The sequence below is a fragment of the Streptomyces sp. NC-S4 genome (assembly GCF_054353315.1).
Window position 1 is genome coordinate 5,205,085 of sequence record NZ_CM135937.1, and the last position, 57,671, is coordinate 5,262,755.

At 73.0% G+C, this 57,671-nt stretch carries 47 protein-coding genes (2 of these 47 only partly in view); 32 read left to right on the top strand and 15 right to left on the bottom strand.

The window, feature by feature from the left end; genetic code table 11:
* The 7 genes from ACXNSR_RS23545 to ACXNSR_RS23575 all read left to right on the top strand — a co-directional run.
* Positions 1 to 1,086, top strand: the 3' portion of a protein-coding gene (locus tag ACXNSR_RS23545) for a glycerol-3-phosphate dehydrogenase/oxidase (protein ID WP_458637460.1). Its footprint begins 621 nt before the window's first position; only the last 1,086 of its 1,707 coding nucleotides appear in the window; its start codon lies beyond the left edge, outside the window; its stop codon occupies positions 1,084 to 1,086.
* Between the two features lie 704 nt (positions 1,087 to 1,790).
* On the top strand, positions 1,791 to 3,785 hold the full coding sequence (locus tag ACXNSR_RS23550; protein ID WP_458643369.1) for a serine/threonine-protein kinase: 1,995 nt from the start codon (positions 1,791 to 1,793) through the stop codon (positions 3,783 to 3,785).
* A 78-nt stretch (positions 3,786 to 3,863) separates the two neighbouring features.
* Positions 3,864 to 6,311, top strand: a complete 2,448-nt coding sequence (locus ACXNSR_RS23555) for a protein kinase (RefSeq protein WP_458637461.1) — start codon at positions 3,864 to 3,866, stop codon at positions 6,309 to 6,311.
* Between the two features lie 125 nt (positions 6,312 to 6,436).
* Positions 6,437 to 8,053 carry a serine/threonine-protein kinase gene (locus ACXNSR_RS23560; protein ID WP_458637462.1) on the top strand — a complete coding sequence of 539 codons (1,617 nt, stop codon included), beginning with the start codon at positions 6,437 to 6,439 and terminating at the stop codon, positions 8,051 to 8,053.
* A 103-nt stretch (positions 8,054 to 8,156) separates the two neighbouring features.
* On the top strand, positions 8,157 to 9,788 hold the full coding sequence (locus ACXNSR_RS23565; RefSeq protein WP_458637463.1) for a succinic semialdehyde dehydrogenase: 1,632 nt from the start codon (positions 8,157 to 8,159) through the stop codon (positions 9,786 to 9,788).
* Between the two features lie 11 nt (positions 9,789 to 9,799).
* Positions 9,800 to 11,593 carry a GMC oxidoreductase gene (locus tag ACXNSR_RS23570; protein WP_458637464.1) on the top strand — a complete coding sequence of 598 codons (1,794 nt, stop codon included), beginning with the start codon at positions 9,800 to 9,802 and terminating at the stop codon, positions 11,591 to 11,593.
* A gap of 189 nt (positions 11,594 to 11,782) precedes the next feature.
* A complete protein-coding gene (locus tag ACXNSR_RS23575) occupies positions 11,783 to 13,459 on the top strand; it encodes an LPXTG cell wall anchor domain-containing protein (RefSeq protein WP_458637465.1) in 1,677 nt (558 codons plus the stop codon).
* A 257-nt stretch (positions 13,460 to 13,716) separates the two neighbouring features.
* Here ACXNSR_RS23575 and ACXNSR_RS23580 read toward each other — a convergent pair whose 3' ends face one another.
* Complete coding sequence (locus ACXNSR_RS23580) at positions 13,717 to 13,980, bottom strand: chorismate mutase (protein ID WP_030011742.1); 264 nt, start codon at positions 13,978 to 13,980, stop codon at positions 13,717 to 13,719.
* Between the two features lie 301 nt (positions 13,981 to 14,281).
* Here ACXNSR_RS23580 and guaA point away from each other — a divergent pair, with 301 nt between their 5' ends.
* From guaA to ACXNSR_RS23600, 4 genes are all read left to right on the top strand, one after another.
* Positions 14,282 to 15,868 carry a glutamine-hydrolyzing GMP synthase gene (guaA, locus tag ACXNSR_RS23585; RefSeq protein ID WP_458637466.1) on the top strand — a complete coding sequence of 529 codons (1,587 nt, stop codon included), beginning with the start codon at positions 14,282 to 14,284 and terminating at the stop codon, positions 15,866 to 15,868.
* Positions 15,869 to 16,002: 134 nt separating this feature from the next.
* Positions 16,003 to 16,764, top strand: coding sequence for a class II aldolase/adducin family protein (locus tag ACXNSR_RS23590; protein ID WP_458637467.1), 762 nt, complete (start codon positions 16,003 to 16,005; stop codon positions 16,762 to 16,764).
* 102 nt (positions 16,765 to 16,866) lie between these two features.
* Entirely contained in the window at positions 16,867 to 18,123 is a 1,257-nt protein-coding gene (locus tag ACXNSR_RS23595; protein ID WP_458637468.1) for a hypothetical protein, read from the top strand.
* An 18-nt stretch (positions 18,124 to 18,141) separates the two neighbouring features.
* Positions 18,142 to 18,657 (top strand): TQO small subunit DoxD, encoded by a 516-nt coding sequence (locus tag ACXNSR_RS23600; protein WP_458637469.1) that lies wholly within the window; start codon positions 18,142 to 18,144, stop codon positions 18,655 to 18,657.
* Here the strand turns inward: ACXNSR_RS23600 and ACXNSR_RS23605 are convergent.
* Positions 18,603 to 18,827 (bottom strand): hypothetical protein, encoded by a 225-nt coding sequence (locus ACXNSR_RS23605; protein WP_458637470.1) that lies wholly within the window; start codon positions 18,825 to 18,827, stop codon positions 18,603 to 18,605. The two genes, ACXNSR_RS23600 and ACXNSR_RS23605, sit on opposite strands and share 55 nt — an antisense overlap.
* Entirely contained in the window at positions 18,814 to 20,139 is a 1,326-nt protein-coding gene (locus tag ACXNSR_RS23610; protein ID WP_458637471.1) for a PspC domain-containing protein, read from the bottom strand. The genes ACXNSR_RS23605 and ACXNSR_RS23610 overlap by 14 nt, the downstream gene beginning before the upstream one ends.
* A 131-nt stretch (positions 20,140 to 20,270) precedes the next feature.
* On the opposite strand from ACXNSR_RS23610, the gene ACXNSR_RS23615 reads away from it, so the two are divergent.
* The 3 genes from ACXNSR_RS23615 (at position 20,271) to ACXNSR_RS23625 (ending at position 23,457) form a co-directional block, all read left to right on the top strand.
* Positions 20,271 to 21,566 (top strand): ATP-binding protein, encoded by a 1,296-nt coding sequence (locus ACXNSR_RS23615; protein WP_458637472.1) that lies wholly within the window; start codon positions 20,271 to 20,273, stop codon positions 21,564 to 21,566.
* Complete coding sequence (locus tag ACXNSR_RS23620; RefSeq protein WP_382510935.1) at positions 21,563 to 22,261, top strand: LuxR C-terminal-related transcriptional regulator; 699 nt, start codon at positions 21,563 to 21,565, stop codon at positions 22,259 to 22,261. The genes ACXNSR_RS23615 and ACXNSR_RS23620 overlap by 4 nt, the downstream gene beginning before the upstream one ends.
* Before the next feature lie 92 nt (positions 22,262 to 22,353).
* On the top strand, positions 22,354 to 23,457 hold the full coding sequence (locus tag ACXNSR_RS23625; RefSeq protein WP_458637473.1) for an alpha/beta hydrolase: 1,104 nt from the start codon (positions 22,354 to 22,356) through the stop codon (positions 23,455 to 23,457).
* A 5-nt stretch (positions 23,458 to 23,462) separates the two neighbouring features.
* Here the strand turns inward: ACXNSR_RS23625 and ACXNSR_RS23630 are convergent, their stop codons facing one another.
* The 3 genes from ACXNSR_RS23630 to ACXNSR_RS23640 all read right to left on the bottom strand — a co-directional run bounded on the left by ACXNSR_RS23630 (position 23,463) and on the right by ACXNSR_RS23640 (position 25,953).
* Positions 23,463 to 24,533 (bottom strand): C40 family peptidase, encoded by a 1,071-nt coding sequence (locus ACXNSR_RS23630; protein WP_458637474.1) that lies wholly within the window; start codon positions 24,531 to 24,533, stop codon positions 23,463 to 23,465.
* Positions 24,534 to 24,676: 143 nt separating this feature from the next.
* Complete coding sequence (locus tag ACXNSR_RS23635; RefSeq protein WP_458637475.1) at positions 24,677 to 25,030, bottom strand: hypothetical protein; 354 nt, start codon at positions 25,028 to 25,030, stop codon at positions 24,677 to 24,679.
* 26 nt (positions 25,031 to 25,056) lie between these two features.
* Complete coding sequence (locus ACXNSR_RS23640; RefSeq protein ID WP_458637476.1) at positions 25,057 to 25,953, bottom strand: alpha/beta fold hydrolase; 897 nt, start codon at positions 25,951 to 25,953, stop codon at positions 25,057 to 25,059.
* A 119-nt stretch (positions 25,954 to 26,072) separates the two neighbouring features.
* Here ACXNSR_RS23640 and ACXNSR_RS23645 point away from each other — a divergent pair, with 119 nt between their 5' ends.
* Positions 26,073 to 26,423, top strand: a complete 351-nt coding sequence (locus ACXNSR_RS23645; RefSeq protein WP_458637477.1) for an ArsR/SmtB family transcription factor — start codon at positions 26,073 to 26,075, stop codon at positions 26,421 to 26,423.
* On the top strand, positions 26,407 to 28,929 hold the full coding sequence (gene pcrA / locus ACXNSR_RS23650; RefSeq protein ID WP_458637478.1) for a DNA helicase PcrA: 2,523 nt from the start codon (positions 26,407 to 26,409) through the stop codon (positions 28,927 to 28,929). The genes ACXNSR_RS23645 and pcrA overlap by 17 nt, the downstream gene beginning before the upstream one ends.
* A 91-nt stretch (positions 28,930 to 29,020) precedes the next feature.
* On the opposite strand, the gene ACXNSR_RS23655 is transcribed toward pcrA, so the two are convergent.
* Positions 29,021 to 30,673, bottom strand: coding sequence for a M23 family metallopeptidase (locus tag ACXNSR_RS23655; protein ID WP_458637479.1), 1,653 nt, complete (start codon positions 30,671 to 30,673; stop codon positions 29,021 to 29,023).
* Positions 30,674 to 30,837: 164 nt separating this feature from the next.
* Entirely contained in the window at positions 30,838 to 31,617 is a 780-nt protein-coding gene (locus ACXNSR_RS23660) for an esterase/lipase family protein (RefSeq protein WP_458637480.1), read from the bottom strand.
* A gap of 174 nt (positions 31,618 to 31,791) precedes the next feature.
* On the opposite strand from ACXNSR_RS23660, the gene ACXNSR_RS23665 reads away from it, so the two are divergent.
* Complete coding sequence (locus tag ACXNSR_RS23665) at positions 31,792 to 32,193, top strand: cobalamin B12-binding domain-containing protein (RefSeq protein WP_458637481.1); 402 nt, start codon at positions 31,792 to 31,794, stop codon at positions 32,191 to 32,193.
* 321 nt (positions 32,194 to 32,514) lie between these two features.
* Here the strand turns inward: ACXNSR_RS23665 and ACXNSR_RS23670 are convergent, their stop codons facing one another.
* A complete protein-coding gene (locus tag ACXNSR_RS23670) occupies positions 32,515 to 34,098 on the bottom strand; it encodes a DUF5691 domain-containing protein (RefSeq protein WP_458637482.1) in 1,584 nt (527 codons plus the stop codon).
* A gap of 262 nt (positions 34,099 to 34,360) precedes the next feature.
* On the bottom strand, positions 34,361 to 35,704 hold the full coding sequence (locus ACXNSR_RS23675; protein WP_458637483.1) for an SWIM zinc finger family protein: 1,344 nt from the start codon (positions 35,702 to 35,704) through the stop codon (positions 34,361 to 34,363).
* A 134-nt stretch (positions 35,705 to 35,838) separates the two neighbouring features.
* Between ACXNSR_RS23675 and ACXNSR_RS23680 the strand changes: the two genes are divergently transcribed.
* From ACXNSR_RS23680 to sucD, 5 genes are all read left to right on the top strand, one after another.
* Positions 35,839 to 36,945 (top strand): ATP-binding protein, encoded by a 1,107-nt coding sequence (locus tag ACXNSR_RS23680; RefSeq protein WP_458637484.1) that lies wholly within the window; start codon positions 35,839 to 35,841, stop codon positions 36,943 to 36,945.
* Positions 36,942 to 39,209: a DUF5682 family protein gene (locus ACXNSR_RS23685; protein WP_458637485.1), complete on the top strand. Its 2,268-nt coding sequence runs from the start codon at positions 36,942 to 36,944 to the stop codon at positions 39,207 to 39,209. Before ACXNSR_RS23680 ends, ACXNSR_RS23685 begins: the two co-directional genes overlap by 4 nt.
* A 93-nt stretch (positions 39,210 to 39,302) precedes the next feature.
* Positions 39,303 to 40,496 carry a VWA domain-containing protein gene (locus ACXNSR_RS23690; RefSeq protein WP_458637486.1) on the top strand — a complete coding sequence of 398 codons (1,194 nt, stop codon included), beginning with the start codon at positions 39,303 to 39,305 and terminating at the stop codon, positions 40,494 to 40,496.
* A 280-nt stretch (positions 40,497 to 40,776) separates the two neighbouring features.
* Positions 40,777 to 41,955: an ADP-forming succinate--CoA ligase subunit beta gene (sucC, locus tag ACXNSR_RS23695; protein ID WP_458637487.1), complete on the top strand. Its 1,179-nt coding sequence runs from the start codon at positions 40,777 to 40,779 to the stop codon at positions 41,953 to 41,955.
* Between the two features lie 21 nt (positions 41,956 to 41,976).
* Positions 41,977 to 42,864, top strand: coding sequence for a succinate--CoA ligase subunit alpha (gene sucD / locus ACXNSR_RS23700; protein ID WP_189733229.1), 888 nt, complete (start codon positions 41,977 to 41,979; stop codon positions 42,862 to 42,864).
* A 71-nt stretch (positions 42,865 to 42,935) separates the two neighbouring features.
* Here the strand turns inward: sucD and ACXNSR_RS23705 are convergent, their stop codons facing one another.
* Entirely contained in the window at positions 42,936 to 44,180 is a 1,245-nt protein-coding gene (locus ACXNSR_RS23705) for a helix-turn-helix domain-containing protein (RefSeq protein WP_458637488.1), read from the bottom strand.
* Positions 44,181 to 44,299: 119 nt separating this feature from the next.
* Here ACXNSR_RS23705 and ACXNSR_RS23710 point away from each other — a divergent pair, with 119 nt between their 5' ends.
* On the top strand, positions 44,300 to 45,892 hold the full coding sequence (locus tag ACXNSR_RS23710; protein WP_458637489.1) for a cell division protein PerM: 1,593 nt from the start codon (positions 44,300 to 44,302) through the stop codon (positions 45,890 to 45,892).
* A 116-nt stretch (positions 45,893 to 46,008) separates the two neighbouring features.
* Here ACXNSR_RS23710 and ACXNSR_RS23715 read toward each other — a convergent pair whose 3' ends face one another.
* Positions 46,009 to 46,593, bottom strand: coding sequence for a hypothetical protein (locus ACXNSR_RS23715; protein ID WP_458637490.1), 585 nt, complete (start codon positions 46,591 to 46,593; stop codon positions 46,009 to 46,011).
* A gap of 242 nt (positions 46,594 to 46,835) precedes the next feature.
* Between ACXNSR_RS23715 and purN the strand changes: the two genes are divergently transcribed.
* On the top strand, positions 46,836 to 47,459 hold the full coding sequence (purN, locus tag ACXNSR_RS23720; RefSeq protein WP_458637491.1) for a phosphoribosylglycinamide formyltransferase: 624 nt from the start codon (positions 46,836 to 46,838) through the stop codon (positions 47,457 to 47,459).
* On the top strand, positions 47,456 to 49,051 hold the full coding sequence (gene purH / locus ACXNSR_RS23725) for a bifunctional phosphoribosylaminoimidazolecarboxamide formyltransferase/IMP cyclohydrolase (protein WP_458637492.1): 1,596 nt from the start codon (positions 47,456 to 47,458) through the stop codon (positions 49,049 to 49,051). Before purN ends, purH begins: the two co-directional genes overlap by 4 nt.
* Positions 49,052 to 49,129: 78 nt before the next feature.
* Here purH and ACXNSR_RS23730 read toward each other — a convergent pair whose 3' ends face one another.
* Positions 49,130 to 49,810 (bottom strand): hypothetical protein, encoded by a 681-nt coding sequence (locus ACXNSR_RS23730; protein WP_458637493.1) that lies wholly within the window; start codon positions 49,808 to 49,810, stop codon positions 49,130 to 49,132.
* A gap of 247 nt (positions 49,811 to 50,057) precedes the next feature.
* Between ACXNSR_RS23730 and ACXNSR_RS23735 the strand changes: the two genes are divergently transcribed.
* Positions 50,058 to 50,918, top strand: coding sequence for a bifunctional methylenetetrahydrofolate dehydrogenase/methenyltetrahydrofolate cyclohydrolase (locus tag ACXNSR_RS23735; protein WP_458637494.1), 861 nt, complete (start codon positions 50,058 to 50,060; stop codon positions 50,916 to 50,918).
* A complete protein-coding gene (locus tag ACXNSR_RS23740; protein ID WP_458637495.1) occupies positions 50,908 to 51,432 on the top strand; it encodes a DUF3017 domain-containing protein in 525 nt (174 codons plus the stop codon). Before ACXNSR_RS23735 ends, ACXNSR_RS23740 begins: the two co-directional genes overlap by 11 nt.
* Here the strand turns inward: ACXNSR_RS23740 and ACXNSR_RS23745 are convergent.
* A complete protein-coding gene (locus ACXNSR_RS23745) occupies positions 51,419 to 52,327 on the bottom strand; it encodes a LysR family transcriptional regulator (RefSeq protein ID WP_458637496.1) in 909 nt (302 codons plus the stop codon). The two genes, ACXNSR_RS23740 and ACXNSR_RS23745, sit on opposite strands and share 14 nt — an antisense overlap.
* A gap of 71 nt (positions 52,328 to 52,398) precedes the next feature.
* Here ACXNSR_RS23745 and ACXNSR_RS23750 point away from each other — a divergent pair, with 71 nt between their 5' ends.
* From ACXNSR_RS23750 to ACXNSR_RS23770, 5 genes are all read left to right on the top strand, one after another.
* On the top strand, positions 52,399 to 53,028 hold the full coding sequence (locus ACXNSR_RS23750) for a short chain dehydrogenase (protein ID WP_458637497.1): 630 nt from the start codon (positions 52,399 to 52,401) through the stop codon (positions 53,026 to 53,028).
* Between the two features lie 203 nt (positions 53,029 to 53,231).
* Complete coding sequence (locus ACXNSR_RS23755; RefSeq protein ID WP_458637498.1) at positions 53,232 to 54,221, top strand: malate dehydrogenase; 990 nt, start codon at positions 53,232 to 53,234, stop codon at positions 54,219 to 54,221.
* A gap of 134 nt (positions 54,222 to 54,355) precedes the next feature.
* Positions 54,356 to 56,065 carry a hypothetical protein gene (locus ACXNSR_RS23760; RefSeq protein ID WP_458637499.1) on the top strand — a complete coding sequence of 570 codons (1,710 nt, stop codon included), beginning with the start codon at positions 54,356 to 54,358 and terminating at the stop codon, positions 56,063 to 56,065.
* Complete coding sequence (locus ACXNSR_RS23765) at positions 56,062 to 56,445, top strand: hypothetical protein (protein WP_458637500.1); 384 nt, start codon at positions 56,062 to 56,064, stop codon at positions 56,443 to 56,445. Before ACXNSR_RS23760 ends, ACXNSR_RS23765 begins: the two co-directional genes overlap by 4 nt.
* Before the next feature lie 3 nt (positions 56,446 to 56,448).
* Positions 56,449 to 57,255 (top strand): hypothetical protein, encoded by an 807-nt coding sequence (locus ACXNSR_RS23770; protein WP_458637501.1) that lies wholly within the window; start codon positions 56,449 to 56,451, stop codon positions 57,253 to 57,255.
* A 20-nt stretch (positions 57,256 to 57,275) separates the two neighbouring features.
* Here ACXNSR_RS23770 and ACXNSR_RS23775 read toward each other — a convergent pair whose 3' ends face one another.
* On the bottom strand, positions 57,276 to 57,671 hold the 3' portion of the coding sequence (locus ACXNSR_RS23775) for a carboxymuconolactone decarboxylase family protein (RefSeq protein WP_458637502.1). 96 nt of this gene lie beyond the right edge of the window; 396 of the gene's 492 nt are visible here — the last part of the coding sequence; the start codon falls outside the window, past its right edge; it ends in the stop codon at positions 57,276 to 57,278.

Consider the following 57,671-nt stretch of genomic DNA (forward strand, 5'->3'; position numbering starts at 1 on the left):
GGTGAACGGGTGGTCGGAGCGCGCGTGCGGGACGTGGAGGGCGGGGTCGAGTACGAGATCCGCGCGAAGCAGGTCGTGAACGCCACGGGGGTGTGGACGGACGACACCCAGGCGCTGATCGGCGAGCGCGGCCAGTTCCACGTGAGGGCCTCGAAGGGCATCCACCTGGTCGTACCGAAGGACCGGATCCATTCGAGCACCGGACTGATCCTGCGGACCGAGAAGTCGGTGCTGTTCGTCATCCCGTGGGGCCGGCACTGGATCGTGGGGACCACGGACACCGACTGGGACCTGGACAAGGCGCACCCGGCGGCGTCGAGCGCGGACATCGACTACCTGCTGGAGCACGTGAACTCGGTGCTGGCGGTGCCGCTCACGCGCGACGACGTCCAGGGCGTGTACGCGGGCCTGCGGCCGCTGCTGGCCGGGGAGTCGGACGCGACGAGCAAGCTGTCGCGCGAGCACACGGTGGCGCATCCGGTGCCGGGGCTGGTGGTGGTCGCCGGGGGCAAGTACACGACGTACCGGGTCATGGCCAAGGACGCGGTCGACGAGGCCGTGCACGGCCTTGACCAGCGGGTGGCGGAATGCGTGACGGAGGACGTGCCTCTGGTGGGGGCGGAGGGATACCGGGCACTGTGGAACGGGCGGGCGCGGATCGCGGCCCGGACGGGGCTTCATGTGGTGCGGGTGGAACACCTGTTGAACCGCTACGGGTCGCTGACGGAGGAACTGCTGGACCTGATGGCCGCCGATCCGGGACTGCGCGAACCGGTGTCCGGGGCGGACGACTACCTGCGGGCGGAGATCGTGTACGCGGCCTCGCACGAGGGAGCCCGGCACCTGGACGACGTACTGACCCGGCGGACACGGATCTCGATCGAGACCTTCGACCGGGGGACGCGGTCGGCGCGGGAGTGCGCGGAGTTGATGGCGCCGGTGCTGGGGTGGGACAAGCAGCAGATCGAGAAGGAAGTGGAGCACTACGAGAAGCGGGTCCAGGCGGAGCGGGAATCGCAGCGCCAGCCGGACGACCAGACGGCGGACGCGGCGCGGCTGGGGGCGCCCGACATCGTTCCGTTGTAACTCCGGGATGCGGAGGGGGGAACCGTAGACCCGGGGCGCCCGTCCGTTGCGGAGTGAGGAAGAATGAGGGTTCTGCCGGGGCGGGTTACAGCGAGCCCCGGCCGCCGGGTCGCTCAGCCGCTGGGGCAGGCGGAGCAGCGGCACGATCGCAGAGGGGACGCATGTCGAAGCCGGAGCACACCGAGTCGCCTGCCGGGTCGCCTGCCGGGTCGCCTGCGGCGAAGCCCAGCAGCGAGAAGTCCGGGGCCGGCGCCGCGGCTTCGCCTGCCGGGTCGCCTGCGGCGAAGCCCGGCGGTGAGAGGGCCGGGGCTGCGCCTGCGGCGAAGCCGGCTGATGCCGGGTCGGCTGACGCCGCGTCCGCGGCTGCGGAGTCCGTGGCTGACGCCGGGGACTCCGGTGCGCCTGCGGGGAAGCCCGTGCTGAGCAAGGACGCGGTGAAGCCCGGCAGTGGGAAGTCCGTGCCCGCCGATGCCGGGTCGGCCGACGCCGACGCCGAGCCCGCGGCCGCGAAGCCCGTGGCCGACGCCGGGGACTCCGGTGCGCCTGCGGGGAAGCCCGCGCCGGGCAAGGACTCGGGGGCGCCCGAGGCGAAGGCCGGCGACGAGAAGTCCGCCCCGGCGAAGCCCGGGTCGGGCAAGGCCGACGGGGCGAAGCCGGCCGCGAAGCCCGCGGGCAGCAATCCCGTCGTCGAGAAGGCCGATGCCATGGCCGCCGCCGTCAAGGCCGCCGCGGCCAAGGCCGCCCAGAGCGGGGAAGAAGGCCGGTTGCTGGCCGGGCGGTACCGGCTGGGGGCCGTGCTCGGCAAGGGCGGGATGGGCACCGTCTGGCGGGCCCAGGACGAGACCCTGGGCCGGACCGTTGCCGTCAAGGAGCTCCGCTTCAGCACCGGGGTCGACGAGGACGAGAAGCGACGCCTCATCACCCGGACCCTCCGCGAAGCCAAGGCCATCGCCCGGATCCGCAGCGGCGGCGCCGTCACCGTCTACGACGTCGTCGACGAGGACGGCCGGCCGTGGATCGTCATGGAGCTCATCGAAGGCCCCTCGCTCGCCGAGTTCATACGCGAGAACGGCCCCCTCACCCCGCACCGCGCCGCCGAGGTCGGCCTCGCGGTGCTCGACGTGCTGCGTGCCGCGCACGGCCAGGGCATCCTGCACCGCGACGTGAAGCCGTCGAACGTGCTCATCGCCGGCAACGGCCGTGTCGTCCTCACCGACTTCGGCATCGCGCAGGTCGAGGGCGACCCCTCCGTCACCTCCACCGGCATGCTCGTCGGCGCCCCCTCCTACATCTCCCCCGAGCGCGCCCGTGGCCAGAAGCCCGGCCCGCCCGCCGACATGTGGTCGCTCGGCGGTCTGCTGTACGCCTCCGTCGAGGGAGTGCCCCCGTACGACAAGGGATCCGCGCTCGCCACCCTTACCGCGGTGATGACCGAGCCGGTGGACCCGCCGAAGAACGCCGGTCCGCTGACCGAGGTCATCTACGGCCTGCTCGCCAAGGACCCGGCGCACCGGCTCGACGACGCCCGCACCCGGGCGATGCTGGGCGCCGTGCTCGCGGCGCCCGAGCCCGAGCCGGCCCCCGTGGCGCCTCCGGCGGCCGAGGAGACCCGGCAGATATCGCTGGCCGACGCCAAGGACGCCGTGGAGAAGGCCGCCGCGGACAAGGCGGAGAAGGCGGCCGAGCGGGCGGCGAAGAAGGAACGCGAGCGGCGCGACCGCGAGCAGCGCGACCGCGCCCGCGCCGCGCTGAAGGCCGCCCGCAAGGCGGCGACGACCGCGGCCGCGACCGCGGCCGTCTCCGCCGCGGAGCCGCCGAAGTCCAAGCCGTCCCCCGTCAAGGCTCCGCTCACGGACGTCATGCAGCGCCGCACCATCGTGCTCGCGGCAGTGGCCGTGGTCGTGGCGCTGGCGGTCGTCGGCTCGCTCATCGCCTACGCCTTCAGCGGCGACGACAACAACAAGAAGGACGAGAGCAAGGGCGGCAGCGGCAAGCCCACTCCGGCGGCCTCGGCGCCGAAGGACCCGGGCGGCAGCGGCGGCAATGGCAGCGGCGGGGCCGGCGAGACCTCCCCCAAGCCCTCGGGGAACACGGGGGACACGGCCGGCAACGGCAGTGCCGGCACGGGGACCGCCACCGGCGGTCAGCCGGGCCAGGGCCAGGGCCAGCAGAGCCAGGGGCAGAGCCAGGGCCAGAGCCAGGGTCAGGGCTCCACGTCGGGCGGGGCCGGCGGCACGCTCCCGGCGGGATACACCATGATCCAGGAGTTCGGATTCCACTTCTCGATCGCGATGCCCGAGGGCTTCAAGCAGATCGCCATAGCCGGCGACAACTCCGGTGGCATCTACGCCCGTGAAAGCGGCGGCTTCCCGCGGATCCAGGTCGACTACACCGGCAGCCCGGGCAACGACGCCCGCCTCGCCTGGATCAAGTCGGTTCCCGGCGTGGCCAGTGACAGCAAGGGATACCGCCAGATCCGGATCGACCTGGTGGACTACCGGGGTTACCCGACCGCCTCGGACTGGGAGTTCGAGCGGGAGCAGAAGGGCATGAAGGTCCGTGTGCTCAACCGCGGCTTCAAGCTGGACGCGACGCACGGCTACGCCATCATGATCAGCTGCGCCGCCGACCAGTGGGACGGCCCCGAGTGCACGCAGATGCGCAACGTCGCCTTCGAGACGTTCCAGCCGCTCGGCTGACCTCGGGACGCGGGCGGCCCCGGCGACGTATCGTGTCGGAGGGGCCATGGGGAGCCCGCCGCACTCGGGGGAGGCGAAGTGGAGGAGTACGCGGGCCGGATCCTGGCCGGCCGCTACCGCCTGCCCCTGCCGCCGTCCGACGAGTACGAACTGATAGAGACCCGCGCCTTTGACACCCGCAGCGGGCAGGAAGTCCTGGTACGGCAGGTGCCGTTGCCGGAGGTCGTGGACGCCGAGCTGCTGGACGGGCCGCGGGCCGTCCCGGCGGCACGCCGCTCGCCCGCCGATCTGCCGGCCGTCCGCCGTGCCATCGAGGCGGCGCAGGCCGCGGCCTCGATCCCCGACCATCCCCGGCTGGACCAGGTCTTCGACGTGTTCGCCGAGGGCGAGTCGCTGTGGATAGTGAGCGAACTGGTTCCGGCCCGGCCGCTGGCCGCGCTGATCGCCGATGAACCGCTGAGCCCCTACCGGGCCGCCGAGGTGGCCTCGGACGTACTGACCGCGCTGAGGGTGCTGCACGCGCACGGCTGGACGCACCGGAACATCACCGTGCGGACGGTGCTGGTGTGCGAGGACGGGCGCGTCGTGCTGACGGGACTCGCGGCCGGCGCGGCGGAGGAGGCCCTGTGCGGGTACGACCCCGTCCCGAGCGCCGAGGACACCGGCGACGGAACCGCGGGGTGGGGTACAGCCACAGCCACCGCCCCGGTGCCGAATCCGGCCCCGGCCCCGGCCCCGGATCCGGCTGCCGCCGGCCCGGCGGACGTCGCGTACGCACCGCTCGTGGCCCCCGGGTACGACACCGGGCCGCGGTACACCGACCACATCACCCCCGGCCGTCCGCAGGAGCGCCCCGACCCGCAGGCCGCCGCGCGGGCCGGGGCCATCGCCGCCTACCGGGCCGGGGCGCGGGCGGCCGCCGCCCGGGTGATCGAGGAGCGCAGGGCCGGGGCTGCGGCGGCCGGGACCGAGGCCGGCGCGCCGCCGGAGCGCCGCCCCGAGGGGTCGACCCTCCCGCAGGGGTACTCGTACCCGTACGGCGGCCCGGAGACCGGCGCCGCCGCCCCCTGGCACGGCGCCACCCCCCGCCGGGCGGAGCTTCCCGCAGCCGCCCCGGAGCCGGAGCAGGAGCAGGCGCAGGAGCCGGAATCCGTACCCGACCCCGAGCGCGACCCCGACCCCGAGCCCCGTTCCGCTCAGGCGCCCCAGGCACCGCCCGAGCGGTCCGCCCTGCCCGCCCAGCTCGCCCTGCCCCAGGGCTACCGGCAGGCCGATGCACCCGCCCCGGCCGCCCCCGACCGGCCACAGCCCACCGGCACCGGCACCGGCTGGTCCGGGCCGCGGACCGGCCTGGACGCCGAGCGGGCGCGGCAGACCCGGATGGCCGTCGTCGGGGCCGTCACCGAGCGGTGGGCCCCCGAGCAGGCCGGCCCCGTGCACGGCCACTGGCAGCTCGCGGCCCCCGTCGGGCCCGCCACCGACCTCTGGGCGCTCGGCGCGCTGCTCTACCGCGCGGTGCAGGGGCACGCCCCGTACCCGGAGGACAGCGTCGCCGAGCTGGTCGAGATGGTCTGCGCGGAGTCGCCCGCCTTCGCGGAGGAGTGCGGCGCGCTGCGCCCGGTCGTGGAGTCGCTGCTGCGCCAGGACCCCACCGAGCGGCCCGACTTCGAGGAGCTCCGCGGCTGGCTGCGCTCGCTCGTGCGGTCCGCCCCCGAGCCGGACAGCGGGTTCGGGGCGCTCCCGATGCCGGAGCCGGATCCGGCGCGGCTGCCCGTCGTACGCCGCCGCGGCGAGGTCCACGGCCGCCACCGCAACCCGGCGGGCCCCCGCAAGCCGCGCGCCCTCGGCCGGAGCCTGCTCGTCGGGATCCTGGCCCTCCTCGCCGGCGCGGTGGCGTACGCGATGCTGTTCCTGCCCCGGGCCGCCGACCAGGAGCCCGCGGGCGATGCCCGGGGCAGCACCGCGCAGGCGCCGGCGAAGCCGAGCCCGTCCCGGGTGCCTTCGGGCACGCCCGAGTCCAAGCCCGCCCCGCAGACGACGGCGCCCGCGGAGTCACCGGCCGCCCCGGCGCCCGCGCCGGCCGGGTACACCACCCAGCAGGACCCGGAGCACTTCGAGATCGCCGTGCCCGACGGCTGGGAGCGCCGCGGAATCAACGAGTCCGGTCAGGTCCGCTACACCGACGGGCAGTTCGTGCTGACCGTCGTCCCCGGCCGCGACAAGGTCCAGGGCAATCCGGATCCGGCGGCGTACCAGAAGGACAAAGAGCCGGAGCTGACCCCGTACCGGACGTCCACCTGGTCCACGGTCGGCGATGTGAAGACCACCAAGGTGGGCCAGCAACTGCGGGCCACGGGCCGGTACACGTGGATCGACGGGACCGGCCGCAACGTCTTCGCCCGCAACTTCGTCGTGGCACTGGGCGGCAGTTACCACGTCGTCCTGGTGACCGGTCCGGAGGACGAGCAGTCCAAGGTCACCGAGGTCTTCGAGAAGGCCACGGCGAGTTACAAGGCGGGCGGTTGAACGGATACTGACGACTGATCAGTACGGCGATTGCGTCACAGTGCCGTCTTTCGGCGCCCGGGCGGTTCCGGCAGCCCCTCCGGGCTCCGTAATCTGGCCTGAAGTGCAGAGAGCGGCGGGATTTCGTGGAACAGCAGACAGGTGGGGGCGCCGTGTTGGCGGGCCGGTACCGGCTCGTCGAGCCGATCGGCCGGGGCGGCATGGGCAAGGTGTGGCGCGCGCATGACGTGCTGCTCCACAGGACCGTCGCCGTCAAGGAACTGACGGCGGGTCTGTACGTCGCCCAGGCCGACCGGGACGTCATGCACGCCCGGACCCAGAAGGAGGCCCGGGCCGCGGCCCGGATCCAGCATCCGGCGGTCGTCACGGTCCACGACGTCCTGGAGCACGACGACCGGCCGTGGATCGTCATGGAGTACATCGACGGGCCCTCCCTCGCGGACGCGGCCAAGGCGGCCGGGCGGATCGAGCCCCGCGAGGCGGCCCGGATCGGCCTGCACGTGCTGGGCGCCCTGCGCGCCGCGCACGCGGTCGGCGTGCTGCACCGCGACGTGAAGCCCGGCAACGTACTGCTGGCCAAGGACGGCCGGGTGCTGCTCACGGACTTCGGGATCGCCGCGATCGAGGGCGACTCGTCCATCACGCGCACCGGCGAGATCGTCGGCTCCATCGATTACCTCGCGCCCGAGCGGGTCACCGGTGGCGTCCCCGACCCGTCCTCCGACCTGTGGTCGCTGGGCGCCACCCTCTACACGGCGGTTGAGGCCCGTTCGCCGTTCCGCCGTACGTCGCCCATCTCCAGCCTCCAGGCCGTGGTCAACGACGAGCCGCCGGCGCCGCGCCAGGCCGGGGCGCTGGGTCCGGTCATCACGTCCCTGCTGCGCAAGGACCCGACGCAGCGCCCCTCGGCCGAGGAGGCCGAGCGGATGCTGCTGGAGGCGATGGAGGGCCGCGAGCCGAAGGCCGCGCAGGCGTACGTGCCCACGCGCGCGGTGACCCCGGAGGAACTGGCCCCGGCGCAGGAACGGTTCGAAGTGCCGGTCGTGCCGGTCGTGCCGGCGGAGCCCGCGGCGACGGCCGCACCGACGGCCTCGGCGACGGAGCCCCTGCCGCCCGCGGCGACCACCACGGCCATCCCCGACCCGGCCCGGGGCTGGCGGGGGCGGGCCGTGGTCGTGGCCCTGGTGGCGGCGCTGCTCGGCGGCGGCGGTGTGTTCGGCGTCCTCAAGTACACCGGGGACACGGGGAAGGACGAGGCCCCGGACAAGGTGGCCACCTCGGCGGGCCCCCCGGCGGGCTGGACCAAGGTGACCGATCCGACGGGCTTCAGCCTCTTCGTCCCGGAGGGCTGGAGGCGTCAGATGGACGGCGACCAGATCGACTACACCCCGGACAACGGGAAGCACTTCATCCGGATCGCCGCCGACCCGAGCCCGGACTACCCGAATCCGTACGCCCACCTGCTCGACCTGGAGCAGCAGGTGCAGAAGCGGTTGGACTACAAGAAGGAGCGGCTGAACCAGAACACCTTCCGGGACAGCACCCGGGCCGCGCTCTGGGACTTCAGCTGGACCGAGAAGGGCACGCACGCCGGACCGCGCCGGGCCATCGAGCAGATGTACATCGCCCCGGACGACACCGAGTACGCGATCTACATGTCGGGTCCCACCGTCGACTGGAACACGACCCGCCAGCAGTTCGACATCGTGCTCAGTGGCTGGGAGCCGCCCGCCGCGCGCTGATCGGCCCCGATTCCGGGATCCTGCCAGCAATCGCTGGCGGAAATGACAAAATCCGGTTACCGGCGGGTACCCAAAGGCTGTCCGGCGCAATACGCTCACCGGCATGACGGACTCGCAGGCCCCCGCCGCCCCCCTCCGGACCGCACCGGAGCCCACCAACCCGGTCGCCCCGGCCCCGGCCGGTGCCCGCACCGCCGCCGACGTGGTGACCCCCGACCTGGTCGCCCGGCTGACCCGCGGAGTGATCGGATCCGGCCGCACCGCCAACCACACCCCCTTCACCGGGGACCGGCTGGCAGAGCTCCCGGAGGCCACCCCCGAGGACGTGGCCGAGGCCTTCGACCGGGCCCGCGCCGCCCAGCCCGCCTGGGCGGCCGTCCCCGTCGCCAAGCGGGCGGCGGTCCTGCTGCGCTTCCACGACCTGGTCCTCGACCGGCAGGCCGAGGTCCTCGACCTGATCCAGCTGGAGACCGGCAAGGCGCGCCTGCACGCGCACGAGGAGGTCCAGGCGGTCGCCGTCTCGGCCCGCCACTACGGACGCAAGGCCCCCGGATACCTGCGCCCCAAGAGCCACACCGGCGCCATGCCCACCCTCACCAAGGTCACCGAACTGCGCCAGCCGCGCGGGGTCGTCGGCCAGATCGCCCCCTGGAACTACCCCCTCGAACTCTCCGTCGGCGACGCCCTGCCCGCCTTCGTCGCGGGCAACGCGCTCGTCATGAAGCCCGACACCGAGACCGCACTGACCGCCCTGTGGGCGCGCGACCTGCTGATCGAGGCCGGCCTGCCCGCGGAGGTCTTCCAGATCGTCCTCGGCGAGGGCCCCGTCGTCGGTCCCGAGGTGGTCCGGCACGCCGACTACGTCTCCTTCACCGGCTCCACCCGCACCGGCCGCGAGGTCGCCCGGGGCGCCGCCGACCGCCTCGTCGGGGTCTCCCTCGAACTCGGCGGCAAGAACGCCATGCTCGTGCTGCACGACGCCGACATCGAGAAGGCCGCCGCGGGCGCCGTCCGCGCCTGCTTCTCCTCCGCCGGACAGCTGTGCATCTCCATCGAGCGGCTCTACGTCCACGCCTCCGTCGCCGACGCCTTCGTCGAGCGGTTCGCCGCCCGTACGAAGGCCATGCGGCTCGGCGCCTCCCTCTCCTACGGCGCCGACATGGGCTCGCTGGTCGGCGAGCGCCAGCTGGAGACCGTACAGCGGCACGTGGACGAAGCCGTGGCCAAGGGCGCCACCCTCGTCGCCGGCGGCACCGCCCGCCCCGACATCGGCCCGCTCTTCTACGAACCCACCATCCTCGACGACGTCGAGGCCCCCATGGCGGTGTGCGGCGAGGAGACCTTCGGCCCCGTCGTCTCGATCTACCGCTTCACCGACGAGGACGAGGCGATCGCCGAGGCCAACGCCACCGCGTACGGCCTGAACTCCAGCGTCTGGACCAAGGACGCCCGCCGCGGCCACGCCGTCGCCTCCCGCCTGCGCACCGGCACCGTCAACATCAACGAGGGCTACGCCCCCGCCTACGGCAGCGCCCAGGCCCCCATGGGCGGCATGAAGGACTCCGGCCTCGGCCGCCGCCACGGCTCCGAGGGCATCCTCAAGTACACCGAGGCCCAGACCGTCGCCCACCAGCGGCTGCTCCCGATGGCGCCCTCGCTGGGCATGGACGACGAGAAGTACGCGGCGTTCATGACCCGCAGCCTCAAGGTCATGAAGGCCCTCCGACTCCGCTAAGGGGCAGCACCGTGTCTGATTCCGAGTCCGCAGCCGACTGCTACGACTACGACGTCATCGTCATCGGATCGGGCTTCGGCGGATCCGTTTCCGCGCTGCGCCTGACCGAGAAGGGCTACCGGGTCGGCGTCCTGGAGGCCGGACGCCGCTTCACCCGCGAGAGCCTGCCGAAGAACAGCTGGGACCTGCGCAACTACCTGTGGGCCCCGGCCCTCGGGCTGTACGGGATCCAGCGGATCCACCTGCTCGGCAACGTGATGGTGCTCGCCGGCGCCGGTGTCGGCGGCGGCTCGCTCAACTACGCCAACACGCTGTACGTGCCGCCCACCGCCTTCTTCGAGGACCGGCAGTGGGCCTCCATCACCGACTGGCGGGGCGAGCTCACCCCCTACTACGAGCAGGCCAAGCGGATGCTCGGGGTGCGCCTCAACCCGACCATGACCCCCTCCGACGTCCACCTCAGGGCGGCCGCCGAGAAGATGGGCGTCGGCGACACCTTCCACATGGCCCCGGTCGGCGTCTTCTTCGGGGACGGCGACGACGCCGACGGGCGACCGAAGGTCCGGCCCGGGGACGAGGTCCCCGACCCGTACTTCGGCGGCGCCGGCCCCGCCCGCAAGGCCTGCACGGAATGCGGCGAGTGCATGACCGGCTGCCGGCACGGCGCGAAGAACACCCTGAACGAGAACTACCTGCACCTCGCCGAACGCGCCGGCGCCGTCATCCACCCGATGACCACCGTCACCGCGCTCTCCGACCACCCCGAGGGCGGCTACCGCGTCCGCACCGTCCCCACCGACGGCCGCCGCCGGGGCCGGGCGAAGGTGCTGCGCGCGCGGTACGTCGTCGTCGCCGCGGGGACGTACGGCACGCAGACCCTGCTGCACACGATGAAGGACCGCGGCGAGCTCCCCCGCATCTCGCAGCGGCTCGGGGAGCTGACCCGGACCAACTCCGAGGGCCTGGTCGGCGCGCAGACCGACGACCGCCGCTACCGCAAGCGGCACGGCGGCGACCGCCGGGCCGACTTCACCCGGGGCGTGGCGATCACCTCCTCGGTGCACCCCAACGCCGACACCCACATCGAGCCCGTCCGCTACGGCCGGGGCTCCAACGCGATGGGTTTCATGACCGTCCTCCAGGTCCCCCACAGCAGGCACCGGGTCCGTGCCTGGTTCGGCCGGACCGTGCGGCACCCGGTGCAGCTGGCGCGTTCGCTGTCCAACCGGCGCTGGTCGGAGCGGACCATCATCGGCCTGGTCATGCAATCGCTGGACAACTCGCTGACCACGTACCGCAAGCCCGGCGGGATCGGCAAGGGCCTGCTCACGGCCCGTCAGGGCCACGGCGCCCCGAACCCGGTCCAGATCGCGGAGGCCACGCAGGCGGCCACCCTGCTGGCCGAGGAGATCAACGGCTTCCCCGGCAGCAACATCGGTGAGCTGATGGGGACCCCGCTGACCGCGCACTTCCTGGGCGGCTGCCCGATCGGAGCCTCGCCCGAGGAGGGAGTGGTGGACCCGTACCACCGGCTGTACGGGCACCCGGGCATCTCGGTGGTGGACGGTTCGGCCGTCTCCGCGAACCTCGGGGTGAACCCGTCGCTGACGATCACCGCGCAGGCGGAACGGGCGATGTCGTACTGGCCGAACAACGGGGAGCGGGACCCGCGGCCCGAGCAGGGGGCCGCGTACGTGCGCCTGGACGCGGTGGAGCCGGTGCGTCCGGCGGTACCGAAGGAGGCCTTCGGCGCGCTGCGGCTGCCGTTCATGGCGGTCCCGGAGGTTCCGCCGCGCCGGCCGTGAGGAATCCGGAACCGCTGGTGTGACAGCGGTGGGTACCGCGCTCCCCCTCCGAGCGCGGTACCCACCGCGGTACATACGTGACAGATGTTCAGCCTTGATGGTTGTACCGGAATCAGCCGTGCCGGTCTGTGGTGTCGATCACACGGTGAAGGGTGCAACTGCGACTGATGTTCGGCAGTCAACGGCTGCATGAGAAAGCGCATCTCGTTGCTGGCCGCCGGCGCCCTCGTGGCGCTGGGGACGGCCACCGCTCCCGCACACGCCGCGGACCCCGTCTTCACCCTGACCGGACCGGCCGGGATCGGTCTGCGCCCGCACCCCGGGCAGAGCGGTGAGCCGCAGAAGACCTCGGTGCAGTTCCGGATCGTCAACGATTCGACCAGGACGTTCGACCGCCAGAGCACTTTCACGATCGACCTGAGCGGCCTCAAGGGCGTCGCCGACGTGACGCTCGCGAAGGAGCAGGGTGCGGACTGCAAGCTCACGGCCGCGGCCGTGACCTGCAAGAGCTGGGCGCTGTGGACGGGCGACAGCGCCCTCGTCGGCCTGGACCTGAGCGCGGCCAAGGACAGCAGGGCCGGTGCGACCGCCGACCTGACGGTCACCGGCGCGGCGGAGGGCGCCACCTTCAGGTCCGCCACCACCAAGGTGCGCGTCGGCGGCCCCGACCTGGTGCTGGAGCGGGCCCGGCTGAAGGCGGAGCTGAAGCCGGGCGACAAGCAGAACCTGTCGATCGTCTTCGCCAACGAGGGCACCGACCCCGTCAACGGGGTGGTGCTCGAAATGCGCACCTCGCACGGCATCGACCTGGTCGAGCAGTACGACAACTGCTCGTACTCCGACGACAGCAGCTCCGGCCTGCCGCGGAACACGGGCTGGACCACGGTGCAGTGCCTGCTGGAAGGCGAGTACGAGCCGGACGCGGTCTACGGCGTCGACGGCCCGCTGACCCTCAAGGCCGCCCCGCACGCCTTCATCGACGGCCTGACCTACGCGGTGTACGCGGCCGGGGACCAGCCGAAGGCGGACCAGTCGAAGGCGGCGAAGAACCGCGCGCCCGCGGCCGCCCGCAACAAGCTGGCCGCGGCGAAGCAGGCCCCCAAGGCCGCGGCCCGCTCCGTCCGGCCCGCGGCGGACCTCGACCCCTGGAACAACATCCACGAGTTCGACTTCGCGACGCGCAACACCGCCGACCTTGTGGCCACGGGCGTGTCCCTCAAGGGCAAGGCCGGCGAGACGGTCAACGCCGACTTCGGCTTCCGCAACGACGGCCCCGCATGGGTCGCCCACCTGCGCTCCCGCAACTCCGTGGCCCGTACCGACATCGTGATCCCGGCGGGCGCGAAGGTCACGAAGGTCCCGGCCGGCTGCACCGGGGTCAACGCCGACGGCACCGACCGCGAGCAGACCCTGGGCGCGCCGCGCTACTTCTGCTCCACCGGCCATGTCGTGGGGGAGAAGGAGACCTTCGTCTACCCGTTCCAGCTGAAGATCGAGACGGTCGTGGCCGACGCCAAGGGCGCGATCACGGTCGGCCAGTGGACGCCGGAGGGCACCACGGGCCAGCGCTGGGACCCCAACCACGCCAACGACAAGGCGGCCTTCGTGATCAACGCGAAGGGTGCCGGACCGGCCCCGACCACCACCACCTCGGCCACGCCGTCCCCGACCGGTTCCGCGACGGCCACCGCGACCGCGACCGCGGCGCCGAGCGCCTCGGCCACCGGTACGGGCGTCACGGCCAACGGCGGCCTCGCCTCCACCGGCAGCTCCGCCCGGGTGATCGCGCTCGGCGGCGCCGTGCTCCTGGTCGTCGGCGGCGGGCTGTTCCTGGCGTTCCGCCGCAAGGCGGGCGCACACGCGTAACGCGCGACGACGCAGAACGGCCGGCCCGGGGCGTCCCCCGGGCCGGCCGTCCTCTGCGGGGTGACCGGGCTGCTGTCCCCTGCCGTCCGGTCACGCGAAGGAGCGAGGTCCCACGACGCACGCTCCACGGGGCGTGCGTCTCATCGCTCCAGCGGATCCACGCGTGGTGTTGCGGGTCCGCGGCTGGCTGACGCGGACACCGTGCCCAACGAAGGGCCCCCGGGCCGGTCACGGCCCGGACGGGTGACGAACGGCCGTCACACGCGGCCCCGGCACAGCTCCAGCAGGGTCATGGCCAGGGCGGTGCCGGGCTTTCCGAGCGCATCGCTCCAGTGGGACAGCACCTCCATCTCGCGCGACAGGTGCACCCGGCGCCCGCCGGACGCGATCCGCGCGTCCTGGATGACCGTCGAGACGGCCATCCGTTCCTGGATCAGGCCGATGATCCGGTCGTCGAGGGCGTCGATGCGCGCACGGGAGTCGGCGATCAGCTGCTCGGGGGTGGTGGTGATCGTGGTCATGGCGTTCTCTCCTGTGGGTCGTGTCGTGCCGACGGGAGCGGAAACGCCGAAGCGCCCCGGTCCTGTCGGACCGGGGCGCTTCCGGGAAGTCAGTGGCTCAGGCGAGCATCACGAGGACCCATGGCGACCGGACCGACCGGTGCCATAGGTAAAGACGAAGCTCAGCTGCTTGCGCATGGAACGGATTATTACCTTCCTCCCGCCTCCTGGCCAAGCCGATTCGGATGGTGAGACGAAGAGGGCCCGGCGGCCCCCGTTAGAATCGACAAAACAGCCACCTCTTCCGCCGGAAGGCCGCCCCGTGCCAGAAGCACCCTCCGCCGCCCACGACAGCGCCCCGGACACGGTTCTCGTCGTCGACTTCGGCGCCCAGTACGCCCAGCTCATCGCCCGCCGCGTCCGCGAAGCGCGGGTCTACAGCGAGATCGTGCCGAGCTCGATGCCGGTCGACGAGATGCTGGCCAAGAACCCCAAGGCGATCATCCTCTCCGGCGGTCCGTCCTCCGTGTACGAGGAGGGCGCCCCGCAGCTCGACCGTGCGATCTTCGAGGCCGGCGTCCCCGTCTTCGGCATGTGCTACGGCTTCCAGCTGATGGCGGTCACCCTCGGCGGCACCGTCGACAACACCGGCGCCCGCGAGTACGGCCGCACCCCGCTGGCAGTCTCCAAGCCCGGCTCCACCCTCTTCGAGGGCACCCCCGAGAACCAGTCGGTGTGGATGTCCCACGGCGACGCCTGCTCCGCCGCCCCCGAGGGCTTCACCGTCACCGCGTCGACGAACGTCGTCCCGGTCGCGGCCTTCGAGAACGACGAGAAGAAGCTGTACGGCGTGCAGTACCACCCCGAGGTGATGCACTCCACGCACGGCCAGCAGATCCTGGAGCACTTCCTCTACCGCGGCGCCGGCCTCGCCCCCACCTGGACCACCGGCAACATCGTCGAGGAGCAGGTCGCGGCCATCCGCGAGCAGGTCGGCGACAAGCGCGCCATCTGCGGCCTCTCCGGCGGCGTGGACTCCGCCGTCGCCGCGGCCCTCGTGCAGAAGGCCATCGGCTCCCAGCTGACCTGCGTCTACGTCGACCACGGCCTGATGCGCAAGGGCGAGACCGAGCAGGTCGAGAAGGACTTCGTCGCCGCCACCGGCGTGCAGCTGAAGGTCGTCGACGCGCAGGAGCGCTTCCTGAACGCGCTGGCCGGCGTCTCCGACCCGGAGACCAAGCGCAAGATCATCGGTCGCGAGTTCATCCGCGTCTTCGAGCAGGCCCAGCTGGAGATCCTCCAGGAGGACGGCCCCGCGGTCGCCTTCCTCGTGCAGGGCACCCTGTACCCGGACGTCGTCGAGTCCGGCGGCGGCACCGGCACCGCCAACATCAAGTCCCACCACAACGTGGGCGGCCTCCCCGACGACATCGAGTTCGAGCTCGTCGAGCCGCTGCGCCAGCTGTTCAAGGACGAGGTCCGGATGGTCGGCCAGGAGCTCGGCCTGCCCGACGAGATCGTCCAGCGCCAGCCCTTCCCCGGCCCGGGCCTGGGCATCCGCATCGTCGGCGAGGTCACCAAGGAGCGCCTGGACCTGCTGCGCGAGGCCGACGCCATCGCCCGCCACGAGCTGACCGCGGCCGGCCTGGACCGCGAGATCTGGCAGTGCCCGGTCGTCCTGCTCGCGGACGTCCGCAGCGTCGGCGTCCAGGGCGACGGCCGCACCTACGGCCACCCGATCGTGCTGCGCCCCGTCTCCTCCGAGGACGCGATGACCGCGGACTGGACGCGCATGCCGTACGAGGTGCTCGCCCGGATCTCGACCCGCATCACCAACGAGGTGCCGGAGGTGAACCGGGTGGTCCTCGACTGCACGAGCAAGCCCCCGGGCACCATCGAGTGGGAGTAGTCCCACCCGGTTCCACCGGAACGCCGTGAAGCCGCCGCCCCGCACCCGCGGGCGGCGGCTTCGCCGTTCCTCTGGCCACTTGGCGGGGCCCCGGGTACCTTGCGCGGCGAACCGAGCCGTCCGAAGGAGCCCCCATGCCGGACCAGCCCGTACCCGTGCCCGTGGAACGGCTGGGCTTCGAGATGCCGCCCGTGCACGACACCGTCGACGCGGCGCGCGCCCACCGCAAGGAGCGGCTCGCCGAGGCGCTGCGGCTGCTGGCCCGCCTCGGCCACGAGGACGGGGTGGCGGGGCAGATCACCGCGCGGGACCCGGAGTTCGAGGACTGCTACTGGGTGAACCCCTTCGGCCGGGCCTTCGCCGAGCTCACCGCCGACGACCTGCTGCTGGTCGACGGCGACGGCCGGGTGGTCCGCGGCGGGCGCCGGGTCAACCAGCTGGCCTTCGCCGTGCACGCGGCGGTCCACCGCCGCCGCCCCGAGGTGGTCGCCGTCGTCCGCGCGCAGGGCCCGTACGGCCGGGCCCTCGCGGCCCTGGGCGAGCTGCTGGCCCCGATCACCGAGGAGGCCTGTGCCTTCTACGAGGACCACGCGCTCCTCGACGAGTACTCCGGGGCGGACGAGCCGGAGCGGACCGCGCTCGCGCTCGGCCCGTACAAGGCGCTGGTGCTGCGCAACCGCGGGCTGCTGACCGTGGGGGACTCGGTCGACGCCGCGGTCTGGTGGTTCATCGAGGCGGAACGGGCCGCGCAGGTGCAGCTGATCGCCCGGGCCGCCGGCAAGCCGGTGCCCATCGACCACCGCGCCGCGGCCCTGACCCGCGAGCGGTTCGGGTCCGATCTGGCCGCCTGGGTGAGCTACCAGCCCCTCAGGGAGCTCGTGGCGTCAACATCATGAACCGTTAATCACCTGCTCTGACATCGTGCGCAATCCGGAGCACTGCCGCAGTGGTGCACAATTCGCTGGCATTGCACCGAAGTTCAGAGAGGCGGCACGTACGTGGCTGTCCAAGAGATGTCCCGAGGTACCCACACCACCGCCTGCGCCTGCGACGAGTGCGCCCGCGAGGGCCACCGCCGCGCGGTCACGGCGTTCCTGGAGAAGCGCGACGAGTTCGCCTCCGGGCAGGGCGTGCCGGCCGCCGTGGCCCACTCGCTCGGCGCCTCCCGCCAGTGGGTTTCCGACGAGCTGACCCTGTCGGCCCGCACCGTCGCCGACCGGGGCCGGGAGGCCGGGAACACCTGGCTGTACCTGTTCTCGCGGCGGGCCGTCCTCGCCATCTGGATCGCCGCCGGGGTGCTGCTGCTGGTGCAGGTCGCCGCCGCGCTCGGCACCGGCTGGTCCACGGCGCGCACCGCCGGGCTGCTGGCGGCCCTGGTGCTGGCCGGACTGCTCACGGTCGCGGCCCGCGCCCAGTCCGTGCGCGGCGGGCTGCTCGCCCCGCTGGTCGGCGAGGACAACCGGCTGTCCACCTCGAAGGCGGTGCCCAGCGCCTGGGTGGTGCTGACGGCCTTCGCCACGCTGCTGCCCGCGCTGCGGCTGGCCGCCTCGCCGCCCGGCCCCGAGCGGCAGGCGCTGTACGCGGGCCTCGCGCTGGACCGGGCGCTGCCACTGCTCACGGTGGTCGCGCTGACCTCGGCCGTCGCGGTGCTGGTGCGCCGGGTGGTCTCCGTACGGATCATGGGCCAGCGGCTGCAGAAGCTGCCGGCCGACCGGCCGCGCGGGGCGGACCTCCTGACGGACGACGCGGGCCGCGGGAGCTTCCCGGACGCGCAGTACGTGCTCGTCTCGACGGTGGTGCTCGGCTACGCGGCGGCCTCGCTGGCGCGCTTCCCCGCCCGGCTGCCGCAGCTGCCCTGGGCGCTGGCCCTGCTGGTGGCGCTGTCGGCCGCCGTGTACCTGGCGGCGAAGTACGCGGAGGGCAGCCGCCCGCTGGTGCTGTCGGTGGTGCGCAGACGGGAGCCCGGGGATCTGGACGCGGCCGTCCGCCCGGGGGACGACATCGAGATCCGGGGCGTGGGATTCGTGCCGCCCGGCGCGCAGACGCCGGAGATGCTGGCCCGTCTGGTGGTACGGGTCGGGGCGGTGCACGTGCACGTGCCGCTGGTCCCGGTGGCGGGCGGATTCACCAATCCCTCGGACGCCGTTCTGACCGTGCCGGTCCCGGCGGAGGTGGAGCCGGGGCGCGTCGAGATCCAGGTGGTCACGGCCGCAGGGGTGGAATCCAACCGCTGCACCATCGATGTTGCCGAGTGATCGGGGTACACATGTCGCGTGAACCGAACCGATGTTCTTGAAACCGACGCCCCTCGCGAGGTCGTGGGCCTGCGCGAGCTGGCCTCCCGGCACGCGCTGCTGCCCCTGCGGCTCTTCCTCGGCGTGACCTTCGTGTACGCCGGTCTCGACAAACTGACCGACCCGGCGTTCCTCTCCGCCTCCGGTGACGGCTCCATCGGCGACCTGATGCGCGGGGTGCGCGACACCTCCGCGATCCCCGCCCTCGTGGACCTGTCGCTGAACTCGCCCGTCGGCTTCGCCGTCGCCCTGGCCATCGCCGAGATCCTGGTCGGCCTCGGGGCCCTGGCCGGCCTGCTGACCCGTGTCGCGGCCGTCGGCGGGGCGCTGATCGCGCTCAGCCTGTGGCTCACGGTGTCGTGGGCGGTGACCCCGTACTACTACGGCAACGACCTGATCTACATGATGGCGTGGACCCCGCTGATCCTGGCCGGGGCGCCCTACCTGTCGCTGGACTCGCTGATCCGGTCGCGCTTGTCCCGGCGCACGGCGTAGGTCACCAGCCCGACCAGCGCGGCGAGGGTGAGCCCGCCCATGGCGATCGGGACGACCGCGAACCAGGGCAGGTCCGCCTCGCCGGTGCTGTCGAGCAGGTAGAGCACGCCCGCCACCAGCAGGGCCAGCCCCGCGATCAGCCGTCCCGGCTGGAACTCATGACGCCGCACGGGCCACCTCCACCTGTCCGAAGTCCGCACCGAGGTGCAGTTCGATCGTCCCGCCCGCCTCGGTGCCGGGAGCCGGCGCGAGGGTTTCCGTACGGTTCTGCGCCCCGGCCCGCTCGATCCGGTCCGCGCGGTCCCCGGGCATCTGCACGTCGCCCACCCGGTGGATGGTGACGTCGGCCAGCGCGGTGACCTCCCGCGGCAGGACCACCTTGAGCCGGCCCGCCCCGATGGACGCCTCGACGGCCACGGTGGTGCCCTTCGGCACGTCCAGGCGGCTCAGGTCCAGCGTGGCGAGCCCGGTCCCGGCCTCGTACACGGGCTTCACGTCGGCCACCGCGGCCGGACGCCACTCGACCTCCCGCCAGTCCGTGCCGATCTCCCGTGGCAGGACGGCGGCGCCCGCGAGCAGGCCCGCGGTGAACACGGCCAGCACCACGGTGCCGAAGCCGGTGCGGCCCAGCAGGGAGCTGACCGCGAGGCCCAGACCGAAGACGACCAGCGCGGCGGCGAGTCCGGTCTGCAGGGCCTGGCCGAGCGGGTTGCCCTCCCAGGTGGCGGCGGTCCCCGCGATCCCGGCGAGCAGCGCCAGCACGAAGACCCGGCCGCCGATGCCGCCGCGCGGGCGGGCCGGGGCGGCGGGCGCCTTCGGGAACGAGCGCGGCGAGCGGCCGGCCGCCACCGGGTCCACGGTGTCGTCGGGCCCCCACAGGTATCCCGTCCCGCCGACCGGGCCGGTCGTACCGTCCTTCACCAGCGGGTCCCGCCACCAGGACGGGCCGCCCGGGGTGGGCGGCGCCTGCGTCTCCGGCGGGGCGGGCGAGTGCGCGGCGCGCGGTGTGCCGCCGGCCGGGTCGGGCGCCTGCGCCTCGGGCCGGCCGGTGTGCCGCTTGCGCTGCGACCAGTACGAGGCCCCGCCCAGCGCCAGGACCACCAGCACCGAGAAGACCGCCAGCCCGCCGTTGTCCAGCATCGACAGGAACAGCGCGCAGCCCACCAGCGCGGCGAACACCGCCGCCAGCGTGGCCCCCTCGACCCGGCCGGTCAGCAGCTTCTTCGCCTCGCTGTCGTCCTCGCCCTCCAGCGGGAGCAGCAGCCACGCGAAGCCGTAGAAGATCAGACCGACGCCGCCGGTGACCGCGAGGACGCCGAGGACGATGCGGAAGACCACCGGGTCCAGGTCGAAGTACCGGCCGAGGCCGCCGCACACGCCCGCGAGGACCTTGTCGCGCTTGCTGCGGCGCAGGAGCGGCCTGCCGTCGGCGGCCCGCGGGGCCCCGGGCCCGGCCGGCGGGGCGTCGTGTACTTCGGTCATGGGTCCATGGTGACGGGCCGCGGAAGCGCTCGGCATCGGGCCCTACCCTGGTGCAACCCTGATATCCCCCCGGTACAAGTGGGGGAACGCCCTGATGACCGGCCCCCGCCGGGCGTGTGACCCTTGGTGACATGCCCGTAGCCGCCACTCCCCGATCCCCGCACGCGCCGGACGCCGACGAGGTGCCGCAGCGCAAGCTCTACCGCAGCGCCGACGGCCGGATGCTCGGCGGTGTCGCGCGCGGTCTGGCCGGGCACCTCGGGCTTCCGGTGGGCTGGGTCCGCCTGGCGTTCCTGCTGCTGTTCATGTGGGGCGACGGGCTGGGCGTGCTGCTGTACGCCGCGTTCTGGGTCTTCGTACCGCTCGGCGTCGGCGGCCGGACCGGACACCGCTCCTTCTTCGAGACCCTCCCCGACGGCGCCCGACGGCTGCGCAAGCCCGACCGGGGGCAGATCACCGCGCTGATCGCCCTGTGCATCGGTGCGGGCATCTTCATCTCCAAGGTCCAGCTCGGCGGCGCGTCCGGCCGGTACGTGTGGCCGACGCTGCTGGTCGGGGCCGGGGTCGTGCTGGTGTGGCGGCAGGCCGACAACGCCCGCCGCGCCCACTGGTCCACGGCCGCCGAACGGCGCGGACGCCTCTTCCAGGTCGCGCGGGCCCTCGCCGGTGTCGTCCTGGTCGGGGTGGGCCTGACCGTCTTCATCGTCGTACGGGGCTCCGCCGCGCAGCTCGGCAACGTCCTCACCGCCACCCTCGCCGTCCTCGTCGGCGTGGCCCTGCTCGCCGGACCCTGGCTGATCCGGATGACCCAGGACCTGTCGGAGGAACGCCTGATGCGCATCCGCGCCCAGGAGCGCGCCGAGGTCGCCGCCCACGTGCACGACTCGGTGCTGCACACCCTCACCCTGATCCAGCGCAACGCGGAGGACGTCTCCGAGGTGCGCCGCCTCGCGCGGGCGCAGGAACGCGAGCTGCGGAACTGGCTCTACAAGCCCGAGGGCACCGGCAAGGACGAGGCGGAGGAGCCGGCCACCCTCGCGGAGGCCGTGAAGAAGACCGCCGCCGAGGTGGAGGACCACCACGGCGTCCCGATCGAGGTCGTGGTCGTCGGTGACTGCCCGCTCGACGAGCGGCTGGCGGCACAGATCCAGGCCGCGCGCGAGGCGATGGTCAACGCCGCCAAGTACGGTGGCGAGGGCGGGCCCGTACAGGTGTACGCGGAGGTGGAAGGGCAGACGGTGTTCGTGTCGGTACGGGACCGTGGACCGGGCTTCGACATCGACGCGGTACCCGGCGACCGCATGGGCGTACGAGAATCGATCATCGGCCGGATGCAGCGCAACGGCGGGACCGCGCGGCTGCGGTCCGCGCCCGACGGCGGCACGGAAGTCGAGCTGGAGATGGAGAGGGCGGCGAACACAGGATGACCGAGGCCGGAGAGAACGCAGGCGTGGGGGAGACCAGGCGCGTCCGCGTGGTGCTCGTCGACGACCACAGGATGTTCCGTACGGGGGTGCAGGCCGAGATCGGCGAGACCGACCGGACGGGCGTCGAGGTCGTCGGCGAGGCGGCCGACGTCGACCAGGCCGTCACCGTCATCACCGCCACCCGCCCCGAGGTGGTCCTGCTCGACGTGCACCTGCCCGGCGGCGGCGGCGTCGAGGTGCTGCGGCGCTGCGCCCCGCTGATGGCGGCGGCCGTGAACCCCGTCAGATTCCTGGCGCTGTCGGTGTCGGACGCGGCCGAGGACGTCATCGGGGTCATCCGGGGCGGTGCGCGCGGGTACGTCACCAAGACCATCACCGGCACCGACCTGGTGGACTCGGTCTTCCGCGTGCAGGACGGGGACGCGGTGTTCTCGCCGCGGCTCGCGGGATTCGTGCTCGACGCGTTCGCCTCGACGGACGCGCCGCCGGTCGACGAGGACCTGGACCGGCTCACGCAGCGCGAGCGCGAGGTGCTGCGGCTGATCGCGCGCGGGTACGCGTACAAGGAGATCGCCAAGCAGCTCTTCATCTCGGTGAAGACGGTCGAGTCCCACGTCTCGGCCGTCCTGCGCAAGCTCCAGCTCTCCAACCGGCACGAGCTGACCCGCTGGGCGACGGCCCGCCGGCTGGTGTGAGTCCGGGGGCAGACGTCTGACCTGCGGTGTGACCCACGCCGCAGGCCGACCTGGCAACCGGGAGCGCACACGGTGCCCTCTAGGGTGGCGTGATGAGCTTGACCGGTACACCCTTCTTCGCGACGGTGATCGCCCTGACGGTGATCGCCGTCATCCTTCCGCTGGCCGTGTGGAGCAAGGTGCGCGGCCCGGCCGCCGTACGCACCCTCCTGCGGGCGCTGATGGTGGTGTTCGCCCAGGTCACAGCCATCGCAGTGGTGTTCGTCGCGGTCAACCGGGCCGAGCACTTCTACGCGTCCTGGAGCGACCTCCTCGGCACCGGCAAGTACGTCACGGCCGCCCCCGACCTCGGCCCGGACGGGCTCGGCGGCAAGAAGGTCGAGGAGGCGCCGAAGGTCAAGCAGGAGTTCCAGCCGGTGGAGGGGGTCGGCGGGCGGGTCCGGAAGACCGAGCTCGACGGCAAGATCTCCGGGGTCAAGGGCGACGTCATGGTGTGGCTGCCGCCGCAGTACGACGACCCGGCGTACAAGGACAAGAAGTTCCCGGTGGTCGAGCTGATACCGGGCATACCGGGGACGGGGAAGTCCTGGTTCCAGGGGCTCAAGGCGCACGAGGTGCTGGAGCCGCTGATGAAGAGCGGCAAGGTGCAGCCGTTCATCCTGGTCTCGCCGCGCGCCATGCTGCTCGGCAACGGCGACACCGGCTGCGCCAACATCCCCGGCAAGGTCAACGCGGACAGCTGGTTCAGCGTCGACGTCCGCAAGATGGTCGTCGACAACTTCCGGGCCTCGGACGAGGCCCGCACCTGGGGCGTGGCCGGCTATTCGGCCGGCGCCTACTGCGCCGCCAAGCTCGCCATCGCCCACCCCGACCGCTACAGCGCGGCCGTCTCCCTGTCCGGCTACAACGACCCCGGGCAGGAGCCCTCGTCGCTGGTCGCCAAGGACCCCGAGCTGCGCAGGACGCACAACCTGAAGAACTGGCTCCAGGCCGCGCCCACCCCGCCCGCGGTGGCGCTGTGGATGTCGGGGGCCGAGCAGGACGGCTACCTGTCCGGCACGGACCTCAAGGCGATCGCCAAGAGCCCGACCGTGGTGCACGCGGAGAAGGTCGTCGGCGGGCACAACCTCGAGTCGTGGTCCAAGCAGCTCCCGCAGACCTTCGGCTGGCTCAGCGGCGTGGTCAAGGCCCCGTAGAGGGCCTATGCGGGGCGGGAGGCGCCGGCCCAGGGCATCGAGTCGATCGGCGCCAGCCGGACCGTCGACCCGGGGCGCGGGGCGTGGACCATCTGGCCGTTGCCGACGTAGAGGCCGACGTGGGTGACCCCGGAGTAGAAGAACACCAGGTCGCCGGGGGCCAGCTGGTCGCGGGAGACGCGCCGGCCGGCGTTGATCTGGGTGTAGGTGGTGCGGGGCAGCGAGACCCCGGCCGAGCGCCAGGCCGCCTGGGTCAGGCCGGAGCAGTCGAAGGACCCCGGGCCCGTCGCGCCCCAGACGTACGGCTTGCCGATCGCCCCGTACGCGAAGGCCACGGCGCGGCCCGCGCGCGAACCGTCGGACGGGGGCGCGGGCGCGGTGGCCCCGGCGGGGGAGGAAGCGGCGGCCGCGGCGGGGCCGGTGGCCGGTCCGCCGGGCGACTGGGCCTCGTAGGCGGCCCGCTCCTCGGCGGTGAGCTTGGCCAGCAGGTTCTTCGCGGCGGTGAGCTTCTCCTCGGCCTCCGCCTTGTGGGCGGCGAGTTCGTCCTGCCGGGAGCGGAGGTCGGCGAGGTGCCCGGCGGCCTGCTCGCGGAGCTTGCCGACCTCGTCGAGCCGGCGGCGCACGGTGGTGATCCCGGCGGCGTTGCGGTCCCCGGCGCGGGAGACGAAGGCGGCCTGGGAGAGGTACTCCTGGGGGTCGGAGGCCAGCGCGAGCTGGACGGCGGTGCCCAGGGAGCCGCTGCGGTACTGGGAGGCGGCGAGCGTTCCGAGCGCGCTGCGGGCGGTGTTGAGCTGGTCGGTCTTGCGGGCGGTCTCTTCGCGCAGTCCGGTCAGTGCGCGTTCGGCCTCGTCCGCCTGTTCCTTCGCCCCGTTGTACCGCTCGGTCGCCGCCTCGGCCTCCTCGTAGAGCCGGTCCACCTCCGACTTGACCTGGGCGGGGGTGGGCCGGGGGGCGGCCTGGGAGGTGCCTTCGAGGACGGTGGCGGTGGCAGCGCCCGCGAGGGCGAGGGTGGCGGCGGTCGTCCGTGCCGGGCCGCCGGAGAGCGGGCGCTGCCTGGGCTTTCTATGACTGGCCACGCGGGCCTCACGTCCTTCCTCTGTCGGTGCCTGGAGGAGGACGCTAGACCTGCGGGTTACGGGCGGATGACGCGATGATCGCAAGTGGCCCGATACGACCGGAGCTGGCCGCCGAAGACCGGAGCGGATCGTTCCGGTGTGGGTCAGTGCCAGAGAACGGCGATGAAGATGTTGATCACGGTCAGTCCGCCGACCGCGCCGAACAGCCCCTTGTCCACGTGCTCCTCGTCGCGCTTGACGTAGACGAGGCAGAGGATCACGAAGAGGATCGCGAGCTTCACGCCGACCTTGATGTTGTTGACGGGGGTCCCGTCCATCTGGTTGAAGCCGACCAGGAGCACGCCGGTCACGAGCATGGTGAGCGCGCCGTGCAGCATGGCGGGCGTGAATCGGGCGGTGCCCGCGCTCATCGCCTTCATCTGGGTCAGGAAACCGCCGAGGAGGGCGGCGATCCCGATGATGTGCAGGCCGACGAAGACATTGATGAGTGCGTCCATGGCGTCGAGCGTACGAGGCGGCCCGGTCAGCCGAAGAAGCGGGTCAGCTCGTCCGTGACGGCCTCCGGCCGCTCCTCCGGGAGGTAGTGGCCGCTGCCGTCGACGCGGACCACCCGGGTGTCGGTGCCGAGCGCCGGGACGTCGGCGAGCAGGCGCTCGTAGTTGCTGTGCTCGCCGCCGAGCGCGAGCAGCGGGGCGGTCACGGGGGAGTAGCCCGCGAGGTCGTCGATGTCCTGGCGGAAGGTCTGGTACCAGGCGTTGCCGGCCCGGATCGCGTCCGGGGAGTCGTACGCGCGGGCGTACACCGCGCGGGAGTGGTCGTCGATGGCGGCGGGGTCGGCGGTCATGGTCGCGAACAGCCAGTCCAGCAGCACGCGGTAGCGGCCGGCGAGGAGCTGCTCGGGCAGGCCCGCTACCTGGTTGAAGGCGAACCACCACAGGTGGCGCAGGCCGGGGCGGGGCAGCAGGGGCAGCTGTGCCCAGGCCTCCTCGGGGTGCGAGACGTCGAGGAGGGCGAGCCGGCGGGTGGCGTCCGGGTGGTTGGCGGCGTGGGCGTAGGCGACCATCGCGCCGATGTCGTGCCCGGCGAAGTGCGCCGACCGGATCGCGAGGTGTCCGAGGAGGGCGTGGACGTCGGCGGCCATCGTCTTCTTGTCGTAGCCGGTGGCGGGCTTGGCGGAGTCGCCCATGCCGCGCAGGTCGACGGCGATCACCCGGTACCGGCGGGCCAGGGCAGGCATCACCTTGTGCCACTGCCACCAGGTCTGCGGCCAGCCGCCGAGGAGCACGAGCGGCGTGCCGCCGCCGCCCTCCACGTAGTGCAGCCGGGTGCCGTTGACCTCGGCGTGGTGACTGGTGAAGCCCCCGTCGAGGGAGGCGGCCAGGGTGGCGTCGTCGAGCGGGGCGGTGGCGGGCCGGGGCATGGCGGATCCGTCCTCGTGGCGTTGACCGTTCGAAGATTTCGTACGGTTGGATGGCTAGACCGTACGAGATCTTCGAACGGTTTGGCAATGTCCGTACGAGATCTGCGTACAGTGGGGTCATGCCTGCTGCCGCCGCCGAGCCGACCCATCCCGCCGCCGACCGGATCGAGCTGGTCGAGGTCCTGGCGGCGCTCGGACACCCCGTCCGGCTGGAGATCGTCCGCAAGCTGTCCTCCGGCGAGGAGGCGTTCTGCGGCGAGGTCGTCCCCGACCTGCCCCGCTCCAGCGTCACGCACCACCTCAGGACACTGCGCGAGAGCGGCGTGATCTGCCAGCGCCCCCAGGGCCGCAAGCTCTTCCTCGCGCTGCGCCGCGCGGACCTCGAGCTCCGTTTCCCCGGTCTGCTCGAACTCGTGCTGGCCTGTCGGTCCCGCCCCCTAGACTCGGAATGCGATGAGCAGCCTCTTTGACGACAGCTTCCTGGCGGACCTCACCCCCTCCGACGAGGTCCCGCCGCCACCCGAGGAGTACCCCGCCCCGGAGGCGGGTGCGGACGACCTCTTCGGGGGTCACTTCGACGTACCCATGACCGGGGACGCGTACTACCGGGACGGCGCCCCCAGGCCCGTCATCGACCCGGCGACGCTCCTGGACGGCCTGAACGAGCAGCAGGCCGCCGCCGTGGTGCACGCGGGCTCCCCGCTGCTCATCGTGGCCGGCGCCGGCTCGGGCAAGACCCGGGTGCTGACCCACCGCATCGGACACCTGCTGTCCGCGCGGAACGTCCACCCCGGCCAGATCCTGGCGATCACCTTCACCAACAAGGCCGCCGGTGAGATGAAGGAGCGCGTCGAGGGACTGGTCGGCCCGCGCGCGAACGCCATGTGGGTCTCCACCTTCCACAGCGCCTGCGTGCGCATCCTGCGCCGCGAGTCCAAGCGGCTCGGCTTCACGTCCTCGTTCTCGATCTACGACGCGGCCGACTCGAAGCGCCTGATGGCGCTCGTCTGCCGGGACCTGGACCTGGACCCGAAGAAGTTCCCGCCGAAGGCCTTCAACGCCAAGATCTCGAACCTGAAGAACGAGCTGATCGACGAGGAAGCCTTCGCCGACCAGGCCGTGGACGGGTTCGAGAAGACCCTGGCCCAGGCGTACGCGATGTACCAGGGGCGGCTGCGCGAGGCCAACGCCCTCGACTTCGACGACATCATCATGACCACGGTCCACCTGCTCCAGGCGTTCCCGGACGTCGCCGAGCACTACCGGCGCCGCTTCCGGCACGTCCTCGTCGACGAGTACCAGGACACCAACCACGCCCAGTACACGCTGGTGCGCGAGCTGGTCGGCACCGGCTACCCGGACCTGCCCCCGGCCGAACTGTGCGTGGTGGGTGACGCCGACCAGTCGATCTACGCCTTCCGCGGCGCGACCATCCGCAACATCCTCCAGTTCGAGGAGGACTACAAGGACGCGACGACGATCCTGCTGGAGCAGAACTACCGCTCCACGCAGACGATCCTCTCCGCGGCCAACGCGGTCATCGAGCGCAACGAGAACCGCCGCGCCAAGAACCTGTGGACCCAGGCCGGCACCGGCGCCGTCATCACCGGCTACGTCGCGGACACCGAGCACGACGAGGCCCAGTTCGTCGCCGACGAGATCGACCGGCTCACCGACGCGGGCGACGCCAAGGCGGGCGACGTCGCGATCTTCTACCGGACCAACGCGCAGTCCCGCGTGTTCGAGGAGATCTTCATCCGGGTCGGACTGCCCTACAAGGTCGTCGGCGGCGTCCGCTTCTACGAGCGCAAGGAGGTCCGCGACGTCCTCGCGTACCTGCGCGTCCTCGCGAACCCGGAGGACAACGTCCCGCTGCGGCGCATCCTGAACGTGCCCAAGCGCGGCATCGGCGAGCGCGCCGAGGCGATGATCGACGCCCTCGCGATGCGCGAGAAGATCACCTTCCCGCAGGCGCTGCGCCGCGTGGACGAGGCCTTCGGCATGGCCGCGCGCTCCACCAACGCGGTGAAGCGCTTCAACGTGCTGATGGAGGAGCTGCGCACGATCGTCGACTCGGGCGCGGGCCCGGCGGTGGTGCTGGAAGCGGTGCTGGAGCGCACGGGCTACCTCGCCGAACTCCAGGCGTCGACCGACCCGCAGGACGAGACGCGCATCGAGAACCTCCAGGAACTCGCGGCCGTGGCGCTGGAGTTCGAGCAGGCGCGGGAGGCCGCGGCGGCCGAGGCCGCGGAGACCGGCGCCCCGGCGCCCGGGTCCGGCACCCTGGCCGAGTTCCTGGAACAGGTCGCGCTCGTCGCCGACTCCGACCAGATCCCGGACGAGGACACCGAGGGCACGGGCGTCATCACGCTGATGACCCTGCACACCGCCAAGGGCCTCGAATTCCCGGTGGTCTTCCTGACCGGCATGGAGGACGGGGTCTTCCCGCACATGCGGGCCCTGGGCCAGACCAAGGAGCTGGAGGAGGAGCGCCGCCTCGCGTACGTCGGCATCACACGGGCGCGCGAGCGGCTGTACCTGACCCGCTCCAGCATGCGCAGCGCATGGGGCACGCCCTCGTACAACCCGCCGTCGCGCTTCCTGGAGGAGATTCCGTCGGAGTACCTCCAGTGGAAGCGGACGGGCGCGACCCAGAAGCCGGCCGGTCCGATGCGGAGTTCGGGGTACGGGTCCTCGTCGTCCGGATCGGGCAGGGCGACGTTCGGCACCTCGCCGGAGGCGTTCCTGTCCTCGTCGCGCACGAAGTCGGGCCCGTCCGGGTTCGCGACGCGGCGGGCCGCCGACAAGCCGGTCATCGCGCTGGTGGTCGGGGACCGGGTCACGCACGACCAGTTCGGGCTGGGCACCGTCATGGAGGTCAAGGGGGCGGGCGCGGACGCGCAGGCCACCATCGACTTCGGGGACGACAAGCCCAAGCGGCTGCTGCTGCGTTACGCGCCGGTGCAGAAGCTGTAGGGCGGCGGGCGGCCGCGCGGCCTCCGGGCCGTGCGGCGCTCACACGCCGGGGGTGTGCCGGGCGGTTCCGCGGGGCGGTTCCGCCGACCGGTTACGTCGGGTCCAGGTCGTGGCTGCGGAGCCACGACAGGGGGTCGATCGCGGACCCGCCGCCGGGCCGGACCTCGAAGTGCAGGTGCGGGCCGGTGGAGTTGCCGGAGTTGCCGGAGTAGGCGATGACGTCGCCGGCCTTGACCTTGCCGGACCGGATCTTGGTGCTGCTGAGGTGGCAGTACCAGGTCTCGGTGCCGTCGGGCGAGGTCACGATGGCCATGTTGCCGTAGGCGCTGTTCCACTGCGTGCGCACGGTGCCGTCGGTGGCCGACATGACCGGCGTCCCGTAGGAGACCGGGAAGTCGATGCCGGTGTGCACCGACATCCACATGCCGCCGGCCTGGCCGAAGTTGGCGCTCAGGCCGTGCTGGTTGACGGGGATGGCGAACTTGGGGCGGGCGGCCTCCTTGGCCGCGGCCTCCTCCGCTTTCTTCTTCTTTTCCTCTTCCTGGCGCTCGCGCAGGTCGATGCGCTCCTGCGTGCGGCTCGCGCGGTCCGCGAAGTCGCCCGCGTCGGCGCTGAGCGCGACCAGTTGGGTGTCGAGCTTGGTGTTCGCCGCGACCGGCTTCACCGAGGCCGGGTCGGGCGCGGCCATGGTGGTGGGCTCTTCGCTGGGCCGGTCCGTGCCGGTGAGACCGCCGACGGAGGCGGCCGCGACGCCCGCGACGCCCATCACGCAGGCGGAGGGCACGGCCACGGTCAGCAAGGCGGAACGCTTCGCCGGGCTGCGGCGACGGCTGCTGCCGCCGGCGCCGGTGCCCGCCTTGGCGGCGGCGCCGGCCTTGGCGTTGCCCTTGGTGCTTCCCTTGGCGGCGGTCCGGCGCGCCGAGCGCGGGGCCGAGGTCACGGGCATGGCCTGGGTGGGCAGGTCGTGGACCGCGGACGCCTCGGGTGCCTCGGGGGTCTCGGCGGGTGCCTCGTGGACCTGCGGGGTTTCGTCGGAGAGCACCTCGAAGACGGCGGTCTCGCTGTAGGTGTCCGTCCCGGCCTCGAAATCGGCCTCGAAACCGGTCTCGAATCCGCTCTGGTGACCGGGGTCGACGACGACGGCCTGGGTGGCCTCGTAGGCGTAGCCGACGGAGGTGGCCTGGTACGCGTACTCCTGCTGCGCGGGCTCGGGCTCCGGCGTGGGCTGGTACTCGTAGGCGTAGGCGGCCTCGGGCTGGGCCGGGGTCTCGGCGACGGTGTTCCACGCGGTGGCGTCGTAGGCGCCGGTCTCGGTGCCGGTGGTGCCGTAGCCGGGCATCGCCCAGTGCCCGGTCTGCTCGCCGGAGGTGTCGTAGCCGAAGGAGGGCTGCTGGTACTGCGCGTAGCCGGAGTAGTCCGTGCTCGGCGTGTTCCAGGCGCTCGCGTCCCAGCTCCCGGTGGTGTCCTCGGGAGCGGCCTGGGTGGGGACCGTGGACAGGTAACTGTCCTGCGAGGTCCACGCGGTGGAGTCGTACGCGCCGGTGTCGTAGGAGCCGTAGGCGGCGTAATTGACCCCCTGGCCCTGCGTTTCATAGGAAACGTAGGCCGAGTCACCAGCGAAAGCGGTGGTGGAAAGGCCGTCGTACCCGGCATCCGGGTACTGGCCCGACGTGGGGCGGTCGTTCACCAACTTCTCTTTCGCCTCGGCAGTGGGGGCCTGGGTGGCCGGGAACTCAAGGTTCACCGGAGGAGAGCAGTGGCGTGACTGTACCCGGCGGTTACTAGCAACGACAATCTTCGCCGGGTCCCCAGATCTCCGGAACCGGGCATTCGGCCGTCTTTCGGTCGCCGAAATGCGGACCCTTGGCCTTGAGTTCGAAATTAGTTCGACTGGCGGTCGCTCGTCGGCTACGCGACGGAGGCGGTGTCCGGGCCCGCGACGGCGGCCAGGCCGGGCCCTTCGAGGGTGCGCCGGACCGCCGCGATGACGGCGGGATGGATGGCCAGCGCGAGATGTCCGATACCGGTGACCTGCACGTTCTCCACACACAGATCCGGGTGCTCGATCCGCGCGGCCCCGGCCGGTGTCGTGATCGCGTCGAACTCGCTCCAGAACGCCACGCACCGGGTGGCACAGCCGGGCGCCGGTGCGGCGAGCTCGGTCAGCACCTCGGAGTCCGGGCGGATCTGGCGGATCAGGGGGTGCGCGTCCATGAAGGGGGCGACCCGGGTGCCGGAATGCGGGGTGCCGAGGGTGACGAGGGTCCTGACCCGTGTGTCGCCACCCAGTCGCTGTACGTAGTAACGGCCGACCAGCCCGCCCAGGCTGTGTCCGACCAGATCCACCCGCTCCTGTCCGGTGCGCTCGCACAGCTCCTCGACACGCCGGGCGAGATGACGGGCGGTGACGCGCAGGTCGAGGGTGAAGGGCGAGTAGTTGTACGCCTCCACGTGCCGGCCTCCCGCCCCGAGGGCACGGCGCAGCAGGACGAAGACGGACCGGTTGTCGGTGAACCCGTGGAGCAGGAGGACCGGCGGCCGTGTGACGGGCGGCCGGGCCCCGACCTTCTCCTGGCACACCCCGGTGGGGTACAGCAGGAGGTGCCCGCCGAGCACCATCACCTCGAGCGCGCCGGCCCGCAGCGCGGCGCCGGACAAGGGCACGGACATGGGTATGGACAGCCCCATAGACGGCCTCCCCTGAGCCTGTGAGGGACCGCGACGCTCGCGCCACCGTGCCGTGCGGCTGTCGGCACGGTGGCGCAATGCCGTCCCACGTGTGATTTCCCCCTCGTGATTGACCGCGAAACGGCGGCGTGCGCGATGCTGTACTTAACGTTCGTTCACTCGGGAGGCAGTGCGATGGGTGTGACCGGTCCGATCCGTGTGGTGGTGGCCAAGCCGGGTCTCGACGGCCACGACCGCGGGGCCAAGGTGATCGCGCGGGCGCTGCGGGACGCGGGCATGGAGGTCATCTACACCGGCCTCCACCAGACCCCCGAGCAGATCGTGGACACCGCCATCCAGGAGGACGCCGACGCGATCGGCCTCTCGATCCTCTCCGGCGCCCACAACACGCTCTTCGCGCGCGTGCTGGAGCTCCTCGCGGAGCGCGACGCGGAGGACATCAAGGTCTTCGGCGGCGGGATCATCCCGGAGGACGACATCGCCCCCCTGAAGGAGAAGGGCGTGGCCGAGATCTTCACGCCCGGCGCGACGACGACCGCCATCGTGGAGTGGGTCCGCGCCCACGTCCGCCAGTAGCCTCCGGCGGTTCGGCGGCGGCGGGGCCTGCGCCGCGGCGCGCCCCGCACGCCACCACGCGGGCCGGCGCCCGGGTCTCCGAACCGTGCGACGCCACGACGCGTACCTGCGCCCTCGCCGCGTTCGGGACACGGGTCCGCGCCGGAGCCCCGGCAGGCCGTCTTTTTCGGATCCTGCCGGGCCCGCGGCAGCCGCGCCGCCCGGCGGCGTTGCCGGGCTCGCCCGAGCACGGCCCGTACGAGGGCGCCCCTCTGGCGGCAGCCGGAGGACCCGGGCCCGTCCGGCGAGGTCCGAAGGGGTCGGCCGAGCTCCCCGCAGGGGTCAGGCCGGGGCCAGTTCGGCCAGCATGGCCGCGCGGAGCCGGAGGGTCGAGACGAGCCGCTGGAAGGCCTCGGCCCAGTACGCGGCCGCGCCGGGGGCCGCGTCCGGCAGATCCTCCGCGGCCGTGGTCAGGGCCTCCAGCCTGCCCGCTTCCGCAGGGTCGAGGCAGCGCTCCGCCAGCCCCATCACCCCGCTGAAGCTCCACGGGTAACTGCCCGCGTCCCGCGCGGTGTCCAGCGCGTCCACGACCGCCCGGCCCAGCGCTCCCGCCCACGGCACGACGCACACCCCGAGCAGCTGGAACGCCTCCGACAGCCCGTGGGCCCGGATGAACTCCGCGACCCACTCCGCCCGCTCCGCGTGCGGGAGGGTCTCCAGCAGCTTGGCCCGCTCCGCGAGCGAGGCCGTGCCCGGGCCCGCCGCGGGCGGCGCGGACGCCGGGCCGAGCAGGGCCCGTGACCACGGCGCGTCGCGCTGGCGCACGGCGGCCCGGCACCACGCCGCGTGCAGCTCCTCCGTCCAGCCGTCGGCCGCGGCCACCGGCAGCGCCACTATCTCCGCCGGGCCGAGCCCCCCGAACCTCTCCCGCCAGCACGACAGCGGCGCCGCCTCCACCAACTGGCCGAGCCACCAGGCCCGCTCCCCGCGCCCCGCGGGCGGCCGCTTGACCACCCCGTCGCGGAGCATCCCCGCGTCGCACTCGGCGGGCGGAGTCACCCCCTGGGGGCCCACACAGGACAGCGCGCGCTCCGCCATCCGCCCGGCCAGCGCCGAGGCCGGCAGCGCCGACAGCAGCTCTGCGGCCGTGGCGCGGACATTGCGGCTGCGGTCGCCCAGCGCCGCCTCCAGGAAGGGCTCGTCCCCCTCCGAGAGCCCCACCCGCAGCGAATCGAGGAACATCAGCCGGTCCTCGGCCCGTTCGGTGGCCCAGGTCGTCATCAGCAGCCGCGGCGCGGCCGCCGCGTCATGGGCCCGGACGGCCCCGAGCAGGGCCACCCGCTCCGCGAACAGCCCCTCCTGCCACAGCCGTTCCACCGCCGCCCGGTCCGTCACCTCCGGCAGTTCCCCGGCGCCGCCCGAACCGCCGCGCAGGGCGAACCGCCAGTCCGGATTCATCCGCGCCAGCCACAACCCCCGCGTCCCGGCCAGGGCCAGGGCCTGCGGCCGCAGGTCCGTACGGGCCCGGGCCGCGTCCAGCAGCGCCGGTACGAGCGCGGCCGGCGAGCGGTAGCCGTGCCGCGCGGCGGCGGCCAGCCACTGGGGCAGCAGCTCCGTCAGGTCCGGGGCGGTCCCGCGCCGCCCGCCGCCGTTGACCGGGCCGCTGCGGCCCGCCAGCAACTGCGCGAGCCTGCGGCCGGCCGCCTCCGGCGGCGCCGGCCGGGGGTCCCGGGGCGCGGGCTCCGGGCGCGGCCCGGCCTCGGCCGGACGCAGCCCGGCCCGGCGCCGCACGGCGTGCAGGGCCGCCGCGTCCAGCAGTGCCTCCGGTGAGCCCGCCGGGCCCCCGCCCCGGCGCCGCTCGGTGCCCAGCAGCGCGGCGGCGACCAGCTGCTCCCACTCCCCGTACCCCTCGTCACCCTTGTCCATCGGGCCCCTCCCTCGTCGCTCGTCGCTCGTCGTCGGTCGTCCGTCGCGTCATGGGCTCCGGTCCCGCCCCCTCCACGGGACCGGAGCTGTCGATGTTCCCGTCCGCCTGCTCAGCTGGCGTGGTTGTCGTTCATGCAAGCCCCCCGGCTCGTCGTCGTTTCCCGTGCGGCGCCCCCCGGCGCCGTACGTCTCCTCGCCGCCCCCGTGTGACGGCACAGGACCCCCCAGGCCCCCTGCGATGTGTTCCTTTTTCCGCTCCTGATCAGGACAGGGCGACGGGCTCGGTCGAGTCCGGCTGCCAGGCCGTCAGAGGGGTGAATCCGCGGTGGCCGCACTCGCCGAACACCGTCACCGGGCCTCCGCCCGACAACGCCGCCAGCTGCCAGAGCCCCCCGCGGGAGCGGCCACCGCCCCCGGTGAGGGACACCGGCAGGGCACAGGTGCCCTCCGCGTCCGCCAGCTGCCAGCCGAGCTCTCCCGGTATCGGAACCACCGGACCGAGCACCACCGGCCAGGACTCCAGCCACGGGTCCTGCTGCAGGGCCGCCCCGTACGCCTCCAGAGCCGCCCCCGTGCTCACCCCGGCCGGAACCTCCGCGCACGGCACGGCTGCCGCGAACCTCTCACCGAGGTCCGCCCGCAGCCCCGCCGACCCGGGCCGGAAGCGCATCTCCGCCTCCAGCACCAGCCCCACCGGCAGTGCCAGCCCCGGAGGCCGCCCCGGCGGCCCGAAGTCCAGCACCAGAGCGGGCCGCCCGCCCGCCAGCCCGCGCAGCCATATCCGGCGGGTGGTGAGCCGGCCGTCCGGCGACACCGTGTCGTACTGGGCGAGCACCAGCCACCGGTCCCGTACGGCCTCCCCCTCCCCGGAGGCCGGCAGTCCCACGCGGCTGCGCACCGTCGCCGCCAGCTCTTCCGGCAGCCCGGCCACCCCCAGCCATGCCCGGTCGAGCAGGTGCAGCAGCGCCGCCTCCTCCAGCATCCGGGCGGGCCAGCCGGGGCCGCAACTGGGTATCGTCCCCAACTCCCTTACCCGGGACGCCAGTCCGGGCGCCTGGGCGTCGACCATGCGGGCCGCCGTCTCCTCCCATCCCGCGTACCCCGCCTGCTCCTGGCCCGCGAGGCCGCCGCGCAGCAGATCGGCCAGCCGCTGCTCCAGCTCGGTGACGCCCGCGCCGACGCGCGCCGCCCGCCGCTCGGCCCGCTTCCGGGCCCCCTCCTCGTCGGCCGGCGCGGCCCTCCCGCCGGACGGCCGCGCGGCCTTGGCCGCCCGGTCCGCCAGCCACTGCGCGGCCCACTCCGGAGCCTCGCCCGGCTCGCCGACCCCCTCCGCCGACCAGAGCAGCAGCAGCCCCAGAGCGTGCTTGCAGGGGAACTTCCGGCTCGGACAGGAGCACTTGTACGCGGGGCCCGTCAGGTCCACGACCGTGCGGTACGGCTTGCTGCCGCTGCCCTTGCACAACCCCCACACCGAACCGGAAGCGGAACCTCCGGTCTGCAACCACGGCCCCGCCCCGCCGAGTCTGCCACCCGCCTTGCGTGAGGCATCGTCAGGAGCCAGATCCAGTACCTGTTCCGCTGTCCAGCGGTCCCCCTGATCAGTCATGTGAACAACCGTAGAGACCCCCACTGACAATCGCTCTGACCTGCAACAACGCTATCGGGCAGGCCCGTTGTCAGTGGCGTGGTGCACCGTGGGAGCAGCAGTCGGGAGCGGCTGCCGAGCTTTGGAGGGGGACCATGACCATGCACGGGAACGAGCAGCGAGCAGAGGCTCTGCGACCGCATGCCGAAGACGCATTCGCACACGAACTGAAAGCCCTGGCGGCCGCCGACGACCGGCCCCGCCCGACCCGCTGGAAGCTCTCCCCGTGGGCCGTCGCCACGTACCTGCTCGGCGGCACGCTCGACGACGGCACGGTGATCACACCCAAGTACGTGGGCCCGCGCCGCATCGTCGAAGTGGCCGTCACCACCCTGGCCACCGACCGCGCCCTGCTCCTGCTGGGCGTCCCCGGCACCGCCAAGACCTGGGTGTCGGAACACCTCGCGGCCGCCGTCAGCGGCGACTCCACCCTCCTGGTCCAGGGCACCGCCGGCACCCCCGAGGAAGCCATCCGGTACGGCTGGAACTACGCCCGGCTGCTCGCCCACGGCCCCAGCCGCGAGGCGCTCGTCCCCAGCCCCGTCATGCGGGCCATGGCCGACGGCATGACCGCCCGCGTCGAGGAGCTCACCCGCATCCCCGCCGACGTCCAGGACACCCTCATCACCGTCCTGTCCGAGAAGACCCTCCCGATACCGGAGCTCGGCGAAGAGGTGCAGGCCGTGCGCGGCTTCAACCTCATCGCCACCGCCAACGACCGCGACCGCGGGGTCAACGAGCTCTCCAGCGCACTGCGCCGCCGCTTCAACACCGTGGTGCTGCCCCTGCCGGCCACCGCCGACGCCGAGGTCGACATCGTCGCCCGCCGCGTCGACCAGATGGGCCGCGCCCTCGACCTGCCGGCCGCGCCCGAAGGCCTGGAGGAGATCCGCCGCGTCGTCACCGTCTTCCGCGAGCTGCGCGACGGCGTCACCGACGACGGCCGTACGAAGGTGAAGTCGCCCAGCGGCACCCTGTCCACCGCCGAGGCCATCTCCGTCGTCACCGGCGGCCTGGCGCTGGCCGCCCACTTCGGGGACGGCGTGCTGCGCCCCTCCGACGTGGCCGCCGGGATCCTCGGCGCCGTGGTCCGCGACCCGGCGGCCGACAAGGTGGTCTGGCAGGAGTACCTGGAGGCCGTGGTCCGCGAGCGCGACGGCTGGAAGGACTTCTACCGGGCCTGCCGGGAGGTGACCGGATGAGCCCCAGCCCGACGAAGGGCCCGCTGCTGCTGGGCGTACGGCACCACGGGCCCGGCTCGGCCCGAGCCGTCCGGGCGGCCCTGGAAGCGGCCCGGCCCGGGGCCGTGCTGATCGAGGGCCCGCCCGAGGGGGACGCGCTGCTGCCGCTCGCCGCCGAGGAAGGGATGCGGCCGCCCGTCGCGCTCCTCGCACACGCCGCGGACGATCCGGGGCGGGCCGCGTTCTGGCCGCTGGCCGGGTTCTCACCCGAATGGGTGGCCATCCGCTGGGCCCAGGAGCACGACGTCCCGGTCCGCTTCATCGACCTCCCGGCGGCGCACTCGCTCGCCGCCGGAGACGAAGGTCAGGAAGGGGACGGGTCCGAGGCCGTCCGGCTGGACCCCCTGGCCGTGCTGGCCGAGACCGCCGGGTACGACGATCCCGAGCGCTGGTGGGAGGACGTGGTCGAGCACCGCGGCGCCGGAGGCGCACGGGAGGACGTGCTCGGCGCCTTCGAAGCGCTCGGCGAGGCCATGGGCGCCCTGCGCGAGGCGTACGGCGACGGGGGCCACCGCCGCGACCTGGTGCGCGAGGCGTACATGCGCCAGCGGATGCGCGCCGCCCGCCGGGAGTTCGGCGACGCCTACGCCGTGGTGTGCGGGGCCTGGCACGTCCCCGCGCTGCGGGCCAAGACCACCGTGGCCGCCGACAAGGCGCTGCTGAGCGGCCTGCCCAAGGTCAAGGTCGAGACCACCTGGGTGCCCTGGACGCACCGCAGGCTCGCCCGGGCCGGCGGGTACGGCGCGGGGATCACCTCCCCCGGCTGGTACGCCCACCTCTTCTCCGCCCGGGACCGGCCCGTCGAGCGGTGGCTGACCAAGGTCGCCGGCCTGCTGCGGGAGGAGGACCGGCAGGTCTCCTCGGCACACGTCATCGAGGCGGTCCGGCTGGCCGAGACCCTCGCCGCGATGCGGGGGAGGCCGCTGCCCGGCCTGACGGAGACCCTGGAAGCGGTCCGGGCGGTGATGTGCGACGGCTCCGACATACCGCTCGCGCTGATCGAGGACCGGCTCGTCGTCGGTGACGTGCTCGGCGAGGTCCCGGACGGAGCCCCCGTCGTACCCCTCCAGCGCGACCTGACGCGACAGCAGCGCACACTGCGGCTCAAGGCCGAGGCGCAGGACCGCGAGCTGGAACTGGACCTGCGCAAGGACACCGACACGGCGAAGTCCCTGCTGCTGCACCGGCTGCGGCTGCTCGGCATCGGCTGGGGCACGCCCGCCGCCTCCCGGGCCGGCACCGGAACCTTCCGGGAGACCTGGCGGCTGCGGTGGGAGCCGGAGCTGTCGGTGCGGATCGCCGAGGCCGGGATATGGGGGACCACCGTCCTCGGCGCGGCCACCGCCAAGGCCGAGGCGGACGCCGCCGCGGCCGAGGAACTGGCCGGGATAACGGCCCTGGCCGAGCAGTGCCTGCTGGCCGGGCTCGCGCAGGCGCTGCCCGCCGTACTGCGGGCCCTCGCGGACCGGGCCGCGCTGGACACCGACGTGGCGAAGCTCGCCAAGGCCCTGCCGGCCCTGGCCCGTTCGCTGCGGTACGGGGACGTCCGGGGCACCGACGCGACGGCGCTCGGCGCCGTGGCGGCCGGGCTCGCCGAGCGGATCTGCGTGGCGCTGCCGTCGGCCTGCACGGCCGGGCTGGACGCCGACGCGGCGGCGGAGATGCGCGGGCACGTGGACGGCGTGCACGGAGCGATCGGCCTGCTGGCGGACGCCGACGCAGGGCTGCGCGAGCGCTGGTCCGCGGTGCTCGCCACGCTGGCCGACCGGGACACCGTGCCCGGCCTGATCCGCGGCCGGGCCGCCCGGCTGCTCCTCGACGACGGGCGGCTGCCGGCCGAGGAGACGGCCCGGCTGATGGGGCTCGCCCTGTCCCCGGCATCCGCCCCGGCCGACGCGGCGGGCTGGATCGAGGGCTTCGCGGGCGGGAGCTCGGGCGGGGGCACGCTGCTGGTCCACGACGACCGGCTGCTGGGCCTGATCGACACCTGGCTGGTCGGGGTGCCGGAGCGCGCCTTCACCGACGTGCTCCCGCTCCTGCGGCGGACGTTCGGGGCGTACGAGCCGGGCGTGAAGCGGACCCTGGGCGAGCTGGTGCGACGCGGGCCGGGCGGTGCGGGGGCCACGGCCCCGGCGTCCGCGGCCCCCGAAGGCTTCGCCCCCGAGCTGGACCCGGTCCGGGCCGACGCGGTGGTGGAGCTGGTGCGGATGCTGCTCGCCGCGTGAGGTGCGGTGCCGTTGCCGGGGCTCCGCCCCGTACCCCGCGCCTCGAACGCCGGCGGGGCTGACAGAACACGACGAGTGCAGGGGGACGGACGGATGGGCGGTAGGGACATGGACGCGGGAGTACGACACGAAACCGCGGACCGCGCCGGAGGCGAACGGCTGCGGCGGTGGCGGATGGTGCTCGGCGGCGGAGAGGCCGACGGCACCGGCTGCGCGCTGACCGGGCGGGACGCGGCGATGGACGCCGCGCTCGGCGCGCTGTACGGCGGGGGAGGCGAGGCGGGGTCCCGCAGGGCATCGGGGGCACGGTCGGCCGGGCTCGGCGGGTCCGCGCCGAACGTGGCCCGCTGGCTCGGGGACATCCGCACGTACTTCCCGAGCTCCGTGGTCCAGGTCATGCAGCGCGACGCCATCGAGCGGCTGGGCCTGGCCGCCCTGCTGCTGGAACCGGAGATGCTGGAGGCCGTCGAACCGGACGTGCACCTGGTCGGCACCCTGCTCTCCCTGAACAAGGCGATGCCCGAGACGACGAAGGAAACGGCACGGGCCGTGGTCCGCAAGGTGGTCGAGCAGCTGGAGAAGAAGCTCGCGACGCGCACCCGGGCGACCCTGACCGGCGCACTGGACCGGTCCGCGCGGATCAGCCGTCCCCGGCACCGCGACATCGACTGGGACCGCACGATCCGGGCCAACCTCAAGAACTACCTGCCCGAGTACCGCACCGTCGTCCCCGAGCGGCTGATCGGCTACGGCCGGGCGGCGCAATCGGTCAAGAAGGAGGTGATCCTCTGCATCGACCAGTCGGGTTCGATGGCGGCCTCCGTCGTCTACGCCTCCGTCTTCGGCGCGGTCCTCGCCTCGATGCGCTCGATCGCCACCCGTCTGGTCGTCTTCGACACCGCCGTCGTCGACCTGACCGACCAGCTCGACGACCCGGTCGACGTCCTCTTCGGCACCCAACTGGGCGGTGGCACCGACATCAACCGCGCCCTCGCCTACTGCCAGTCGAAGATCACCCGGCCCGCCGACACCGTCGTCGTCCTCATCAGCGACCTCTACGAGGGCGGTATCCGCAACGAGATGCTGAAGCGGGTCGCCGCGATGAAGGCGGCGGGCGTCGAGTTCGTGACCCTGCTGGCCCTCTCCGACGAGGGCGCCCCGGCCTACGACCGCGAACACGCCGCGGCCCTCGCGGCGCTCGGGGCACCGGCCTTCGCCTGCACCCCCGACCTGTTCCCGGACGTGATGGCCGCGGCGCTGGAGAAACGCCCCCTGCCGACGGCCTGACGGCCGCGCCCCGGCCTTTGCTGTGAATCGGTGAATCACACGAACTTCCAGCTCAACCGTGAGGCGATCTGTGACAGGTATCACCGCTCAGGTGTGATCTGCGATTTAGGGTCCCACGTCCCTCGGGGATAACCTGCGGGACGGACATGCCGCGTCCACGGTCACCGTGTGCGCCTTCCTTGTGACAGCGCCGTCACGTTGCCCTCCGCGGCACGCCCACGCAGATAGCAGACAACCGCGAATCACTGCGAATCTTTAAAAAGACAAGGGACGGACGCGCGTGGACCTGTTCGAGTACCAGGCGAGGGACCTCTTCGCCAAGCACGGTGTACCGGTGCTGGCCGGTGAAGTCATCGACACGCCTGAGGCGGCTCGCGAGGCCACCGAGCGGCTGGGCGGCAAGTCGGTCGTCAAGGCGCAGGTGAAGGTCGGCGGCCGCGGCAAGGCCGGCGGCGTCAAGCTCGCCGCCACCCCGGACGAGGCCGTCGCCCGCGCGACGGACATCCTGGGCATGGACATCAAGGGCCACACGGTCCACAAGGTGATGATCGCCGAGACCGCTCCCGAGATCCTCGAGGAGTACTACGTCTCGTACCTGCTGGACCGCACCAACCGCACCTTCCTGGCCATGGCCTCGGTCGCGGGCGGCATGGACATCGAGCAGGTCGCCGAGGAGACCCCGGAGAAGCTCGCCAAGGTCCCGGTGAACGCCAACGAGGGCGTGACCATCGAGAAGGCCCGCGAGATCGTCGCGCTGGCGAAGTTCCCGGCCGAGGTCGCCGAGAAGGTCGCGGAGGTCCTCGTGACCCTGTGGGCGACCTTCATCGCCGAGGACGCGCTCCTCGTCGAGGTCAACCCGCTCGCGAAGGTCGCCTCCGGTGACGTCATCGCGCTCGACGGCAAGGTTTCGCTCGACGAGAACGCCGAGTTCCGCCAGCCGGGTCACGAGGAGTTCGTGGACCACGCGGCCGCGAACCCGCTCGAGGCCGCGGCCAAGGAGAAGAACCTCAACTACGTCAAGCTCGACGGTGAGGTCGGCATCATCGGCAACGGCGCGGGTCTCGTCATGAGCACCCTCGACGTCGTCGCGTACGCCGGTGAGAACCACGGCGGCGTCAAGCCCGCCAACTTCCTGGACATCGGTGGTGGCGCCTCCGCCGCCGTCATGGCCAACGGTCTCGAGATCATCCTCGGCGACCCGGACGTCAAGTCCGTCTTCGTCAACGTCTTCGGTGGCATCACCGCCTGTGACGAGGTCGCCAACGGCATCGTCCAGGCTCTGCAGCTGCTCGAGGACAAGGGCGAGGCGGTCACCAAGCCGCTGGTCGTCCGTCTCGACGGCAACAACGCCGAGCTGGGTCGCAAGATCCTCTCGGACGCCAACCACCCGCTGGTGCAGCGCGTGGACACCATGGACGGCGCGGCCGACAAGGCCGCCGAGCTCGCGGCTGCGAAGTAAGGGCAGAGGTCACAGACTCACATGGCTATCTTCCTCAACAAGGACAGCAAGGTCATCGTCCAGGGCATGACCGGTGCCACGGGCATGAAGCACACCAAGCTGATGCTGGCTGACGGCACCAACATCGTCGGCGGCGTGAACCCGCGCAAGGCCGGCACGACCGTCGACTTCGACGGCACCGAGGTCCCGGTCTTCGGCTCCGTCGCCGAGGCGATGGAGAAGACGGGCGCCAACGTCTCCGTCCTCTTCGTCCCGCCGGCCTTCGCCAAGGCCGCCGTGGTCGAGGCGATCGACGCCGAGATCCCGCTGGCCGTCGTCATCACCGAGGGCATCGCGGTGCACGACTCCGCCGCCTTCTGGGCGTACGCGACCGCCAAGGGCAACAAGACCCGGATCATCGGCCCGAACTGCCCGGGTCTGATCACCCCCGGCCAGTCCAACGCCGGCATCATCCCGGGCGACATCACCAAGCCCGGCAAGATCGGTCTCGTGTCCAAGTCGGGCACGCTGACCTACCAGATGATGTACGAGCTCCGTGACATCGGCTTCACCTCCGCCGTCGGCATCGGTGGCGACCCGGTCATCGGCACCACGCACATCGACGCCCTGGAGGCCTTCGAGGCCGACCCGGACACCGAGCTGATCGTCATGATCGGCGAGATCGGCGGCGACGCCGAGGAGCGTGCGGCGGACTTCATCGCGAAGAACGTCACCAAGCCGGTCGTCGGCTACGTGGCGGGCTTCACCGCCCCCGAGGGCAAGACCATGGGCCACGCCGGCGCCATCGTCTCCGGCTCCTCCGGCACCGCGCAGGCCAAGAAGGAGGCCCTCGAGGCCGCCGGCGTGAAGGTCGGCAAGACGCCGACCGAGACCGCGAAGCTGGCGCGCGAGATCCTCGCCGCCAAGTAAGCGCGACGCGACACCGCACGGGCGTGGCCCGCACCCCTCGGGGGGTGCGGGCCACGCCCGTTCTCATCGGCTCATTCGACCTTCGGGGCGATCCGCGCCGGTCCGGCCTCCGGGTCGGCGAGCAGCTTGTCGTGGAGCTGTCTGCTCCGCTCGGAGAGCCGCTGGGGGCCGGCGAGCGGGGGTACCCCGGAGACGCTCTCGCCGGGCGCGAGCGGGGGCTCGTAGTGGGTGGGTGCCGTCATGACCGTGTAGGCCGTCGAGACGGCGATCATGGCCGTGAGGCTGAGGGTGGCGCGGGTCCACATCCGGGTGCGCCGCTCGCCGCCGCCGCGGACGGCGTGCGCGGGGCGCGGGTCGAGGGCGACCGCCGGCCGTAGCGCGGTGAGCAGGTCGCGCAGCAGCGCGGACTGCTTCTCGAGCGGTACGTCGGCCAGTTCGGGGATCCGGACGGCGAGATCGGCGTGCGCGTGCACGAGCCGGTTGCCCGTCGTGGGCGTGGTGGCCTCGGTCTCGGCGGCGGTGTCGGGGAGGTCGAGGCCGACGCCGTCGTAGAGCAGGACGGTACGGCGGTTCGCGGGGGAGAGCGCGAGCAGGGCGTCGAGCAGGATCCGGTCGGCGGGCTCGGCGGGCGGCTTGTCGAGATGGCGGTGGGCGCGCCGGAAGCGGTGCCAGGGGGAGAGCGCGTACTCGTACACGATCGCGCGCACCCAGCCCACCGGGTCCGGGTCGGCGGCCACCTCGGGCCACCGGTCCCAGGCCTGGACGAAGGCCTTCTCCACGGCCTCCAGGGCGAGTGCCCGGCGGCCGGTGAGCAGGTAGGCCTGCCGGGCGAGGTCGTGGACGGCGTGGGCGTAGAGGGCGTCGAAGGCCTCGGCGGGGCCCGGCGCCGGCACCCTCGCGGGGGCTTCGGAGGGGAGCTCGCCGGACTCGGTCCGCGCGTCTGCGGCCGGTCCGTCCGCGGCCGGTCCGTCAGGGGCGGGTCCGTCAGGGGCGGGCGGGTCCGCTGTGGGTGGGTCCGCGGCGGGTTCCTCCGCCGCCCTCGCCGGCTTCGGCTCCCCGGGCGCCCCGGCGGGTCCGGCCTCCTGCGGCGGCGCGGCGAGGCGCGCCAGGAGCTGTGCGTACAGCTCGCGCTTGCGCCCGCGGGGAGCCGTGCGGCCCGATTCCCAGGAACGGATGGTCGCCGCGGTGACGCCCACGGCCGCCGCGACCTCATCGTGTGTCAGTTCCGCCGCCTCGCGCAGTCTGCGGCGCTCCTTGGGGGCGGGCAGGCTCAGCTCCGAGTCCTCTGAGGAGGTCGTCTCGACGCTTGGTGTCATGCCACACTCCCCGCGAACCTGACGCTCTGGGCGAAAAAGTACATAAACGTATATTGGGCGACACCACGGGCATTCGCCTGTTACCCGTCCATAGCGCGTGTCGTTGGCACCATGGCGGGGTGACCCAAGTGACCGAACGCGGGACCCCGTTGCCGACGGCCCCGCGAGCCGGCGTGCGGCGCCGTTCACCGGCCGCCGCCGCATGCGTCGTGGGCGGCGCCGTGGCCGCCGGACTCGGGCTCGGCTTCCTCGCCGTGCTCGTCATCGTGCTGTGGATCAGTTCCCCCTACCCCGACAGCGGCCCCGGCGGAGCCCTGCACCTGGCCGCCGGACTGTGGCTGCTCGCCCACGGGACGGAGCTGGTGCGCTACGACACCCTCTCCGGCGTCCCCGCACCCGTCGGAGTGACGCCGCTGCTCCTCGTCGCGCTGCCCGTACTGCTCATGCGGCGGGCGGCCCGGCTGGGAAGCGCCGCCGAGGAGGAGGACGAGGAGGTGCTGCCGGCCGGAGCCGTGTTCTCGGCCGTGCTCTGCGGATACCTCGCCGTCGGCGCCCTCGTCACGGCGTACGCCGCCGGCGGCCCCATGCCGGCCGACCCCATCAGCGCGGCCTGGCACGTCCCGCTGGTGGCCGTACTCGCGGCCGCGGCCGGGGTGTGGGGGGCCCGGGGGCGCCCGCTCGGGCCGCTGCCGTCCTGGCTGCCGGGGGGAGTACGGAAAGCCGTCGTGCGCCCCCGTTACGCGCTGGCGCTCCGGGCGGGCGCGGGCGGTGCCCTGGTGCTCCTGGGCGGCGGCGCGCTCGTCGTCGGCGGCTCGCTCGCGTGGCACGGCGCCGAGGTCCAGGCCTCCTTCCTGTCGCTGACCGGGGTCTGGTCGGGCCGCTTCGCCGTCCTGCTGCTCGCACTCACCCTGATCCCGAACGCCATGGTCTGGGGGGCGGCCTACGCCCTCGGGCCCGGCTTCGCCCTGGGCGCCGGTGTGACGGCCACCCCGCTCGGCTTCGCCGGCGCGCCCGGACTGCCCCGCTTCCCGCTGCTGGAGGCGCTCCCGGCCGAGGGGCCCGGAACCCCGCTGACCTGGGCGGCCGCCGGGGTGCCGGTGGTCGCCGGGCTCGCGGTGGGCTGGTTCGCGGTACGCCGGGCACGGGAGGTCTCGTACGGGGAGACGGCGCTCACGGCGGCTCTCGGCGCGGTGGTGTGCGGCCTGACGATGACCGGGCTGGCGGCGGCGTCGGCGGGGCCGCTGGGCTCACGGCGGCTGTCGGAATTCGGGCCCGTGTGGTGGACCACCGGGGTGGCGGCCTTCGCCTGGACGGTGGTCCTGGCCGTGCCGGTGGCGGTGGCGGTCCACGCGTGGCGGACCCGTCCGGCCATCGGGCCGGCCGACCCGGAGGACGACGAAGAGCCGGTCGTCGACGACGGGTGGCACGACAGCGGGGTGCGGGAGATCCGGTGGGCGGCGATGCGGAAGGCTGCGGGGTCGCTGATCCCGGATATCGCGGTCCCGCCGGTACCTGTGCCTCCGGCGGTTCCGGAAGCTCCGCCGGCTGTGCCCGGGGGGCGGCGGCGGGCCGTGACGGTGGTGTCCGGGCTGGATCTGGAGCTGGATCCTGGGCTGCTGATGACGAAGCCGGCCGAGGCGGTGCCGGCGCCGTTGGCTCCGCCGGTGGTCGGGGCGCGGGTGCTGGCCCGGCGGAAGCCGCCGCCGGAGTAGGCCGTTCGGGTGCGGCGCCGCTGCCGGGGCTCCGCCCCGGACCCCGCGCCTCGAACTCCCCCGGCTACCGCTGGGAGGTGGCCCCTGGCGGGGCTGAAATCGCGGGGTTGGCGGGGTTACTGGCGGACCTTCAGGACGTCGCCCACGACGTTGTTCGGGAGGAGGGTGTTGCACTGGAGTTCCGCCGACTTGGTGAGGGCGTCGTCGCGGCAGACGTAGAAGTCCTTGTAGGCGAGCTGCAGGGCGTACGAGCTGAACGCCAGCAGGATCGCCAGCGAGGCCGTGACCAGGCCGCTCACCGCCGCGGTGCGCTGGGGACGGGCCGCCGGGCCCAGGGCGTCCAGGCCGGACGGCGCCGCCGGGGCCCCCTCGGCGGTCGCCGGTGCGGGCTTGCCGCGCAGCGCGCTGATGCCCCAGTAGAGGGCGAGCGCCCCGAGCAGCAGTCCGACCGACGGGATCCCGAAGATCCCGAAGAAGAAGCCCCACATTCCGGCCAGCAGCGCGTAGCGGGCGCGGCGCTGGATCGGGTCCGTCGGGTCCCAGCGCGCCGGACCCCGCTGGCCGTCCGAGTCCTTCGGGCCGTCACCGTTCCCGCCGCCACCACCGCTGCGCGGCTGCCACGGCTGGTCGGGCCGGCCTTCCGGCGGAGCCGCGAAGGGGTTGTCGTCGGTGGGGGAGTCGGGCTGGCGGCGGTCCGGCATCGGGTGTGTTTCTTCCCCTGTGTCATGGACGTCGCGGGGACGTCGTGGCGAGGTGAGGCCAGTTCGTGGCTTGTACGCAGACGCTACCGCCCGGCCGTCCCCCCGTCCCTCGGGGGACGTCCCGTGTACCGGTATCGTTGCAGGCGGTCGGTGGCTTCGTAGGGTTCCCCATATAGCGGTACCCAGAAGTTTCGTATGACCACACAAGACGAACACCGCAATCCCGCGAGAAAGGGCCTCCCATGGCCGCCTCCCGCCTGGTCGTGCTGGTCTCCGGTTCCGGCACCAACCTCCAGGCCCTGCTCGACGCCATCGACGCCCACCCCGGCGGATCCGAGGGCTTCGGCGCCGAAGTCGTCGCCGTGGGAGCTGACCGCGAGAACATCGCCGGCCTGGAACGGGCGCAGAAGGCGGGGATTCCCACCTTCGTCTGCCCGGTCAAGGGCTACGGCAGCCGCGCGGAGTGGGACGTCGCCCTCACCGAGGCGACCGACGCGTACGCGCCGGACCTCGTCGTGTCCGCCGGATTCATGAAGATCGTGGGCAAGGTGTTCATCGACCGCTTCGGCGGCCGGTTCATCAACACCCACCCCGCCCTCCTCCCCGCCTTCCCGGGTGCGCACGGCGTACGGGACACCCTCGCCTACGGCGCGAAGGTCACCGGCTGCACGGTCCACTTCGTGGACAGCGGCGTGGACACCGGTCCGATCATCGCCCAGGGTGTGGTCGAGGTCCGGGACGAGGACGACGAAGCCGCTCTCCATGAGCGCATCAAGGAAGTCGAGCGTCAGCTGCTCGTCGATGTCGTGGGGCGCCTGGCCCGGCACGGCTACCGCATTGAGGGACGAAAGGTAACAATCCAGTGACCGCCGCAGACACCGCAGCGAGCAACGACCCGACCACGAACCAGCGGCCGATCCGGCGTGCGCTCATCAGCGTCTACGACAAGACGGGACTGGAAGAGCTGGCCCTCGGGCTGCACGGGGCGGGCGTCGCGCTCGTCTCCACCGGCTCCACCGCGTCGAAGATCGCCGCCGCCGGGGTGCCCGTCACCAAGGTGGAGGAGCTGACCGGCTTCCCCGAGTGCCTGGACGGCCGGGTCAAGACCCTGCACCCGCGCGTGCACGCCGGCATCCTCGCCGACCTGCGCCTGGAGGACCACCGCAACCAGCTCGCCGAGCTGGGCGTCGAGCCCTTCGACCTCGTCGTGGTGAACCTGTACCCGTTCCTGGCGACCGTGCAGTCGGGGGCCACCCCCGACGAGTGCGTGGAGCAGATCGACATCGGCGGTCCGTCGATGGTCCGCGCCGCGGCCAAGAACCACCCCTCGGTCGCGGTCGTCACCAGCCCGGCCCGCTACGCCGACGTCATCGCGGCGGCCCAGGGCGGCGGCTTCGACCTCACCGCGCGCAAGCGGCTCGCCGCGGAGGCCTTCCAGCACACCGCCTCCTACGACGTGGCCGTGGCCTCCTGGTTCACGAACGCGTACGCGCCCGAGGCCGGCGACAGCGCCCTGCCCGAGTTCCTGGCCGGCGCCTGGGAGCGCAAGTCGACCCTGCGCTACGGCGAGAACCCGCACCAGGCCGCCGCCCTCTACACGGACGGGCAGCCGGGCGGACTCGCCAACGCCGAGCAGCTGCACGGCAAGGAGATGTCCTTCAACAACTACGTGGACACCGAGGCCGCGCGCCGCGCCGCCTACGACCACGACGAGCCCTGCGTCGCGATCATCAAGCACGCCAACCCGTGTGGCATCGCGGTCGACACGGACGTCGCCGCCGCCCACCGCAAGGCGCACGCCTGCGACCCGCTGTCGGCCTTCGGTGGCGTCATCGCCGTCAACCGCCCGGTGACCGTCGAGCTCGCCGAGCAGGTCGCGGAGATCTTCACCGAGGTCATCGCCGCCCCCGCCTACGAGGACGGCGCGGTCGAGATCCTGGCCAGGAAGAAGAACATCCGCGTCCTGAAGGTGGACGGCACCCCGCACCAGCCGGGCGACCTCAAGCCCATCTCCGGCGGTGCGCTGCTCCAGCAGAGCGACCTCTTCCAGGCCGAGGGCGACGACCCGGCCAACTGGACCCTGGCCACCGGCGACGCCCTGTCCCCGGCGGAGCTCGCCGAGCTGGCCTTCGCGTGGAAGGCCTGCCGGGCCGTCAAGTCCAACGCGATCCTGCTCGCCAAGGACGGCGCCTCGGTCGGCGTCGGCATGGGCCAGGTCAACCGGGTCGACTCGGCGAAGCTCGCCGTGGAGCGGGCGGGCGCCGAGCGCGCGCAGGGCTCGTACGCCGCGTCCGACGCCTTCTTCCCGTTCCCGGACGGACTGGAGATCCTGACGGCCGCGGGCATCAAGGCCGTGGTCCAGCCGGGTGGTTCGGTCCGTGACGAGCAGGTCGTCGAGGCGGCGCAGAAGGCCGGCGTGACCATGTACTTCACCGGGACCCGGCACTTCTTCCACTGAGTCCGGCACGTCCGACACACGGCGAAGGCCGCGCCCCGCACTGCGGGGCGCGGCCTTCGCCGTGTGCGTACGGGAGGGTCAGTACTGGGGGCGGCGGAAGTAGTCCCCGGCCTTGGCGAGGCCGATGACGATGGTGAGGCCGAGGGCGAGGGAGACCAGGGACGGCAGCGAGGCGACCAGGCCGAGTCCGGCCGGGGTGTGCTCGTCGGCGCTGAGCGCGACCAGGTTCGTCAGCAGCCCGATGGCGGCGAAGAGGGCCTGCAGCGATCCGAAGATGATGCCGGAGACCCGGACGCCGCCCCGCCCCTTGGCCATCTTGGCCGCGGTCAGGATGGGCCACAGGGACAGGGCGATGAAGAAGACGCCGAGGACGACGCCCACGGTGCCGGCGACGGCCCCCACGTCCTGCGCGGAGGAGCTGGAGGAGCCGGAGTCCGAGAGCGCCGCGGCGAGCACGGTGCCGCCGATGATGAAGAACAGGCCGCCCAGCACCTGCAGTGCGCCCACGATGGAGAGGATGACGCGGGCCGCCTTCGCACCGCCGGGCATCTCCACGGGGGCACCCGGGTACCCGCCGGGACCGCCCGGGTACCCACCGGGACCGCCCGGGTAGGCCTGCGGGGCCTGCTGCGGGTAGGCGTAGCCGCCCTGCGGCGGGACGCCCTGGGGCGCCTGCTGGGGGTAGCCGTAGCCGTAGCCGGGCTGGCCCTGCGGCGGCTGCTGCTGTCCGTACGGATTGTGCGGTTCGCCGAAGCTCATGTTGGGGTGTTCCTCCGTGGAAGTGCGGGGACGCACGGCATGAGCGCGGAGGAATCCTGCACGGTGCGGTCCCGCCCCCCGGCACTGCCCGCGGCACATCAGTCGGATCATCGTGGTCCGGCGGGCCCGGGCTTGTCCAGTTGGTTGTGGTTGAGGCCGGTGACTTGTTGTGCAAGTGCAATGAACCCTGAGCCCCTGCGAGTGCCTTGACTGGAACCGGGGCCACCTCATCCGGGAGGATGGGGGCATGACCGCCCAGATTCTCGATGGCAAGGCCACCGCCGCCGCGATCAAGTCCGAACTGACCGCCCGTGTGGCGGACCTGAAGGCCCGGGGTGTCACGCCCGGCCTCGGCACCCTCCTGGTCGGTGACGATCCGGGCAGCCGCTGGTACGTGAACGGCAAGCACAAGGACTGCGCCGAGGTCGGCATCGCCTCCATCCAGCGCGAACTGCCCGGGACGGCCTCCCAGGAGGACATCGAGGCGGTCGTCCGGGAGCTCAACGCCAACCCGGAGTGCACCGGCTACATCGTCCAACTCCCGCTCCCCAAGGGCATCGACACCAACCGGGTCCTGGAGCTGATGGATCCGCTGAAGGACGCCGACGGCCTGCACCCCATGTCCCTCGGCCGACTGGTGCTGAACGAGCCGGGGCCGCTGCCCTGCACCCCGTACGGGATCGTCGAACTGCTGCGCCACCACGGCGTCGGCATCGACGGCGCGCACGTCGTCGTCCTCGGCCGCGGGATCACCGTCGGGCGCTCCATCGGCCTGCTGCTGACCCGCAAGTCCGAGAACGCCACCGTGACGCTCTGCCACACCGGTACGCGCGACCTCTCCGCGCAGCTGCGCCAGGCGGACATCATCGTCGCGGCGGCCGGTGTCCCGCACCTGGTCAAGCCGGAGGACGTGAAGCCGGGCGCGGCCGTGCTCGACGTCGGCGTCAGCCGCGACGGGGAAGGGAAGATCGTCGGCGATGTGCACCCCGGCGTGGCCGAGGTGGCCGCGTGGATCTCGCCGAACCCGGGCGGGGTCGGCCCTATGACCCGCGCCCAGCTGCTCGTCAACGTCGTCGAGGCGGCGGAACGGACCACCAGTGCAGGCTGAACCGGACGCGGAGAACGCGGCGGGCGGCGGCCCGGCCCGGGCGAACGGCACCCCCGTCGCCCCGGTCGTGCCCGCGAAGCCCGCCGCGCCCGGTCCCGCCGGGGCCGGGGCCGAGGCGGCGGCGGTCAAATCCCGCCGCTTCCCCTCCATCACCCGGGACACCGCGCGCCCCGAGGGCAGCGGCCGTGCCGTTCCCGGGGCCGTGTCCACGCCGGCCCGTCAGTGGCCGATGCTCAGCGTGCTCACCGCGACCGCGGTCGGGCTGCTGGCCACGGCCTTCGGGCACCCGCGGGTGGGCTGCCTGGCCATCGGCCTGGCCCTGATCGCGGCCTCGGTGATGCGGCGCGTGCTCCCCTCGGTGGGGATGCTCGCGGTGCGCTCCCGCTTCACGGACATGATCACGTACGGGCTGCTGGGCGTGGCGATCACACTGCTCACGCTGGTGATGGCCGCGCCCAAGCCGTGGCTGGTGATCCCGTTCATGGAGAGTGCGGTCCGCTTCACCGTGCGGTGAGCGACGTGAGCGACGTGATCGATGTGAGGGCGGCCAGGGTGGCCGCGACGGCGGGCTGGGTCTCCGTGCCCGCCCGGACCAGGACGTCCAGCGTCCGCCCCGGGCCCGGCAGCTCCCGCACGGCGGCGCCGGGCGGCGGGGCGTCGCACAGCAGCTTCGGCAGGATCGACACGGCCTGCCCGGTGGCGACGAGCCAGAGTCCGGACCGCAGGTCCGCGCACTCGTGCGCGATGCGCGGGGTGAATCCGGCGTTCCGGCAGGCGTGCAGCAGCATCTCGCGGCAGCTGCTCGGGGCCGGGGCCGAGACCCAGGCGCGCTCCCGCAGCGCCGCGAGTCCGTCCCGCTCGTAGGCGGGGAGCAGGGCCTGCGGCAGCGCCAGGCACAGCGGGTCGTCGAAGAGCGGCACGGCGGTGGTCCCGGCCGCGGGCGGGGCACCGAGCAGCGGGTAGGCGTAGGTCACCGCCAGGTCCAGGCGGCGCTGTCGCAGCCGCGGCACGGCCTCCTCGGGGTCGGCCTGCACGATGCGCGGGCGCAGCCGGGGGTGGCGTACGGCGAGCTCGGCGACGAGCGGGGCGGCCACCGTGGCCAGGGCGCTGGGGGCGCAGCCGATGGCCAGTTCCCCGCTCAGCTCGGCGTCGAGGGCGCGTACGGCCCCTTCGGCCCGCTCCAGGGCCGCGAGCACCGGTTCGCACGCGGCGGCCAGTGCCACGCCGGCCGCGGTCAGGCGCAGCCCGCGCCCGTCCCGCTCGACCAGGGCGGCCCCGGCCTCGGCCTCCAGGGCGCGCAGCTGCTGGGAGACGGCGGAGGGGGTCACTCCGTGCAGGTCGGCGACGGCGGTCACCCGGGTGTGTTCCGCCAGGTCCCGCAGGATGACCATGCGCTTCACATCAAGCATGAGTTCATCTTAATGATGGCTGTAGCAAAGGTAGCTGGACTTAACGGTCGGGTGGCGCCGATGCTCGTGCCATGAACGCGAAGACGAAGAAGGTCGTACTGATCGGCGCGCACGGAACCCTCGGCCGCGCGGTCCACGAGGTCCTGCGCGAGCGCGGCCACCACGTCGTCACCGCCTCCCGCACGGGCGCCGACATCCACGTCGACATCACCGACCCGGAGTCCATCCGCGCCATGTACGCGCAGGCGGCGCAGCGGGTGGGGGAGATCGACGCGGTGGCGAGCGCCGCCGGCAGCGTGCCGTGGCGCCCGCTCGGCGAGCTGACCACGGACGACGTCCGCGGCGGCCTCGAAGGCAAGGCGGTCAGCCAGATCGAGCTGGTCCGCCAGGGCGCCCGGCACCTGCCCGCGCACGCCTCGTACACGCTGATCACCGGGATCCTGGCCCGCGAGCCCCTGCTCACCGGATCGGTGGCCGCGCTGGTCAACGGCGCCGTCGAGGCCTTCGTGCGCGCCGCCGCCGTCGAACTGCCCGGCCGTCAGCGGATCAACGCCGTCAGCCCCACCGTCTTCGAGGAGTCCCTCGACGCGTACGGGGACACCTTCGCGGGATTCGACGCCGTGCCCGTGGCCCGCGCGGCGAACGCCTACGTCAAGTCGATCGAGGGGCACCGGACCGGTCAGATCTTCCTGGTGGAGTAGCCGAACGACGGTCCGGGAGCCGGTCGGACCTTCGAACATCGGGGTCCGTGTGCCGCGCACCACACGGACCCGGGGATTAGCCCGGTCCCGGGTCGGATAGCCTGACCGCGGATGTCTCTTCACGTCAAGATTTACTGGGGAGCGGCGTCCTCCAGCACATGGGGCAGGGACGCCCCACCGCCAGCTGTCTAACGGAGAAGGCCATGACCCGCACTCCCGTGAATGTCACCGTCACCGGCGCCGCCGGCCAGATCGGCTACGCGCTGCTCTTCCGCATCGCTTCCGGTCACCTGCTCGGCGCGGACGTGCCGGTCAAGCTCCGTCTTCTGGAGATCCCCCAGGGCATGAAGGCCGCCCAGGGCACCGCCATGGAGCTCGACGACTGCGCCTTCCCGCTCCTCAAGGGCATCGACATCTTCGACGACCCGAACCAGGGCTTCGACGGTGCGAACGTCGCGCTGCTCGTGGGCGCCCGCCCGCGCACCGCCGGCATGGAGCGCGGCGACCTGCTCGCCGCCAACGGCGGCATCTTCAAGCCGCAGGGCCAGGCCATCAACGCGCACGCCGCGGACGACATCAAGGTCCTGGTCGTGGGCAACCCGGCCAACACCAACGCGCTCATCGCGCAGGCCGCCGCCCCGGACGTACCGGCCGAGCGCTTCACCGCGATGACCCGCCTGGACCACAACCGCGCGATCTCGCAGCTGGCCGCCAAGACCGGCAGCGCCGTCTCCGACATCAAGCGCCTCACCATCTGGGGCAACCACTCGGCGACCCAGTACCCGGACATCTTCCACGCGGAGATCGCCGGCAAGAACGCCGCCGAGGCCGTCAGCGACGAGGCGTGGCTGGCCGACACCTTCATCCCGACCGTCGCCAAGCGCGGCGCCGCGATCATCGACGCGCGCGGCGCGTCCTCGGCCGCCTCGGCCGCCAACGCCGCCATCGACCACGTGCACACGTGGGTCAACGGCACCGCCGAGGGTGACTGGACCTCGATGGGCATCCCGTCGGACGGCTCCTACGGCGTCCCGGCCGGTCTGATCTCCTCCTTCCCCGTCACCTGCAAGGACGGCAAGTACGAGATCGTCCAGGGCCTGGACATCAACGAGTTCTCCCGGACCCGCATCGACGCCTCCGTCCAGGAGCTGGCGGAGGAGCGCGACGCGGTGCGCGAGCTCGGCCTGATCTGATCCGGTCTCCCGACCCGATCCGCTTTTCCGAAAGGCCCCGGCGCGATGCGCCGGGGCCTTTTGGCGCGATCGCGCCTGTCGCGCTCCCAGTGATCGCCCTATCGTTTCCCTCCGCACACCGAAAGGGGGATTCGGTGACAAGCACCGCGGACGACAGAACTCCGGTGCACCCTTCGCTCAGCGAAGCGGGCCGACTGCTGTGCGCCGGAAGCTATCTCGACGCCGCGTACCGCGACCGGGTGATCCAGGAGCTCTATGTCCACGAGGAGCGCTACGTCGCGCCCTCCTACGGTTTCGACGCCGCCCGCGTCCTCGCCCACGCGCTCCAGGCCCGCCGCGCCGAAGCGGCCTGGGCCTCGGCCGTCCTGGCGGTGTGGGGCCTCGGGCTGCTGCTGGCCCAGCCGCTCCTGCTCTTCCTGCTCCTCCCGGCCGCCTTCCTGAGCGGCGCCGGGCGGATCGCGCGACGCAGGGCGGCGACGGCACGCGGCAGCCGCTTCCTCGAACTCCTGCTGCGCGGCTGCGGCTACGTGCTGCTCACCGGCGTCGCCCTGGGCGTGCTGCAGGGCGCGTTCCAGGGCGAGACGCACGTCGGAGGGGCCGACGACTCGCTCGCGGTCTACGAGCACATCCTGCGCGGGATCGAGCGGGAGCCGTTCGCCCTCGTCTTCGGGCTGCCCCAGCTCGGCTACCTGATCGCAGGCGAGTACGCCTGGACCGCCCTGATCGTCTTCGCCCTCCTGACCCTGGTCGTCGGCCTCCAGCGGGGCCACTTCGCCCGCGTCATCAGCACCTCGCTCAGCCGGACGCGGTACGCCGACCCGAACGCCGACCCCGCCTCCGGCAGCCGGTTCGCCAGGATCCGCGACCGGATCCTGCGGACCCAGCACAGCCGCCTGGTCGTCTACAACGTCGACGATCCGTTCTGCGGCGCGGGCGCGGCCTACCGCCCCTGGCACCTGTCGGTCGAACTGCGCCCCCGCACGGACGGGGTCCCGCCCGAACCGCTGGACAACGAGCGGATCGTGGCCCGGATCAGGCCCCGGCTGGAAGCCCTGCGCGTCCCGTCGCCGCACGGTTCACCGGAGGCCGAGCAGGCCGTACTGGACCGGCTGCGGGAACTGGTCGTCGACGAGTGCGTCTTCCTGCCGGCCAACGGGCTGCCCGCGGCGCACCGGCCGGACCTCTCGGACCGGGCGTTCGACGCACACCGGGCCGGAGCCGTGGAGGAGGGCGGGGAGCGCCGCCGGCACTTCCTGCGGGTACGGGTCGGCGGCTGGGACGAGAACCTCGTCATCACCGTCTTCGTACGCGTCCACACCCAGGGCGGGATGCTGATGCTGGAAGTGGCGCCGCACGTGCTGCTGCCCGTACGGCCCCAGTTCCAGGAGGCCGACGACGTGGCCCGGCGCCACCTGCGGAACAACCCCTTCGCCAAGACGGTGTGGGCGCTGCGGCACGCCCCGCGCTCGCTCTCCAAGGCGCTCACCACCCTCTCGGGCGGCAGCCGCGGCCCGTGGCAGATCGCCACGGAGGGCCACGGCGGCGCGCTCCCGGCCGGCCCGGCCGTGTCCGTGCGCGAGCTGGCGGCGCAGCAGGACGCCTCGCTGTTCCAGCTGATGGACCTGGACCGGTACCTGAAGACCATCCAGGACCGGATCGTCGCCGGTGTGACCCTGGCCCTGCACGAAGCGGGCTGGCACACGGAGGAGTTCGCGCAGCGCGCGGTCACCGTCGCGGAGGGCGGCGTGTACATCCAGTCGGTGAGCCACAGCGCGTTCAGCGTGGGCGGCAGCGGACACCGCAACCAGACGAGCCACCACACAGGCAGGGGAGAGCGGCAGTGACGCAAGACGGGGGAGCCGGGGAGGTGCGGATCGAACGCATCGACCGTATCGACGGCAGCACCTTCAGCATCGGCGGCACCAACATCACCAACACCACCGTCCACCACGACGGTTCGGGGGCGGCCGCCCCGGGCGCGGCGGAACTGCTGGAGGCCGTACGGGAGCTGCGCATCGCCCTCGTGCACCTGCCCCGCAGCGCCGACTGTTCGGCGCTCGACGCCGAACTGGTCGAGGCGGCCGGCGAGCTGGAGGAGGCCGGGGAGATCCGGCCCGGCCTGCCCGCCCGGCTCCGGGGCGCGCTCCAGCGCTGGGCCCCGCTGGTGGACTCGGTGAACGCGGCCGCCGCCCTCGGCGCGCTGCTCGCCTCGCTGGGGAGCTGACCGGTGGCCACGGGTGGCGGTGCCCACTGGAATCCGCAGTCGCAGCGCTGGGAGTGGGCGGATCAGCCGCCGCCCCCGCCGGCCCCGCCCTCGTACCCGCCCCGGCCACCGGGGGGCGGTCCGGGCGGCTCGGGCGGTCCGGGCGGTCCGGTCCGGGAGCGCTCGTGGAAGGTCCCGCTGCTGGTGGCCCTCGGTGCCGCGGTGGTGGGCGGCTGCGCCCTGGCGGGCTGGTTCGTACTGGGTGACGGGGACCGGGCGGGGCCGAAGGCGCCCGCCGCAGCCCCGTCGGCTTCGGGTACCCCGCTCCCGCCGTCCGGTACGGGTCCGCAGACGGCCCCGACCACCGTGGCACCCTCCGCGTCGCCCTCGGTCCCACCGCCCTACACGGTGGTCCGCGACGACGGCGGCTTCTCGGTCGCCGTCCCCACGGGCTGGGAGCGCAGCCACGACGAGAACGGCAGCGGCTCCTTCTACCGGCGCCCCGGGGACCGCAGCGCGCTGGTCCAGATCTTCCGCGTCACCGAGCCGGACGGCGTGGGGGCGTGCGAGCTGCTGCGGACCTCCTCGCAGGCCCTCGGAGACCGCCCCGGCTACCAGGAGGTCTCCCTCGATCCGGCGCCCGGCGGGTCCTGCGAGCTGGTGTACGAGTACGACAACCAGGAGTCGCACGGACGCCGCCGTGCCATCGAGCGGATCACCGTCGCCCCGGACGGCAGGCGCTGGGCGCTGCTGGCGGCCGGTCCGGCCGCCGACGGCGCGGCGGTGCGCGCGAACCTGACGGCGGCCGTGGAGTCGTTCAGGCCGGAATGACCCGTCCGGAATGACCGGCCCTACTTGTACATGCCCGGGGTGTAGTGGCCCGGGACCAGGCGGGTGGTGACGCCGATGCGGTTCCAGACGTTGATCGTCGCGATGACGGCGATCAGCTGGGCGAGCTCGCGCTCCTCGAACTGCTCGGCCGCCTTCTCGTAGACCTCGTCGGGCACGAAGCCGTCCGTCAGGACGGTGACGGCCTCGGTGAGCTCGATCGCTGCGAGCTCCTTCTCGGTGTAGAAGTGCCGCGACTCCTCCCAGGCGCCCAGCTGGACGATGCGCTCCACGCTCTCACCGGCGGCGATCGCGTCCTTGGTGTGCATGTCGAGGCAGAAGGCGCAGTGGTTGATCTGGGAGGCCCGGATCTTGACGAGCTCGACCAGGGAGGGATCCAGACCCTTCTTGGAGGCGAT

Coding starts and splice junctions, on each gene's coding strand:
- ACXNSR_RS23675 (WP_458637483.1), bottom strand. CDS start 35,704: ATGACTGATCAGGGGGACCGCTGGACAGCGGAACAGGTACTGGATCTG.
- ACXNSR_RS23755 (WP_458637498.1), top strand. CDS start 53,232: ATGACCCGCACTCCCGTGAATGTCACCGTCACCGGCGCCGCCGGCCAG.
- sucD (WP_189733229.1), top strand. CDS start 41,977: ATGGCTATCTTCCTCAACAAGGACAGCAAGGTCATCGTCCAGGGCATG.
- ACXNSR_RS23665 (WP_458637481.1), top strand. CDS start 31,792: ATGGGTGTGACCGGTCCGATCCGTGTGGTGGTGGCCAAGCCGGGTCTC.
- ACXNSR_RS23575 (WP_458637465.1), top strand. CDS start 11,783: ATGAGAAAGCGCATCTCGTTGCTGGCCGCCGGCGCCCTCGTGGCGCTG.
- ACXNSR_RS23705 (WP_458637488.1), bottom strand. CDS start 44,180: ATGACACCAAGCGTCGAGACGACCTCCTCAGAGGACTCGGAGCTGAGC.
- ACXNSR_RS23750 (WP_458637497.1), top strand. CDS start 52,399: ATGAACGCGAAGACGAAGAAGGTCGTACTGATCGGCGCGCACGGAACC.
- ACXNSR_RS23735 (WP_458637494.1), top strand. CDS start 50,058: ATGACCGCCCAGATTCTCGATGGCAAGGCCACCGCCGCCGCGATCAAG.
- ACXNSR_RS23685 (WP_458637485.1), top strand. CDS start 36,942: ATGAGCCCCAGCCCGACGAAGGGCCCGCTGCTGCTGGGCGTACGGCAC.
- ACXNSR_RS23580 (WP_030011742.1), bottom strand. CDS start 13,980: ATGACCACGATCACCACCACCCCCGAGCAGCTGATCGCCGACTCCCGT.
- ACXNSR_RS23690 (WP_458637486.1), top strand. CDS start 39,303: ATGGGCGGTAGGGACATGGACGCGGGAGTACGACACGAAACCGCGGAC.
- pcrA (WP_458637478.1), top strand. CDS start 26,407: ATGAGCAGCCTCTTTGACGACAGCTTCCTGGCGGACCTCACCCCCTCC.
- ACXNSR_RS23670 (WP_458637482.1), bottom strand. CDS start 34,098: ATGGACAAGGGTGACGAGGGGTACGGGGAGTGGGAGCAGCTGGTCGCC.
- ACXNSR_RS23610 (WP_458637471.1), bottom strand. CDS start 20,139: ATGACCGAAGTACACGACGCCCCGCCGGCCGGGCCCGGGGCCCCGCGG.
- ACXNSR_RS23640 (WP_458637476.1), bottom strand. CDS start 25,953: ATGCCCCGGCCCGCCACCGCCCCGCTCGACGACGCCACCCTGGCCGCC.
- ACXNSR_RS23745 (WP_458637496.1), bottom strand. CDS start 52,327: ATGCTTGATGTGAAGCGCATGGTCATCCTGCGGGACCTGGCGGAACAC.
- ACXNSR_RS23625 (WP_458637473.1), top strand. CDS start 22,354: ATGAGCTTGACCGGTACACCCTTCTTCGCGACGGTGATCGCCCTGACG.
- ACXNSR_RS23730 (WP_458637493.1), bottom strand. CDS start 49,810: ATGAGCTTCGGCGAACCGCACAATCCGTACGGACAGCAGCAGCCGCCG.
- ACXNSR_RS23715 (WP_458637490.1), bottom strand. CDS start 46,593: ATGCCGGACCGCCGCCAGCCCGACTCCCCCACCGACGACAACCCCTTC.
- purN (WP_458637491.1), top strand. CDS start 46,836: ATGGCCGCCTCCCGCCTGGTCGTGCTGGTCTCCGGTTCCGGCACCAAC.
- ACXNSR_RS23680 (WP_458637484.1), top strand. CDS start 35,839: ATGACCATGCACGGGAACGAGCAGCGAGCAGAGGCTCTGCGACCGCAT.
- ACXNSR_RS23565 (WP_458637463.1), top strand. CDS start 8,157: ATGACGGACTCGCAGGCCCCCGCCGCCCCCCTCCGGACCGCACCGGAG.
- ACXNSR_RS23645 (WP_458637477.1), top strand. CDS start 26,073: ATGCCTGCTGCCGCCGCCGAGCCGACCCATCCCGCCGCCGACCGGATC.
- ACXNSR_RS23635 (WP_458637475.1), bottom strand. CDS start 25,030: ATGGACGCACTCATCAATGTCTTCGTCGGCCTGCACATCATCGGGATC.
- ACXNSR_RS23550 (WP_458643369.1), top strand. CDS start 1,791: ATGGCCGCCGCCGTCAAGGCCGCCGCGGCCAAGGCCGCCCAGAGCGGG.
- ACXNSR_RS23615 (WP_458637472.1), top strand. CDS start 20,271: ATGCCCGTAGCCGCCACTCCCCGATCCCCGCACGCGCCGGACGCCGAC.
- ACXNSR_RS23620 (WP_382510935.1), top strand. CDS start 21,563: ATGACCGAGGCCGGAGAGAACGCAGGCGTGGGGGAGACCAGGCGCGTC.
- ACXNSR_RS23590 (WP_458637467.1), top strand. CDS start 16,003: ATGCCGGACCAGCCCGTACCCGTGCCCGTGGAACGGCTGGGCTTCGAG.
- ACXNSR_RS23660 (WP_458637480.1), bottom strand. CDS start 31,617: ATGGGGCTGTCCATACCCATGTCCGTGCCCTTGTCCGGCGCCGCGCTG.